This is a genomic window from Xanthomonas sp. F14, from assembly GCF_014199865.1.
On the sequence record NZ_JACHOM010000001.1, the window covers coordinates 1,880,008 to 1,936,648 of the forward strand.

General features: G+C 67.8%; 51 protein-coding genes (2 of these 51 running past the window's edge). 24 read left to right on the top strand and 27 right to left on the bottom strand.

The window, feature by feature from the left end:
- A protein-coding gene (locus GGR73_RS08080) for an FKBP-type peptidyl-prolyl cis-trans isomerase (RefSeq protein ID WP_024939526.1) crosses the window boundary here: on the bottom strand, positions 1-251 show its 5' portion. The gene continues 229 nt to the left of window position 1, outside the view; the window shows 251 of its 480 coding nt (coding positions 1-251); its start codon is at positions 249-251; the stop codon falls past the left edge of the window.
- A 73-nt stretch (positions 252-324) separates the two neighbouring features.
- Between GGR73_RS08080 and GGR73_RS08085 the strand changes: the two genes are divergently transcribed.
- Together GGR73_RS08085 and GGR73_RS08090 are read left to right on the top strand one after the other, a co-directional pair.
- Positions 325-906, top strand: a complete 582-nt coding sequence (locus GGR73_RS08085) for a C40 family peptidase (RefSeq protein ID WP_039512201.1) — start codon at positions 325-327, stop codon at positions 904-906.
- A gap of 109 nt (positions 907-1,015) precedes the next feature.
- Positions 1,016-1,765: a C40 family peptidase gene (locus GGR73_RS08090; protein WP_016903983.1), complete on the top strand. Its 750-nt coding sequence runs from the start codon at positions 1,016-1,018 to the stop codon at positions 1,763-1,765.
- 147 nt (positions 1,766-1,912) lie between these two features.
- Here the strand turns inward: GGR73_RS08090 and GGR73_RS08095 are convergent, their stop codons facing one another.
- From GGR73_RS08095 to GGR73_RS08105, 3 genes are all read right to left on the bottom strand, one after another.
- On the bottom strand, positions 1,913-2,404 hold the full coding sequence (locus tag GGR73_RS08095; RefSeq protein WP_024939524.1) for an acyl-CoA thioesterase: 492 nt from the start codon (positions 2,402-2,404) through the stop codon (positions 1,913-1,915).
- A 106-nt stretch (positions 2,405-2,510) separates the two neighbouring features.
- A complete protein-coding gene (locus GGR73_RS08100) occupies positions 2,511-3,347 on the bottom strand; it encodes a class I SAM-dependent methyltransferase (protein WP_104650879.1) in 837 nt (278 codons plus the stop codon).
- A gap of 9 nt (positions 3,348-3,356) precedes the next feature.
- Positions 3,357-4,697, bottom strand: a complete 1,341-nt coding sequence (locus tag GGR73_RS08105) for a dicarboxylate/amino acid:cation symporter (protein ID WP_102256552.1) — start codon at positions 4,695-4,697, stop codon at positions 3,357-3,359.
- A 142-nt stretch (positions 4,698-4,839) separates the two neighbouring features.
- Here GGR73_RS08105 and GGR73_RS08110 point away from each other — a divergent pair, with 142 nt between their 5' ends.
- From GGR73_RS08110 to GGR73_RS08135, 6 genes are all read left to right on the top strand, one after another.
- Complete coding sequence (locus tag GGR73_RS08110) at positions 4,840-6,546, top strand: alkaline phosphatase (protein WP_184456341.1); 1,707 nt, start codon at positions 4,840-4,842, stop codon at positions 6,544-6,546.
- A gap of 91 nt (positions 6,547-6,637) precedes the next feature.
- Positions 6,638-7,933 (top strand): tRNA lysidine(34) synthetase TilS, encoded by a 1,296-nt coding sequence (gene tilS / locus GGR73_RS08115; RefSeq protein WP_184456343.1) that lies wholly within the window; start codon positions 6,638-6,640, stop codon positions 7,931-7,933.
- 31 nt (positions 7,934-7,964) lie between these two features.
- A complete protein-coding gene (locus GGR73_RS08120; RefSeq protein ID WP_016903977.1) occupies positions 7,965-8,228 on the top strand; it encodes an exodeoxyribonuclease VII small subunit in 264 nt (87 codons plus the stop codon).
- Position 8,229: 1 nt separating this feature from the next.
- Positions 8,230-9,105 carry a polyprenyl synthetase family protein gene (locus tag GGR73_RS08125; RefSeq protein ID WP_184456344.1) on the top strand — a complete coding sequence of 292 codons (876 nt, stop codon included), beginning with the start codon at positions 8,230-8,232 and terminating at the stop codon, positions 9,103-9,105.
- An 83-nt stretch (positions 9,106-9,188) separates the two neighbouring features.
- Positions 9,189-9,404 carry a hypothetical protein gene (locus GGR73_RS08130; protein ID WP_104568239.1) on the top strand — a complete coding sequence of 72 codons (216 nt, stop codon included), beginning with the start codon at positions 9,189-9,191 and terminating at the stop codon, positions 9,402-9,404.
- A gap of 203 nt (positions 9,405-9,607) precedes the next feature.
- On the top strand, positions 9,608-10,705 hold the full coding sequence (locus tag GGR73_RS08135; protein ID WP_039522258.1) for a M35 family metallo-endopeptidase: 1,098 nt from the start codon (positions 9,608-9,610) through the stop codon (positions 10,703-10,705).
- A 70-nt stretch (positions 10,706-10,775) separates the two neighbouring features.
- On the opposite strand, the gene GGR73_RS08140 is transcribed toward GGR73_RS08135, so the two are convergent.
- Both GGR73_RS08140 and pmbA read right to left on the bottom strand, forming a co-directional pair.
- A complete protein-coding gene (locus GGR73_RS08140) occupies positions 10,776-11,246 on the bottom strand; it encodes a DUF4870 domain-containing protein (RefSeq protein WP_184456346.1) in 471 nt (156 codons plus the stop codon).
- A 106-nt stretch (positions 11,247-11,352) separates the two neighbouring features.
- Positions 11,353-12,720, bottom strand: coding sequence for a metalloprotease PmbA (pmbA, locus tag GGR73_RS08145; RefSeq protein WP_065032483.1), 1,368 nt, complete (start codon positions 12,718-12,720; stop codon positions 11,353-11,355).
- A 52-nt stretch (positions 12,721-12,772) separates the two neighbouring features.
- Here pmbA and yjgA point away from each other — a divergent pair, with 52 nt between their 5' ends.
- A complete protein-coding gene (gene yjgA / locus GGR73_RS08150) occupies positions 12,773-13,354 on the top strand; it encodes a ribosome biogenesis factor YjgA (RefSeq protein ID WP_102256558.1) in 582 nt (193 codons plus the stop codon).
- 151 nt (positions 13,355-13,505) lie between these two features.
- Here yjgA and tldD read toward each other — a convergent pair whose 3' ends face one another.
- On the bottom strand, positions 13,506-14,951 hold the full coding sequence (gene tldD / locus GGR73_RS08155; protein ID WP_184456348.1) for a metalloprotease TldD: 1,446 nt from the start codon (positions 14,949-14,951) through the stop codon (positions 13,506-13,508).
- 99 nt (positions 14,952-15,050) lie between these two features.
- On the opposite strand from tldD, the gene GGR73_RS08160 reads away from it, so the two are divergent.
- Positions 15,051-15,806: a DUF6065 family protein gene (locus GGR73_RS08160; RefSeq protein WP_104593234.1), complete on the top strand. Its 756-nt coding sequence runs from the start codon at positions 15,051-15,053 to the stop codon at positions 15,804-15,806.
- Between the two features lie 131 nt (positions 15,807-15,937).
- On the opposite strand, the gene GGR73_RS08165 is transcribed toward GGR73_RS08160, so the two are convergent.
- From GGR73_RS08165 to GGR73_RS08175, 3 genes are all read right to left on the bottom strand, one after another.
- Entirely contained in the window at positions 15,938-19,864 is a 3,927-nt protein-coding gene (locus GGR73_RS08165; protein WP_184456350.1) for a YhdP family protein, read from the bottom strand.
- 143 nt (positions 19,865-20,007) lie between these two features.
- Positions 20,008-21,507, bottom strand: a complete 1,500-nt coding sequence (gene rng / locus GGR73_RS08170) for a ribonuclease G (protein ID WP_016903751.1) — start codon at positions 21,505-21,507, stop codon at positions 20,008-20,010.
- Positions 21,507-22,079: a Maf-like protein gene (locus GGR73_RS08175; protein WP_184456352.1), complete on the bottom strand. Its 573-nt coding sequence runs from the start codon at positions 22,077-22,079 to the stop codon at positions 21,507-21,509. The genes rng and GGR73_RS08175 overlap by 1 nt, the downstream gene beginning before the upstream one ends.
- Positions 22,080-22,201: 122 nt before the next feature.
- Here GGR73_RS08175 and GGR73_RS08180 point away from each other — a divergent pair, with 122 nt between their 5' ends.
- Positions 22,202-22,936 (top strand): SIMPL domain-containing protein, encoded by a 735-nt coding sequence (locus tag GGR73_RS08180; RefSeq protein WP_065049755.1) that lies wholly within the window; start codon positions 22,202-22,204, stop codon positions 22,934-22,936.
- A gap of 297 nt (positions 22,937-23,233) precedes the next feature.
- Positions 23,234-23,905, top strand: a complete 672-nt coding sequence (locus GGR73_RS08185; protein ID WP_184456354.1) for an energy transducer TonB — start codon at positions 23,234-23,236, stop codon at positions 23,903-23,905.
- Positions 23,906-24,142: 237 nt separating this feature from the next.
- On the opposite strand, the gene rlmH is transcribed toward GGR73_RS08185, so the two are convergent.
- Positions 24,143-24,613, bottom strand: coding sequence for a 23S rRNA (pseudouridine(1915)-N(3))-methyltransferase RlmH (gene rlmH, locus GGR73_RS08190; RefSeq protein WP_016903756.1), 471 nt, complete (start codon positions 24,611-24,613; stop codon positions 24,143-24,145).
- 121 nt (positions 24,614-24,734) lie between these two features.
- Between rlmH and GGR73_RS08195 the strand changes: the two genes are divergently transcribed.
- Positions 24,735-26,276 (top strand): alkaline phosphatase PhoX, encoded by a 1,542-nt coding sequence (locus GGR73_RS08195; protein WP_104569794.1) that lies wholly within the window; start codon positions 24,735-24,737, stop codon positions 26,274-26,276.
- Between the two features lie 219 nt (positions 26,277-26,495).
- Here GGR73_RS08195 and GGR73_RS08200 read toward each other — a convergent pair whose 3' ends face one another.
- The 7 genes from GGR73_RS08200 to GGR73_RS08230 all read right to left on the bottom strand — a co-directional run bounded on the left by GGR73_RS08200 (position 26,496) and on the right by GGR73_RS08230 (position 34,357).
- Positions 26,496-27,611, bottom strand: a complete 1,116-nt coding sequence (locus tag GGR73_RS08200) for a J domain-containing protein (RefSeq protein ID WP_184456356.1) — start codon at positions 27,609-27,611, stop codon at positions 26,496-26,498.
- A gap of 11 nt (positions 27,612-27,622) precedes the next feature.
- Positions 27,623-28,033 (bottom strand): ribosome silencing factor, encoded by a 411-nt coding sequence (rsfS, locus tag GGR73_RS08205; protein ID WP_016903759.1) that lies wholly within the window; start codon positions 28,031-28,033, stop codon positions 27,623-27,625.
- Between the two features lie 57 nt (positions 28,034-28,090).
- Entirely contained in the window at positions 28,091-28,957 is an 867-nt protein-coding gene (gene nadD / locus GGR73_RS08210) for a nicotinate-nucleotide adenylyltransferase (protein WP_184456358.1), read from the bottom strand.
- On the bottom strand, positions 28,954-29,982 hold the full coding sequence (gene holA, locus GGR73_RS08215; protein ID WP_047126816.1) for a DNA polymerase III subunit delta: 1,029 nt from the start codon (positions 29,980-29,982) through the stop codon (positions 28,954-28,956). Before holA ends, nadD begins: the two co-directional genes overlap by 4 nt.
- Positions 29,983-30,167: 185 nt before the next feature.
- A complete protein-coding gene (locus GGR73_RS08220) occupies positions 30,168-30,809 on the bottom strand; it encodes an LPS-assembly lipoprotein LptE (protein ID WP_024939734.1) in 642 nt (213 codons plus the stop codon).
- Between the two features lie 222 nt (positions 30,810-31,031).
- Positions 31,032-33,674, bottom strand: a complete 2,643-nt coding sequence (gene leuS / locus GGR73_RS08225) for a leucine--tRNA ligase (RefSeq protein WP_104590048.1) — start codon at positions 33,672-33,674, stop codon at positions 31,032-31,034.
- Between the two features lie 71 nt (positions 33,675-33,745).
- Entirely contained in the window at positions 33,746-34,357 is a 612-nt protein-coding gene (locus tag GGR73_RS08230) for a DUF998 domain-containing protein (protein ID WP_039522279.1), read from the bottom strand.
- 187 nt (positions 34,358-34,544) lie between these two features.
- On the opposite strand from GGR73_RS08230, the gene trxA reads away from it, so the two are divergent.
- The 4 genes from trxA (at position 34,545) to GGR73_RS08250 (ending at position 37,445) form a co-directional block, all read left to right on the top strand.
- Positions 34,545-35,402 carry a thioredoxin gene (trxA, locus tag GGR73_RS08235; protein ID WP_184456360.1) on the top strand — a complete coding sequence of 286 codons (858 nt, stop codon included), beginning with the start codon at positions 34,545-34,547 and terminating at the stop codon, positions 35,400-35,402.
- Positions 35,403-35,522: 120 nt separating this feature from the next.
- Entirely contained in the window at positions 35,523-35,975 is a 453-nt protein-coding gene (locus GGR73_RS08240) for a DUF4442 domain-containing protein (protein ID WP_184456362.1), read from the top strand.
- 170 nt (positions 35,976-36,145) lie between these two features.
- Complete coding sequence (locus GGR73_RS08245) at positions 36,146-36,388, top strand: DUF378 domain-containing protein (RefSeq protein WP_024939739.1); 243 nt, start codon at positions 36,146-36,148, stop codon at positions 36,386-36,388.
- Between the two features lie 151 nt (positions 36,389-36,539).
- Positions 36,540-37,445 (top strand): peptidylprolyl isomerase, encoded by a 906-nt coding sequence (locus GGR73_RS08250; protein WP_104577158.1) that lies wholly within the window; start codon positions 36,540-36,542, stop codon positions 37,443-37,445.
- A 44-nt stretch (positions 37,446-37,489) separates the two neighbouring features.
- On the opposite strand, the gene GGR73_RS08255 is transcribed toward GGR73_RS08250, so the two are convergent.
- On the bottom strand, positions 37,490-38,377 hold the full coding sequence (locus tag GGR73_RS08255; RefSeq protein WP_039522286.1) for a DMT family transporter: 888 nt from the start codon (positions 38,375-38,377) through the stop codon (positions 37,490-37,492).
- Positions 38,378-38,547: 170 nt separating this feature from the next.
- Here GGR73_RS08255 and GGR73_RS08260 point away from each other — a divergent pair, with 170 nt between their 5' ends.
- The 4 genes from GGR73_RS08260 to GGR73_RS08275 all read left to right on the top strand — a co-directional run bounded on the left by GGR73_RS08260 (position 38,548) and on the right by GGR73_RS08275 (position 41,954).
- Positions 38,548-39,483, top strand: a complete 936-nt coding sequence (locus tag GGR73_RS08260) for a LysR substrate-binding domain-containing protein (protein ID WP_184456364.1) — start codon at positions 38,548-38,550, stop codon at positions 39,481-39,483.
- A gap of 317 nt (positions 39,484-39,800) precedes the next feature.
- A complete protein-coding gene (locus GGR73_RS08265) occupies positions 39,801-40,115 on the top strand; it encodes a metalloregulator ArsR/SmtB family transcription factor (RefSeq protein WP_024939743.1) in 315 nt (104 codons plus the stop codon).
- A gap of 30 nt (positions 40,116-40,145) precedes the next feature.
- Entirely contained in the window at positions 40,146-41,579 is a 1,434-nt protein-coding gene (locus GGR73_RS08270) for a DUF2867 domain-containing protein (RefSeq protein WP_102581381.1), read from the top strand.
- 81 nt (positions 41,580-41,660) lie between these two features.
- Complete coding sequence (locus GGR73_RS08275) at positions 41,661-41,954, top strand: hypothetical protein (protein ID WP_005994696.1); 294 nt, start codon at positions 41,661-41,663, stop codon at positions 41,952-41,954.
- Between the two features lie 204 nt (positions 41,955-42,158).
- Here the strand turns inward: GGR73_RS08275 and GGR73_RS08280 are convergent, their stop codons facing one another.
- Both GGR73_RS08280 and GGR73_RS08285 read right to left on the bottom strand, forming a co-directional pair.
- On the bottom strand, positions 42,159-42,968 hold the full coding sequence (locus GGR73_RS08280) for a DUF4349 domain-containing protein (RefSeq protein WP_179465506.1): 810 nt from the start codon (positions 42,966-42,968) through the stop codon (positions 42,159-42,161).
- On the bottom strand, positions 42,965-43,372 hold the full coding sequence (locus GGR73_RS08285) for an aldehyde-activating protein (protein ID WP_226427186.1): 408 nt from the start codon (positions 43,370-43,372) through the stop codon (positions 42,965-42,967). Before GGR73_RS08285 ends, GGR73_RS08280 begins: the two co-directional genes overlap by 4 nt.
- Positions 43,373-43,418: 46 nt before the next feature.
- On the opposite strand from GGR73_RS08285, the gene GGR73_RS08290 reads away from it, so the two are divergent.
- On the top strand, positions 43,419-45,224 hold the full coding sequence (locus GGR73_RS08290; protein WP_154832301.1) for a DUF885 domain-containing protein: 1,806 nt from the start codon (positions 43,419-43,421) through the stop codon (positions 45,222-45,224).
- A gap of 257 nt (positions 45,225-45,481) precedes the next feature.
- On the opposite strand, the gene GGR73_RS08295 is transcribed toward GGR73_RS08290, so the two are convergent.
- The 6 genes from GGR73_RS08295 to GGR73_RS08320 all read right to left on the bottom strand — a co-directional run bounded on the left by GGR73_RS08295 (position 45,482) and on the right by GGR73_RS08320 (position 54,790).
- Positions 45,482-47,314, bottom strand: a complete 1,833-nt coding sequence (locus tag GGR73_RS08295; protein ID WP_154832303.1) for an ABC transporter ATP-binding protein — start codon at positions 47,312-47,314, stop codon at positions 45,482-45,484.
- A gap of 176 nt (positions 47,315-47,490) precedes the next feature.
- A complete protein-coding gene (locus tag GGR73_RS08300; RefSeq protein ID WP_184456366.1) occupies positions 47,491-48,087 on the bottom strand; it encodes a plasmid pRiA4b ORF-3 family protein in 597 nt (198 codons plus the stop codon).
- 196 nt (positions 48,088-48,283) lie between these two features.
- Positions 48,284-51,355, bottom strand: coding sequence for an efflux RND transporter permease subunit (locus GGR73_RS08305; protein WP_184456368.1), 3,072 nt, complete (start codon positions 51,353-51,355; stop codon positions 48,284-48,286).
- Positions 51,352-52,452 (bottom strand): efflux RND transporter periplasmic adaptor subunit, encoded by a 1,101-nt coding sequence (locus GGR73_RS08310; protein ID WP_456362930.1) that lies wholly within the window; start codon positions 52,450-52,452, stop codon positions 51,352-51,354. The genes GGR73_RS08305 and GGR73_RS08310 overlap by 4 nt, the downstream gene beginning before the upstream one ends.
- Positions 52,453-52,480: 28 nt before the next feature.
- Positions 52,481-53,299: a MipA/OmpV family protein gene (locus tag GGR73_RS08315; RefSeq protein WP_456362937.1), complete on the bottom strand. Its 819-nt coding sequence runs from the start codon at positions 53,297-53,299 to the stop codon at positions 52,481-52,483.
- Between the two features lie 36 nt (positions 53,300-53,335).
- Entirely contained in the window at positions 53,336-54,790 is a 1,455-nt protein-coding gene (locus tag GGR73_RS08320) for an efflux transporter outer membrane subunit (protein WP_184456374.1), read from the bottom strand.
- A 106-nt stretch (positions 54,791-54,896) separates the two neighbouring features.
- Here GGR73_RS08320 and GGR73_RS08325 point away from each other — a divergent pair, with 106 nt between their 5' ends.
- Together GGR73_RS08325 and GGR73_RS08330 are read left to right on the top strand one after the other, a co-directional pair.
- Entirely contained in the window at positions 54,897-55,586 is a 690-nt protein-coding gene (locus tag GGR73_RS08325; RefSeq protein WP_184456376.1) for a response regulator, read from the top strand.
- Positions 55,583-56,641 carry the 5' portion of an ATP-binding protein gene (locus tag GGR73_RS08330; RefSeq protein WP_184456378.1) on the top strand. Its footprint extends 135 nt past the window's final position, so 1,059 of the gene's 1,194 nt are visible here — the first part of the coding sequence; the start codon lies at positions 55,583-55,585; the stop codon falls past the right edge of the window. The genes GGR73_RS08325 and GGR73_RS08330 overlap by 4 nt, the downstream gene beginning before the upstream one ends.

Here is a 56,641-nt window from a genome sequence, read left to right on the forward strand (position 1 = left end):
AAGTGCTTCTTGGGCACGCGCTGGCTCAGGCCTTCGCGGTATTCGCCGTACGCTTCGGTGGCCTTGACGTCCACGCCGAAGCTGTCGCCGGCTTCCTTGTCCATCATGGCCGCTTCCAGGCCCGGAATGATGTTGCCGTGGCCGATCATGATCGCCAACGGGTCACGCTCCTTGGAGCTCTCGATCGGCTCCTGGCCGAGCTCGGAAACGGTGTAGTGGAAGCGGACGACGCTGTCTTTTTCGATCTTCATGCCTGGCTCTGGATAGGCTGCCCGGTGGCAGACGGTGGAGGACGGCTTGTCGGCCGCCGGGTGCGCCGCCATCATGGCGACCTTTCGAACCGCCCATTATCCCGGCTCCATGCATATCACGCCAGTTTTCGCCGCCCGCGCCCGCCGCGCCGCGGCCAGTTCGTTGCTGGGCCTGCTCGTGCTGCTGGGCGGTTGCGCACAGGCGCCGGTCCGTCGACCGGCCGCCACCCCGCCACCGGCACCGCGTGTCTGGCCACAGGTGCCGCCGTCCAACCCGGCTGCCGCCAACAACATCCTGATGCGTGCGCTGGGCCTGGTCGGCACGCCGTACCGCTTCGGCGGCAATACGCCGGAAACCGGCTTCGACTGCAGCGGGCTGGTCACCTATGTCTACAAGGATGTGCTGGCGCTTTCGCTGCCACGCACCTCGCGGGAGCTGGCCGCAGTGCAGGGCCCGCGCATCCCGCCGGAGCAGTTGACCACCGGCGACCTAGTGTTCTTCGGCTCCAGCGGCAACGTGACCCATGTCGGCATTTATGTCGGTGAAGGCCGTTTCGTACATGCTCCGAATACCGGCGGTACCGTCCGCTTGGATTTCCTGGATGGCGCCTACTGGCGTGACCATTATTCAGGTTCAAAACGGGTTTTACCCTGATATGTGATGTCCATCACATTTCATAAAACGGAAATTTAACCTTTTTTGAACGTAACGATTCTTTCACCAAGGCATCATCCCGCATCGACAGCAGAATTGTGATTCCCGCGTGACGAACGACGAACAGATCAACACTGGCGCCGCACCGCTTCCGCCCCGGAAACCGCTCCGCCTGCTATGCGCCACCGCCCTTTGGCTCGCAGCCCTACCCGCCCTGGCCCAGACCGCCAACGGCACCGCATCCGCTCCGCAGACGACCACGCCAGACAGCGCCGTCGCCGCCGAGAAAGCCGCAACCCGCAGCCGCGCCGACGCCGCTGCCACCGCAACACTGGCCGCCCTGCTTCCGCACCTGGCCGCCAACGACGCCATTCCGCTGATGGACCGCTCGGCGATGTTCGCCGGTGACCTCAGCCGCCTGCTGGCCAATTACGACGTCTCCCAGAGCGCAGCCAATGCTGCCCAGAACGCCGTGGCCGACAGCCGTGTGCAGGTGATCCTGCAACGCGCCATGGCCCTGCTCGGCACCCCGTACGTCTGGGGCGGCGAGTCCACCGAAGGTTTCGACTGCAGCGGCCTGGTCGGCTATGTGTTCAAGACCGCCCTGGGCATCGACCTGCCGCGCGTCTCGCGCGACATCGCACGCGACGAATCTGCTGAACTGATCAAGGACCCCAACGCGCTCAAGGCAGGCGATCTGGTGTTCTTCGGCAGGCGTGGTCGCATCGACCACGTGGGTCTGGTGGTCGGCGATGGCAAGTTCCTGCACGCGCCCAGCCGCGGCAAGGACGTGCGCGTGGATTCGCTGGCCAGCGGTTACTGGAGCGAGAAGTTCATCCAGGCACGTCGGGTGCTTTGATTTCGAGTACCTGATCCACTGCATGACAGAGGGGCCGCGGATTCCGCGGCCTTTTGCGTTGTGGACAATCTTTGCGCGGAAGCTCCCTACCGTCGCCGCGCACGCATCTGGATCCCGTACGCAGCACCACACACCTCGCCACCCCGATCAGCGCGCGGCATCGGCCTGGTAATGCGCCATGGTGTCCTCGATGCCCTTGCTAAGTTCCATCACCTTGAGCGCGTATTCGGCCAGGCGCTGATCCTCGGGCGTGCCCGGCCGCCAGGAAGGCACTTCCACCGGCGTGACACCATCCGGGTCCATCGCCACGAACACGATGATGCAATGCGTGCAGAGCCGCGAGTCGCCGCCCATCGGGCTGCGCGCTCGCACATCGATGGCGAAGTGCATGCTGGTGCGCCCGGTGTAGACCAGCTTGGCCGACACCGCGACCAGATCGCCGATCCGCACCGGCGCCACGAAGCGGATGCCGCCCACCGCCACGGTGACGCAGTAATGCCCGCTCCAGCCACTGGCTGCGGCAAAGCCGACCTGGTCGATCCACTTCATCACCACGCCGCCATGCACCTTGCCGCCGAAGTTGACGTCGCTGGGCTCGGCCAGAAAACGAAATGTCAGATCACGCTGTTGGCCAATCACCGCCCGCCCCCATCAATGGATGAGCTGGCAGTGTGCCATGCGGGTGGGACGTCAGCGCGCCCAACGCAAACGCCTGACGCCGCGTCCGGCAGGGCCGACGCTTCACTCAGGAACGCAGCGCATCCAGGTTGTCCTGCCTGCGCAGGCACAGCCAGGGAAAGTGGGGTTGTTTCATCCTGAGCATTCTTCGCAGGCGCGCCCCCGGGCGTCGCGGGTCGAACAGTCGCTGCACCACAAAGCGGTCGAAGCTGGCGTAGGTGTGCTGGTGGTAGTGCGCGGCCAGCGCCGGAGCGCCCAGTTCGGTGAAGTAACGCAGGCTGCGCGCGGCGCTTGCGTTGGCGGCTTGCGCATCTGCATACAGCGGGCTGTCGAGGATGTGCAGCTCGCCGCCGTCGCGTAGTTGGGCGAGCAGGCGCACGACCAATGCCGCAGGGTCGGCGAAATACTGGATGCAGGCCGGGACCACGATGACGTCGAAGAGATCGCGCGGCAGCGCCAGGGTCTGGATGTCGGCGGCGATGAAACTCAGGCGCTGGTCGTGGCCGAACACGCGCGCGGCCTGGGTCAGCTCGGTGCGGTTGACGTCGATGCCGCAGACGTCGCGTTGCAGCGACTGCGCCAGCAGCTGCGACAGCCAGCCGTTGCCGCAGCCCAGTTCGGCTATGGCGCCCTCGCCTGCCTGCGCGCGCAGATGTTGGACCAGCAAGGCGCTGGACAGCGCACGCACCTGCCATTCCAGACTGGCGCCGAGTTTGCCGCCGGGACGCGGCAGGCTGCGCACCTGTGCATCGGTGTAGAGCCGGCCTTCCTTGCGCCGAACCTGCAGGTACTGCTGTTCGAACGGATCGTCGGCCAACGACCGCTGCACCAACACGCCGTCGACGCTGTGCAGCTCGGGCAACTGCTGCAGGCGATCGCGCAGCGTGGGAAATCCAGCGCGCATCGGCGGCAGTCAGCGCTGCGTCGGCGCGTGATCTGTCAGCGGATCTTCCAGGCCCACGTTGGTCGAGGCCGACTCGTAAACCGCCTTGTCGAGCAGGCCGGTTTCCTTGGCCACCAGCACCGGCACCAGCATCTGCCCGGTCACGTTGGTCATGGTGCGCATCATGTCGAGGATGCGGTCGATCGCGTACAGGTAGCCGATTACTTCCAGCGGCAGATTGGCCGCGCTCAACACCACCGTGGCCATGATCACCGCAGTGCCGGGCACGCCGGCGGTGCCGAAGCTGCCCAGCACCGAGGCAATCAACACCACGAAGTACTGGTTGGCGGTCAGCGGCACGCCGGTGTATTGGGCGATGAACACCGCGCACAGGGCCGGGAAGATCGCACCGCAGCCATCCATCTTGATGCTGGCACCCAGCGGCACCGCGAACGCGGCGTAGTCCTTGCTGACGCCCAGGTTATGCGTGATCGAGCGCATCGCCACCGGCATCGCGGCAAAGCTCGATGAACTGACGAAGGCCACCTGCATGCCCGGCGCCGCGCCGCGGAAGAACTTCCAAGGGTTCAATCCATGCAGCAACAACAGGCTGCTGTAGACCACTACGATATGGATCGCGCAGGCCACATACAGCGCCAGCACGAAGTTGCCGAACGGCAGCAGTTTCTCGAAGCCATAGCTGCCGACCAGGCTGGCGATCAGCCCGAAGGTGCCGAGCGGGGTCATCTCCAGCACGAAGCGGGTGACCTGGATCATGATGTCGCTCAACTGCGCGGTGAGCTTGCGTGCCTCGGCCACGCGCTCGCCGAGCTTGACCATCGCAAAGCCCAGCAGCGCGGCGAAGAAGATCACCGGCAGGATCGATCCGCGCCCGGCCGCCAGCACCGTTTCGCCGGCCGCATTGGTCTTGGTGCCGATGCCGGTCAGTGCGTAGAACGGGTTGGAGGGCACCACGTCCAGCAGCACCTTGATCGGGCTGGGCACATCGCGCGGTTTCCAGGCCGAATCCACGCTCAGGCTGAAATGGCCGGCGCCGGGCTGCATCAGCGTGCCCACTGCCAGGCCCACGCCCACCGCCAGCGCGGCGGTGATGACGAACCACAGGAAGGTGCGCCCACCGAGCGCGGCGACGGATTTTTGCCCGTGCAGCGAGGAGATCGCATTGATCACCGCAAAGAACACCAGCGGGATCGCGATCATCTTGATCAGGGTGACGTACAGATCGCCGAGCGGGCCGAACCACACATCGGCGGCCGGACCCATGGCCCAGCCGGCCAGCGCGCCGAGCACGAAGCCGGCCACCACGCGTTGCCAGAACGGAATGCGCAACCAGGCCGAGACCAATGTCATGCGTCGAATCATCCGGGGGGAGAGTGCATGCACCATAGCCCAGGCCCGCGTCGCCCGCGAGGCCACGACTGGAACAGCGGCGTGTCATCTGTGTGACACCAGGCATCCCGGCATAATGCGCGCTGATTCAGTCACGAGTTCGATGCCGATGCGTTACCGCCTGCCTGCCCTCGCCGCCCTGACCACCGTGTGTGTCGCCGCCTGCGCGTCCAGCGCCGGCACCAGCGCATCCGCGCCCGCCGCCGTGCGCGTGGAGGTGCCGCAGGTGACGCATCCCGCCGGCGAGACGCCGCAATGGTGGTACCGCTCGGGCGCCGCGCGCGCAGCCGGCAACGGCGCCATGGCCGGGCGCGCGCGCAACGTGATCCTGTTCCTGGGCGATGGCATGAGCCTGACCACGGTGGCGGCAGCACGCATCCTGGATGGCCAGCGCAAGGGCGGGCCGGGCGAGGAGAACCTGCTGTCCTGGGAGCAGTTCCCGGCGACCGCCTTCAGCAAGACCTACAACACCGATTCGCAGACGCCGGATTCGGCCGGCACCATGACCGCGATCACCACCGGGGTGAAGACGCATATGGGCGCGATCGGCGTCAGCAGCGGCAACCGCAGCGACTGCGCCGACAGCCTGGGCAAGGGCCTGTTGAGCTGGCTGCAGCTGGCCGACAGCGCCGGCATGGCCACCGGCATCGTCACCACCACCCGCCTCACCCACGCCACCCCGGCGGCGACCTATGCGCATTCGCCGGACCGCAACTGGGAAAACGACACCGACCTGCCCGGGTCCGCCCGCACTGCCGGCTGCCAGGACATCGCCCAGCAGCTGCTGTCCAGCGCGCGCTTCGGGCGTGGCCCGCAGGTGGTGCTGGGCGGCGGACGCAGCCAGTTCCAGACCGTGCAGGAGCGCGATCCGGAATACGACGACAAGGTCGGCCTGCGCCTGGACGGCCGCGATCTGGTCGCCGAGTGGAAGCAGGCGCACCCGCAGGGCGCCTACGTGTGGAACGAACAACAGTTGCAGGCGGCCGCCGGCGCGCCCGCATTGCTTGGCCTGTTCGAGCCGGATCACATGCAGTTCGACCACGACCGCAATCGCACCGCGCAGGGCGAGCCCAGCCTGACCGAGATGACCCGTACCGCGATCCAGTCGCTGTCGCGCGACCCGAACGGCTTCGTGCTGATGGTCGAAGGCGGCCGCATCGATCACGCCAACCACGCCGGCAATGCCTACCGCGCGCTCGACGAAACCGTCTCGCTGTCCGATGCAGTACGCACCGCCGTGCAGACCGCGCCGCCGGACACGCTGATCATCGTCACCGCCGACCATTCGCATACGCTCAACTTCGTCGGCTACCCGGTGCGCGGCAACCCGATCCTGGGCAAGGTGCGCGGCACCGGCGGCGAAGAAGGCGACCGCAGCCAGCTGGCCACCGACCTGGCCGGCCAGCCCTACACCACGCTGAGCTACGCCAACGGCCCCGGCTACACCGGCGCCAGCAACGCGCAGCCGGCCGGCCCCAAGAAGTACCCGCACGAACCCAGCAACAGCGAGCCGGCCGCCGGCCGCCCGGACCTGACCCATGTCGATACCGAGGCGCCCAGCTACATGCAGGAATCGCTGGTGCCGACCAAGTCCGAAAGCCATGGCGGCGAAGACGTCGGCATCTGGGCCACTGGCCCGGGCAGCGCGGCCTTCCGCGGCACGCTGGAAGAGAACGTGATCTACCACGTCATCGTGCAGGCCACCCCGCGCCTGCGCGAGCGCCTGTGCAAGGCCGGTACCTGCGACAGCGCCGGCGTGCCGGTGGAGTTGCCGCAGTCGGCCACGTTCGAGACTGCGGCCAAACGCTGATGGGCAGGCTGCGCGCAGCGCGGACGGTGGCGGCGCGGCATGCCCCGCCGCCCGCGTGCGGATGCAGCGTCGCAGCACGCCATCTGCATCGATGACCGGATTGCTGCCACCCGCGGCGCCGCCCGGCCCGGTGCTGGTCGCCTACAGCGGCGGCGTGGATTCGAGCGTCTTGCTGCACCTGCTGGCAGCGACGCCGCGTTGTCGCGACACGGGGCTGCGTGCGGTGCATGTGCATCACGGCCTGCATGCCGATGCCGACGCCTGGGCCGCGCATTGCCAGCGCCACTGCGACGCCCTGCACGTCCCCTTGCAGATCGCGCACGTGCAGGTCCCGCGCGACAGCGGCCTGGGGCTGGAAGCGGCGGCACGCCATGCACGCCACGCCGCGTTTGCCGCGGCACTGGCGCCCGGCGAATGGCTGGCGCTGGCGCACCATCGCGACGATCAAGCCGAAACCTTCCTGCTGCGCGCATTGCGCGCTTCCGGCCCGGACGGCTTGGCGGCGATGCGCGCGCAGCGTCCCTTCGCCGCCGGCATGCTGTGGCGCCCCCTGCTGGCGCATGCGCGCACCGAGGTGCTGGCGTATGCGCAGGCACATCGCCTGCAGTGGATCGAAGATCCCAGCAACGCCGACGCCCGCCACGACCGCAACTTCCTGCGTACTCAGCTGATGCCCGTATTGCAGCAGCGCTGGCCGCAGGCCGCCGAGGCACTGGCGCGCAGCGCGCAGCTAAGCGCCGATGCGAGCGACCTGCTGCTGCAGGAGGACACCGCGCTGCTGCCCGGCCTGCTGACCGCCGCCGGCGCACTGGATCTGCAGGCCTTGCGTGCGCAGCCGGCAACACGTCGGCCGCGGCTGCTGCGCGCCTGGGTGGCGGCAGCGCAGGCGCCACCGCTGCCTGCGCACGGCGTTGCCGCCCTGGAACAGGAAGTCGACGACGATGCGCCGGATCGGCAGGCCTGCTTTGCCTGGCAACAGGTGCAGGTACGCCGCTGGCGCCAGTGCCTGTACCTGCTGCGTCCACATAGCGCGTGGCCGGCGTCATGGCAGGCCTGCTGGGATGGCACGTCCCCGCTGCCACTGCCGGATGGCGCGCAACTGCAGTTGCACGGCGCACCCGGCCTGCGCTTCGCGCAATCGCTGCTGGTGCGCGCGCGCCAGGGGGGCGAACGCATCGTGTTGCCGCAGCGCGCGCATTCGCACCGGCTCAAGCACCTGCTGCAGGCGCTGGATCTACCGCCCTGGCAACGCGCACGCCTGCCGGTCTTGTGGGCCGACGGCCAGGTGCTTGCAGCCGGCGACCGCATCGTCTCGGCGGCATTGAACGACTGGCTGCGCGCGCATGGCGCATCCCTGCGATGGCGCGACCACGCCACTGCGAATTGACCCGCCTGCCTGCGCGCCGCACACTTTGACGATGGTCAAAAAATCCTTGAACGAAACATCCCCGGTCGCCCGCTTCGAACAGTCGCTGGAAGAACTCGAGCAACTGGTGCAGAAGATGGAAGTCGGCGACCAGAGCCTGGAGCAATCGCTCACCGCCTACGAGCGCGGCATCGGCCTGTACCGCGACTGCCAGCAGGCACTGGAACAGGCCGAACTGCGCGTGCGCATGCTGACCGACCCCGCGCGCCCCGATCTGGCCGAAGACTTCCAGGCGCCGTCGCAGGACGGCGGCTGAGGTGAGTTCGGCGTTGTTCGAGCACTGGATCGGCCGCACCGAACGCAGCCTGGAGGCCAGTCTGCCAAGTCCCACCCTGGCGCCGCAGCGACTGCACGCCGCGATGCGGCACGCGGTGCTGGGCGGCGGCAAGCGCATGCGCCCGCTGCTGGTGTATGCGACCGGCACGCTGTTCGGCGCCGACGAGGACCGCCTGGACACGCCCGCGGTGGCGGTGGAGCTGATTCACGCCTATTCGCTGGTGCACGACGACTTGCCGGCAATGGACGACGACGCCTTGCGCCGTGGCCAGCCCACCGTGCACATCGCCTTCGACGAAGCCACGGCGATCCTGGCCGGCGACGCGCTGCAGACGCGCGCCTTCGAGCTGCTGGCTGCGGCCCCGGTCAGCGCGGAGCTGCGGGTCGGCTGGCTGCAGAGTCTGGCCACCGCCGCAGGCGCTGCCGGCATGTGCGGCGGCCAGGCGCTGGATATCGATGCCACCGGCCAGTTGCAATCGCTGCGCGATCTCGAGCGCATGCACGCCCTCAAGACCGGCGCGCTGATCCGCGCCGCGGTGCGCATGGGCGCGCTCACAGGCGCTGCCGCAGCCGACGACCAGCAACGCCTGGATGCGTTTGCCGATGCGCTGGGCCTGGCGTTCCAGGTCCGCGACGACATCCTGGATGTGGAATCGAGCTCGGCGCAACTGGGCAAGACCGCCGGCAAGGACGCCGCGCAGGCCAAGTCCACCTATCCGGCCCTGCTCGGAATGGACGGCGCCAAGGCCAAGCTGGCCGAACTGGCCACCCGCATGCACGACATCCTGCAGCCCTACGGTGCGCCCGGCGACACGCTGGCGACGCTGGGCCGGTTTGCGGTGGACCGCGCGCACTAGCGCTCCGCGTTCGTTCGAGCTGCCGCACAGGCGCGCCGGGCGCCTCGTGCGCCGATGCCTGGCGACATGCACAGGTTCCGCCGATGCGCAGGGCGAGCGGCCGCGCAGCCGGCTTCAACGCCACCACGCACGGCGACTACGGCAGCGCGTTCGACTTCAGCAGCCCCAGCGATCAGGCGCTCGCACCGGCCTTTGCGCATACCGTGCGCCAACGCACGGTGCGGCTGCAGCACACCGCCCTGCAAGCGCTGCGCTGCGTCACAGAACGTAACTTCTCCTTCCATACATTTTTCACATGAAAACTTCGGCAGGGCGGCAATGAAGTGCGGACTAACTCACACTTCCAGGCTGAATTGTCGCCATCGGTGTCCGCATTTGTCATTGCCTGACTACCGGCAGGCCAAAAACTGCATCAATCGGTTCTCTTGTTGCGTCTGCTCGCTCTGCCTAGGTTGACCTGCCCGCGTTCGCGGACATCCCCCGACCACATGGAGAGTCACTGGTGAAGAACGTTTTTCTCGCATCGTTTGCAGCAGGCACGCTGGCCGTTGTTGGCGTGCTCGGTTCGGCGCAGGCGCAGTCCGTGCGCGGCCCGGTCCCGTTGACCATCGAACTGGCGCCGGTCGCCGATCAGGCCGGGCGACACCAGGGCAAGATCGCGGTGACCGTCACCAACAACGGCAGCCAGATCGCCCGCGTGCCGACCTATCAGCTGCCGCTGCAGACGCTGGACAACGGCATCCTGGAAGTGAGCCGCGATGGCGCGCCGGTGGCCTACACCGGACGCCTGGTCAAGCGTGGCCTGCCCAAGGCGGCGGACTTCACCATCCTTAAGCCCGGCCAGAGCGTCAAGGGTGAGGTCGATCTGGCCGGCGCCTACGATCTGTCGACCAGTGGCAACTACACCATCCAGGTCCGTTCGTCGCTGCAATACGCCTCGCTGTCCGACGGCAGTCTGATGAAGGCGGCCAACGGCCAGCCGGCCGTGGCCACCAGCACACCGCTCACCGTCTGGCTGGACGGCGCGCGTCGCGGCGTGCAACGCCAGCTCGCAATCGGTCCGACCGCCGTGGTTAATGGCATCAACTACCTCAACTGCAGCACCACCCGCACCAACCAGGCCGCCAGTGCCGTCACTGCCGCGCGTACTTACTCGCAGAACGCGCGCAACTACCTCAATGCCGGCAGCACCGGCGCGCGCTACACCACTTGGTTCGGCGCCTACAACGCCTCGCGCTACAGCCGGGTCAGCTCGAACTTCGTCAACATCGACAACGCGCTGGACCAGAACAACGGCCAGCTGACGATCAACTGCAGCTGCGAAGCGGATCTGGCGGACGCCTTCGCCTACGTCTATCCGAACCAGCCGTACGAGATCCATGTCTGCAATGCGTTCTGGAGTGCGTCGACAACCGGCACCGACTCCAAGGCCGGCACGCTGGTGCACGAGACCAGCCACTTCACGGTCGTCGCCGGCACCCAGGACCGTGTCTACGGCCAGTCCGGCGCGCGCAGCCTGGCGATCAGCAACCCGGCCCAGGCGATCACCAACGCCGACAGCCACGAGTACTTCGCCGAGAACACCCCGGCGCAGAACTGATCGCATCATCGCCTGAAACGACAAAGGCCCGGCAGCGCTGCCGGGCCTTCGTCATTTGCACCGCGCCGGATTACTTGATCAGGCGCAGCGTGAACGGATAACGGTAGTGTTCGCCGTTGTTGGCCTTGACCGCGGCCACGATGCACAGCACCAGGTTTGCGATCCACACCAGCGTCGGCACGAAGAACAGGATGCCGAACGACACGATGGTCAGGATCACCGCAGCCACATAGGCAATGATCACGGTGATCTGGAAGTTCAACGCCTCCTTGGCCTGATCGGTGGCAAACGGCTTGGACGGGCTGGCGTCCTTGCTGATCAGCCAGATCACCAGCGCGCCGATGAAGGACGTCAGGATACCGAGCAGGTGCGCGGCCAGCGCCAGGGTGCGCTCCCCCGACGGTGTGCTGGTCCCGATCGGCGGCGGCGGCGGCGGCGGTACGGCGTGTGACTCGAATTCGCTCATCATGTCTCCCCATGCATGGTTGTGTTGCGGCGGACTATAGCAACGATTCAGCCAGCCACCAGTGCGGGAAGACATGGTCTCGGCTCTGCACGGCGACTGCCGCCAGGCAGAGCGGCGAGACCCACGCGCGCCGGACGCTGTGTAGTTGGGCAGTTGGCGCAGCAGCCCTGCTCAATCACGGTCAGCTATCGCCTGCCACCGTCATGCGGTTGACCAGCACCGAGCCGATCTTGACGTGCGAGCGCGGATCGACATCGCTGCCGACCGCCTCGATGCCGGCGAACATCTCGCGCAGATTGCCGGCGATGGTCAGCCCGTCGACCGGATAGGCGATCACGCCGTTCTCGATCCAGAAGCCCCCGGCGCCGCGCGAATAATCGCCGGTCACCGGATTGACGCCGTTGCCCATCAGCTCGGTGACCAGCAGGCCGCGCGACATGCCGGCAACCAGCGAAGCCAGGTCGCCGGCGTTGGCGGTGACCTGCAGGTTGTGCACGCCGCCGGCGTTGGCGGTGGTCTGCAGGCCCAGCTTGCGTGCCGAGTAGCTGCCCAGCACATAGCGCTGCAGCACGCCGTCACTGATCAATGCCGAACGCCGCGTCGCCACGCCTTCGCCATCGAAGGCGGCCGAGCGCAGGCCGCGGCGCAGGTGCGGCAGTTCTTCGATGTTGAACCAGTCCGGAAACAGTTTGCTGCCGACACTGTCGAGCAGGAAGCTGGCGCGGCGATACAGCGCGCCGCCGGAGACCGCGCCGAGCAGATGCCCGACCAGCGAGCGCGCCACTTCCGGCGCGAACAGCACCGGCAACTGGCCGGTCGGCAACGAGCGTGGCTGCAGCCGCGCCAGGGTGCGTTCGGCGGCGTGGCGGCCGATCGCTTCCGGCGCCTCCAGGTCTTCGCGCGCCAGCGCGCTGCTGTACCAGCCATCGCGCTGCATGCCGTCGCCCTGGCCGGCGATCAGCGCACAGCTGATCGAATGATGGGTGCCGCGCTCGCGGCCGATGAAACCATGCGAGTTGGCGTAGACCGACAGGCTGAGCCCGGTGCTGGCCGAGGCGCCGTCGGAGTTGCTGATCCGCGCATCGGCATCGCGCCCGGCGCTCTCGCAGGCCAGCGCCAGGTCCACCGCGGTGTCGGCGTCCAGTGCCCACGGATGCCAGCTGTCCAGCTCGGGGAAGTCGCGCGCCATCAGCTCCGGGTCGGCCAGGCCGGCAGCGACATCGTCCTCGGTGTAACGGGCGATCGCGCAGGCCTGGGCAACGGTCGATTCCAGGCTGGAATCCTGCAGATCGGCGGTGCTGGCGCTGCCCTTGCGCTTGCCGAAGTACACGGTGACCGCAATGCCGCGGTCGCGGGTGGATTCCACCGTCTCCACATCGCCCAGGCGCACGTTGACGTCCAGCCCGCGCTCTTCGCTGCAGCTCACTTCGGCCTGGGTGGCGCCGGCGGCACGGGCGCGCTCGAGCAGGCGCTGCGCGATGTCGGTGAGCGCATCCAGGCGCTGCAGGCTGTCGTCCTGGACACGTGTTTCGGAGGAGAGTGCGTTCAATGCTTTATCCTAGTCTCAATGATGAATAACTTCTTGTTTCGGATGGATGGCAATGCGCGGACGCGACGAAGACACCGGTGAATTCCGCGGCGCCAGCCGCAGCCAGCAGCGGCGCGAGGCGCTGGAAATCTTCGACCTGGGCGAAAAGCTGGTGGCGCTCACTCCGGCGCAGCTGGCCAAGTTGCCGGTGCCCGAATCGCTGATCCCGCATATCGAGGAGAGCAAGCGCATCACCTCGCATATCGCGCACAAGCGCCAGCTGGCGTTTCTGGCCAAGCACATGCGCCGCGAGGACGACGAAACGCTGGCCGCAATCCGCGATGCGCTGGATGCCAACAGCGACACCGCGCGCCGCGAAGTGGCCGCGATCCACCGCGTCGAGCGCTGGCGCGAGCGCCTGCTCGCCGAAGGCGACGTGGCGCTGGCCGAACTGCTGGAAACCTACCCGGCCGCCGACCGTCAACAACTGCGCCAGCTGGTGCGCAATGCCATCCACGAGCGGGCCAAGAACAAACCGCCGCGCGCCTACCGCGAGCTGTTCCAGGTGCTGCGCGAGCTGTCTCAGGAGCAGGGATTGGAGAGTGGGGAATCGGGATTGGAAGACGACGAATCGGCGTCGGAAGGCGACGAATAAGGCTCCGCCCGATCCATCCAGCCCCGCAACGGCCATCCCGGCCGTTGCCAATCCCAGATCCCGGCTCCCGGATCCACCCAAGCGGAACCCACCACACCCCCCAGTCCCCGCTGTTGCGAATCCCGAATCCCGATTCCCGAATCCCCGCATCTCAGGCCTGCGTTCCACCAACGGTAATGCCGTCGATCAGCAGCGACGGCTGGCCGACGCCGACCGGCACGCTCTGCCCGTCCTTGCCGCACACGCCCACGCCGTCGTCCAGCGCCAGGTCATTGCCGATCATGCGCACCTTCTGCATGGTCTCCGGGCCGTTGCCGATCAGCGTGGCGCCCTTGACCGGCGCGGTGACCTTGCCGTCTTCGATCAGGTAGGCCTCGGTGGCCGAGAACACGTACTTGCCGCTGGTGATGTCGACCTGGCCGCCGCCGAAGTTGACCGCGTAGATGCCCTTTTTCACCGAGCGGATCATTTCCTGCGGATCGTGCTGGCCGGCGCGCATGTAGGTGTTGGTCATGCGCGGCATGGTCAGGTGCGCGAACGATTCGCGCCGGCCGTTGCCGGTCGGCGCCACGCCCATCAGGCGCGCGTTGTGGGTGTCCTGCATGTAGCCGACCAGCACGCCATCTTCGATCAGCGTGGTGCACTGGGTGGACGTGCCCTCGTCGTCGATATTGAGCGAGCCGCGGCGGCCATCCAGAGTGCCGTCATCGACGATGGTCACGCCCGGCGAGGCCACGCGCTCGCCAATGCGACCGGCGTAGACGCTGGTGCCCTTGCGGTTGAAATCGCCTTCCAGGCCATGCCCCACCGCCTCGTGCAGCAGCACGCCGGGCCAGCCCGGGCCGAGCACCACCGGCATCACGCCGGCCGGAGCCGGAATCGCATCCAGGTTGACCAGCGCCTGACGCAGCGCTTCGCGGGCGAAGCCTTCGGGGCGGCCATCTGCGAACAGTTCGGCATAGCCGTAACGGCCACCGCCGCCGGAGTAACCGGACTCGCGCCGCCCGCCCTGCTCGACGATCACCTGCACGTTCAGCCGCACCAGCGGGCGCACGTCGGCGGCGAGCACGCCGTCGCTGCGCGCGATCAGCACCGTGTCCACCCCGCCGGACAGGCTCACCATCACCTGCTTGACGCGCGGGTCGGCGGCGCGCACGTACTGGTCGATACGGCGCAGCAGATCGACCTTGGTCGCGCTGTCCATGTCGTCGATCGGGTCGGTGGCCGGGTACAGCGCACGGCCGTTGCCGCGCACCAGCGAGCGGGTGGATTGCGCACCACCCTCGCGCGAGATTGCGCGTGCGGACTGCGCCGCCTCCAGCAAGGCATCGCGCTGGATGTCATCGGAATAGGCGAAGCCGGTCTTCTCGCCGGCAATCGCGCGTACACCCACGCCCTGTTCGATGGAATGCGCACCGTCCTTGACGATGCCGTCTTCCACGCTCCAGCTCTCGCGCCGCGAATGCTGGAAGTACAGGTCGCCGAAGTCGATGCCCGGGCCCAGCAGGGCGCCGAAGGTGCGGTCGAGATGGCCGGTGTCCAGGCCGGAAGGAAGCAGCAGCCGGGTTTCGGCCAGAGTGAGAGCGTTATCGGTCATGCAGTCAGGATGGGGCCCGCGCGCCGGGGAGACAAGTCGTTCGGCTGAACATGCGGCACGGCTATCATCGCGGGCCCATCGCCACGCCGACGCCCGCGCATGAAGCTCACTGCCCACGTCCTGGATGGCCATACGCTGGACATCCGCCCCGCCCCGCACGAGCGCGACTGGATGGACGCCACCGACCAGCGCTATGCCTACCGCTGCCTGCCGCTGGCGATCGCCAATGCGCATGGCTGGGAGCTGCTGTGCCAGGCCGGTTTCGAGGCGAGTTGGGACGGGCGCGACAGCCTGGATGCGATCCGGATCAGCGCCGATGCCGGCGCCGCGTCACCGGCCATCAGTCACTTCGGCTACGGCGTGCTGACCTTCCACGTGCCCTGCCTGTTTCGCACCGATGCCGGCATGGATCTGTTTGTCACCGGGCCATTGAACCGGCCCAAGGACGGTATCGGCGCGCTGAGCGGCATGGTCGAAACCGACTGGAGCCCGTACACCTTCACCATGAACTGGAAGTTCACCCGGCCCGGGCAAGTGCGCTTCGAGGCCGGCGAGCCGTTCTGCCATCTGTTCCCGCTGCCGCGCCAGCTGATCGAACAGGTGCAGCCGCAGTGGAAGCCCTTGTCCGAGGCGCCGCAACTGGCGCAGCAGCATGCCGACTGGACCCGCAGCCGCACGCAGTTTCTGCAGGAACTGCCGGATGCGCAGTCGGTCGCCGCGCGCGAGAAATGGCAACGCGGCTATTTCCGTGGCGTCGCCGGTGCCGATCAGGCGCCGGTGCAGGGCCACCGTTCGCGCCTGCGTCTGCCGATGTTCGTGCGCGCCGACAGCGACGGCGACAGTCCGCTCGACTGAGTGCATCGCTGCATCGGCGCACCGGACGTGCCCGCTGACGCGGGTGCCGCGTTCGATCGACTTGCCGCAAGGCCTGAGTGCCCGCGACGACTCAACAGCAACACTCGCCAACGCGCCCGCAACCGGACGCGTCAGCGTGGCGACCGACCGGGCGTGGCTGGCGTTGCGGTGGGCGCGCCTTCTGCAGGCGGCTTGCCGGGCGCCCGCTCGCGCACTTCGCGCTCCACCACGTCCACCTGCGGATCCTTCCACGGCCCGGTGACGTGATAGGTCTTGGCGCCGATCGCCCCGAGCGGTTTGCCGAGCACCGCATTGGCGGCCGCGCCCACCGCCGCTCCGACCGGGCCGCCGGCCACCGCGCCAACCACGGTGAGCAGATTGCCGGCCTTGGGGTTCACGTCCACGGTCTGGTCGAAGGTCTGCGCGCGCAGGTCGGTCTGCCCCCGGATGGCGATGTCGGCGGCCGGGCCTTCGATGCGGATCGCATCGGTGCGCGCGAAGCCCTCGCCGAAGCGCACCTGGCCGTCCAGCTTGTTGAAGGCCAGCCCCTTGGAGAAGAAATCGCGGAAGTCGAACATCAGCCGGCGCGGCAACTGCGCCACGCTGAGCAGGCCGAGCACGCGACCGGCGCCGGGGTCCACTTCCAGCAGTTGGCCGTTGCGCACGTCGATCTTGAGGTCGCCATCCAGCGAACCGAGCGCAAACCCGGTCGGCGAGCCCTGCCAGCCGGCATTGAGTTCCAGCTGGCCTTCGCCGCCGCGCAGCTGGCCGCCCAGGGTGAGGTTCTGCAGCAGGTTGCCGAGGTTGCGGCTGTCCACCCGTGCCGACAGCCGGGTGCTGGCGGAATCGCCCTTGCCGCGCCAGGCGCCGGTCAGGCCGATGTTCTGGTCGTTGGAGCGCAGTTGCAGCTGGTCCACCTGCATGCCGTCGGTCAGCCGGCTGCTGCGCAGGGTGGCCGCGCCCAGGGTCATCTTGCCGACCTGCAGGTCGTCGATGTCCAGCGACAGCGGCGGGATCGAGACCGGGTCGAACTCGGCCACCGCGCGGCGCGCCGGTTCCGGCAAGGCACCGGCCAGCGGATCGCCCGGCTCGGGCACGGCCGGCTCGGCCGGTGCAGCCACCGGCTGCCAGTGCACCGTGCTCAGCTTGCCCTGCACGGCGGCGCCATCGGCATTGGGCACGCTAAGCTGGCCGGCCAGCGACGGGCCGTCCAGGGTCACCGCCACCGCGTCGCGGGTCGGCCGCAGGCGCAGGCGCGTCTGCGGGAACACGCCACCGATCATCAGCAACCGGTCGGCCTGCACATCGACCTGCTGCAATGGCACGGCGTCCTGTTTCGGTACTGCCGGCTGGCCCGGCAGTGGCGGCATGTCCGGCTCGCTGCTGCCGCGCGCCAGGCTGATCCAGTCGATCGCATCCAGCGAGGCAGTGCGGCCGGTGACCACCAGGCCGTTGGCGGGCGGCCGCTCGGTGACCGTGTCGGTGCCCATGACCACGCGCACGCCGGTCTGGTTGCCCTGGCTGCTGGCCTTGAGCGCAACCAGCTTGCCGAAGGCCACGTCGATGTCGCCATCGCCCACCGGCAAGGCCACCCTGACCTGCGTGTCCAGCGGCTGCGTGGCCGCCTTGTCCAAGGGTGCGGGCAAATCCAAAGTGATGCCGACCAACTGCGAGCGCAGCGTCAGCAACGCCTGCGCGTCGGCCTGCCCCGGCGAGGTCAGCGGCACGTCCACGCCCACCTGCCACGGTGCGCTGCCATGCACGTAGGGGCGCAACCATTCCATCTGCGGCGCGCGGTCGAACAGCTCTTTCGCATCCAGGGTAGCGCCAAAGCGCGCCTCGAAGGCCTGCTTGGGGTCCTGCACGAAGCCACCGGCACGCAACGACAACTCGCCGATGCGGCCCTGGTGCTGCACGCTCAGGCGCTCGGCGGCAAAGCCGCTGTCGCGGTACTCGGCCTGTCCACTGACCTGGTCGAAGGCCAGGTTCCAGCGCGCATCGCCCAGCCTGGCCCCCTGCAGCGCGACCGTGCCCTGTAGATGGCCGCCTACACCGCCGGTGCGCAGGGGACGCAGCAGGTCGAAGCTCACCGCTGCCGGGCCGGACACCGTGAGGTTGCGCAAGGTATCGCCGTAGCGCTGCTCCAGCGGGCTCTTGCGCAACATGCCCAGCAGCTGCGCGGCATCAGCCCGGGTGGAGGCGCGCACGTACAGCTCGGAGGTGGCGAAGCTGGGAATGCCCGCCTCCAGCGACGCGATCGGCGCACCGGCCAGCTCGCCCTTGCCCTGCAGGGAAAATCCGTTGCCGATGAAGCGCAGATCGGCCTGCACCTGCTCCATCGCCGGCCAGTCCGGATTGAACGGGATCACGCCGTCGCGGATCTGGCCTAAGGCCTCGAACCGGCCGTCGTTGTTGTCGAACGGCCAGTCGTCCAGGTCGCCGCTGACCAGGCCGGTGCCGCCGGTGATCACGCCACCGGCAACCGCCGTGTCCAGCCAGTCGATGGCCGCCTTGCTCATCTTGGAGCGGATCCAGAACTTGCGCGCCACTGGCAGGGCGACATCGTCCAGTTGCGTGGCCAGCTGGATGCGCGGGCGGCTGCCATCGTTCTGGAACCACAGCCCGCCGCGCACGCTGGCGCCATAGTCCTTGGCCTGCACGCGCAACGCCGGCGTGGCGACCTGCCAGCCGGCGCCGTCGCGCCAGCCCACGATGCTGCCGGCCAGCTGCAACTCGTGCACCACCCCGAAACCGGTCGGCCAGTCGAAGCGCAGCGTGGCATCCGCTGCGGGGTCGAGCTGGATTGCCTGCGCATCGCCATCGATCCGGCCGCGCAGGCCGCTGATGCCCGGCGCGTTGCCCACCGGCAAAAAGCCCAGTTCCTCGATCCGGCCCTGCGCGCGCACCGCTCCGCCCTGCTCGCCGGCGATCTGCAGATCGGCCAGGCGCAACTGCGGCCGTGACAGGCTCAGCCAGCGCCGCAGGCCAGGCGACAGTTGCTCGCTCAAGGCGGCCGCCGCGATCAGGCCCGAGACATCGAGGTGGTTGCCCACCACCGCATAACGGCGCCCGCCGGCAACGCTCAGCCCGTCCAGCCGCTGCAGCCTGGCCGCCTGGCCCAAGCGCAGCAGCGGCGCATCCATGCGCCAGCCGCCGTCGATGGTCTGCCAGCGCGCGCGCGCCTGCAGCCGCTCCCACACCAACGTGCGGCGTGCGGTCTGCTCGGGCAATGCCGCCCCGGACAATCGCAGTTGCTGCAGATCGGCATCCACGGTGACTGCAGTGATCCGGCGCGCGCGCAACTGCGCCCAGGCCTGCAGGCGTCCGCCGCCGCCGTCCACGCGCATGCCGCCGAACTGCAGCAACGCCGCCCAGGCGGCCAGATCGGCCGGGTCGGCTTGTGCATAGGCGCTGCCGTCACCGCTGTCGCGATCGAACGCGATCACCGTGGTCAGCGGTGCGCGCTGCAGGTCGATCCAGGCGCGGCTGCCGACCTTCACCGTCGAGCCGTTGACGCGCAGGCGCAGGTCGATGCGCGGCAGCGTGGTATCCACGCCGATCGACGGCGCGGCCACGCGCAGGCGCGCCTCGGCCACCTGGATCTCGCCGAGCCGGCGCAGCGCTTCCAACGGGTCCGAACGCCGCCCGGCCGGCAGGCCCTGCACCGACCACACGCCATCGTCGCTACGTTGCAGCGTCAGCGCCAGGCCACGCAGACGCACCTCGGTCAGCGAGTGGCCGGGCAACAGGCCGGCGTACATCGCCAGCAGGATTTCGGCTTGGCCCACACGCACCTCGCCATGCGGGCCGATCCGCAGGCCATCCAGTCGCAGCAACGGCCCGCGCCGGGTCCATTCGGTCTGCAGGCGATCGAACGCGATCGGCTGGCCGGCGCGCTCGCTCAGCCATGCGGCGATCTGCTGCGGCCGCTGCTCGGCCAACGGCAACGCCTGGCTGGCCGCGCCCACCAGCAACGCGATCGCCACCAGCGCAAGCGCGGTGGCAGTGATCGCATAGCGGCGAAACAGACGGAGACGGCGGCGCAGCGGGGTGGGCATCAGGGGCGGGGATTGGGCATTGGAGATTGGGGATTGGTCAAAGCAAAGCCGCGCACGGTGCCGTCAAGCGCCATTATCGGACCAAGCCACGCTACCAGAGCCGGCGTTGACCAATCCCGAATCCCGACTCCCCAATCCCGGACTCACAGCAGCACCACATCGAACTGCTCCTGCAGATACTGGTCGTCGGACTGGAAGCGGATGCTCTTGCCGAGGAATTCCTCCAGCTCGGCCACCGCGGCCGACTCTTCGTCGGTGATGCGGGCGACCACCTTCGACGAGGCGATCACCAGCAGCCGCGCCGCATCGAACTGGCGTACCGCGCGGGTGATCTCGCGGAAGATCTCGTAGGTCACCGTTTCGGCGGTCTTGATGGTGCCGCGCCCGCTGCACTGGCCGCAGGTTTCCGACAGCTGCCGCTCCAGGCTTTCGACGGTGCGCTTGCGGGTCATCTCGACCAGGCCCAGCGGCGAGAATTCGTACACGGTGGTCTTGGCGTGATCGCGCGCCAGCGCTTTCTCCAGCGTGCGCAGCACCTGGCGGCGGTGCTCGGCATCGTCCATGTCGATGAAGTCGATGATGATGATGCCGCCCAGGTTGCGCAGCCGCAGTTGCCGCGCCACTGCCTGCGCGGCCTCCAGGTTGGTGCGGAATACGGTTTCCTCGAGATTGCGCTGGCCGACGAACGAACCGGTGTTGACGTCGATGGTGGTCATCGCCTCGGTCTGGTCGATCACCAGGTAGCCGCCGGACTTGAGCGGCACCTGCTTGTTCAGCGCGCGCCCGATCTCGTCCTCGACCCCGTACAGGTCGAAGATCGGCCGGTCGCCGGTATACAGCTCCAGTCGCTCGGCCAGCACCGGCATGTACTTGGCCACGAAGGCCTGCAACTGCACGAAGGTCTCGTTGGAGTCGACCTTGACCTTTTCCACATCGCGGCGGATCAGATCGCGCACCGCACGCAACGGCAGGCTCAGGTCTTCGTAGATGATGCTGCACGGCGGCGCCTCGCGGCCGCGCCGCTCGACCACGTTCCAGACCCGCGACAGGTAGGCGATGTCCTCGGCCAGCGCCTCGGCCGGCTGGCCTTCGGCGTTGGTGCGGATGATGTAGCCAAAGCCGCCGTGCTGGGCCGAGACCTCGCTGACGATGGTCTTCAGGCGCAACCGCTCGGCCTCGTCCTCGATCCGCGCCGACACCCCGACGATCTTGGATTGCGGCAGCAGCACCAGGTAGCGCGAAGGAATACTGATCTGCGTGGTCAGCCGCGCGCCCTTGGTGCCGATCGGGTCCTTGACCACCTGCACCACGATCTCCTGGCCGTCGCGCAGCAGTTCCACGATCGGCACCGCAGCCGCCGGCGGCGGCGGGATCGGGGTCTCCTCGGTATCGACCACGCTGGCCGGTGCCGGCGCCGGGCGCACCACGTCGTTGGCGTGCAGGAACGCGGCGCGCTCCAGGCCCAGCTCGACAAATGCCGCCTGCATGCCCGGCATCACCCGTTGCACCTTGCCCTTGTAGATATTGCCGACCACGCCCCGGCGCCAGCCGCGCTCGATATGCAGCTCCTGCAGCATGCCGTTCTCGATCACCGCGACGCGGGTTTCGCGCGGGGTGACGTTGACCAAGATCTCTTCCGACATCAATGCGCTCCGAGGGCTGTGAGCAACTGCGAGGTGTGAAACAGCGGCAATCCCATCACGCCGGAATAGCTGCCGGCCAGATGGCTGATAAAACGTTCGGCGCGGCCTTGGATCGCATACGCGCCGGCCTTGCCCATCGGCTCGCCGCACGCAACGTACGCGGCGATCTGCGCAGCATCGAGTGGCGCGAAGGTCACCTCCGACACCACCAGCGTCTGCACCGGGGCGCGTTGCGCGCAGACTAGAACCACGGCCGTGAGCACCTGGTGGGTACGCCCGGACAGCAGGCTCAGCATGGCGATCGCATCGTCCGAATCGGCCGGCTTGCCGAACACCCGCTCGCCCAGCACCACCTCGGTATCGGAGCCGAGCACGATCGCATCGGGGTCGCTGGCCTGCACCTGCGCCAGGCCGGCACGCGCCTTGTCCAGCGCCACGCGCTGCACGTATTGCGCAGGCGATTCGTCGGGCGCGCGCAGTTCGGGCACGTCCAGTTGCAGGGTCTGGAAAGGCACATCCAAGCGTTGCAGCAGTTCTTGCCGGCGCGGCGACCGGGAGGCGAGATAGAGCATCCGTCCAGCATACCTGTTGCCCCTCCCCGCCCGCTTGCCGATCCGGGCGGCAGTGGTCGCGTTCGACTCACAACATGTTCATCGAACCGGCAACACGCTTCCCCTACAGACAAGGAGATCTCATGCGTACCACCCTCAAACCGTTGTTGCTGGCCCTGTCCATCGCTGCCGGAACCGCCATGACCGCCCACGCCCAGACCGCTCCGAGCTACACCATTCCCAACGACGGCACCCTGCTCAACGTGTCGGCCGAGGCGGAGGCCAAGCGCATACCGGACATCGCCACGCTGTCGGCCGGCGTGGTCACCCAGGCCGCCGACGGCAACGCCGCCATGCGCCAGAACGCCGAACAGATGAGCAAGGTCATGGCCGCGATCAAGGCCGCCGGCATCGCCGACAAGGACGTGCAGACCACCGGCATCAACCTCAGCCCGCAGTACACCTACAAGGAAAACGAAGCGCCCAAGATCAACGGCTACCAGGCCAGCAACACGGTCAGCCTCAAGGTCCGCGACATCTCGCGCCTGGGCAAGGTGCTGGATGCGCTGGTCGCCCAGGGCGCCAACGACATCAACGGCCCCAGCTTCTCGGTCGACCAGCCCGAACCGGCCTACGACGAGGCCCGCGTGGCCGCGCTGAAGAAGGCCCAGGCCCGCGCCGACACCTATGCCAAGTCGCTCGGCCTGAAGGTGCGCCGCATCGTCAGCATCTCCGAAGGCCGCAGCGGCGGCGGCGTGCGTCCGATGATGATGGCCGCCTCGATGCGCTCGGCCAAGGCCGAGATGGACACCCAGGTCGCCCCGGGCGAGAGCACCTTGTCGATCAACCTGGACGTGACGTTCGAGTTGGGTCGTTGACCTGACCGCAACCGCGTTCGGTTTGCTTTCCAGACTGCCCTCCCCGAGGGCAGTTTTTTATTGGGCACGCCAAAAGTTGTGTTGCCTCGCCTTGCGATGACACCTGCCCCGCTTCCGACACGAGTCAGACGTGCCAAATGTGTGCGGATTGATGGGACCGGGGCGAATCGACCAGCCGACCTCCAGCGCGTCGAAATCGCTTGTGCCCGCGCAAGGCTCGCGGTAAACCTACGCTACCGGATGGTGTAGTGCGTCCGGGTCGCGCTGGTCCTTTCCGCAGTTCCGTTGAGGAGGTGGATGATGGTTCGCACGCAATCGCAGGTTTCTTCCCGATCCACCGGCATCGACACCTCGCGCGTTCTGGCGATGAGCACGGCGGTGGCCTTGCATCTGCTGGCCGGCGGGTTGTTGTTGATACCGCTCTCGTACCGGGCGGTTCCGCAGCAGCCCGCACCGAAAGAACGCTGGGTCATGCCCATCACCATCGAGACACCTCCGCCACCGGTGTTTCCGATCGAGGTGAAGTTCAAGCCGAAGGCAACGCACACACCGCCGACCACGGTGCCGGTGCAGGTGCAGACCCCGGTGATCAGTGAGCCCGCGGTGGTCGACAACGCAACGTTCGCCTTACCTGCGGTCTCGGAGGCGGTGTCTGACAGCGCGCCGGCGATTGCCGCGCCCAGCGGCCCGGTCGAGGCAGGCCAGTTGCAGTACCTGAGCTCACCGGCGCCGAGTTACCCGGTGGCGGCACTGCGTGCCGGGCAGCAGGGCACGGTGCTGCTGCGCGTGTTGGTCGGCACCGATGGGCGCCCGGCCGAAGTCAGCGTGCAGACCAGCAGCGGTCATCGCGCGCTCGATCTGGCGGCACGTAGCCAGGTGCTGCGCAACTGGCGCTTCCAGCCGGCGATGCAGAACGGCCAGGCCGTGCAGGCCTACGGCCTGGTGCCGGTGAGTTTTTCGTTGAACTGATGCGTCATCACCTGCGGCGACCCGGATGCCCGGTCGCCGCATGGTCTGGCGTTGCGCAGCCGGCTGCTGCAAGACCACGGTTTCAGCTGTTGCATGCGCATCGTTGCAGTGCGCCTTGCGTGCACGCGACGACGTGCGGTCTCGCGGATCGGGTTGAGGATGCGCGCGTCTACTCGCCCGCACACCCATCTCGAAAGCGCAGCGGCGACGCGCGGCATACTGCCGTCGCGATGCCGCTTAGGCGCGGTGGTACGGGTGATTGGCCAGCATCGCCGCAGCGCGGTACAGCTGCTCGGCGACGATCAGGCGCACCAGCATGTGCGGCAGGGTCAGCGGGCCGATCGACCAGCTTTCGCTGGCGGTTTTCAGCACCTCGGCGGCGTGACCTTCGGGGCCGCCGATCAGGAACGCCAGATCGCGGCCCTGCCCGCGCCAGTGCTCCATGCGCTGTGCCAGCTGTTCCGAACTGAGCGGGCGGCCCGGGATATCCAGCGCAACCACGTAGGCGTTCTTGGGCAGCGCGGCGAGCACACGGCGGCCTTCGTCGTCGATGGCGCGTTGTGCATCGCGGCCCTTGCCACGCAGGCCGGGTTCGATCTCGACCAGCTCCAGCGGCATCCAGTGCGAGAGACGTTTCTGATATTCGGCAAAGCCCTGCGCCACCCAGGCCGGTGCGCGCTCGCCGGTAGCGATAAGTCGGCATTTCATGACCACATGATATCCGCGTCACAGCTTGGGCATCGGAACCGGGGCGATCACAGCGGTGTCATGGTGCGGTTACAGCGAGCTTCTAGGGTCGGCGCACTACCCAGCCCGCAGGAGTCGTTCGATGCCGATTTTCGATCCCGCCCGCCGCCAGGTGCTCAAGGGCAGCGCTGCCGTGATGGCCGCCGGTGCGCTAGGCAGTTTGAGTGCGCTGCAGTCGCGCCAGGCCCAGGCCGCCAACAGTTCCTCGCCGCCGCTGCAACTTGCCCCGGTGCCCAGCCGGTACGGCCCGCTCGCGCCGGTCGCCGACCAGAGCACCGGACTGCCGCTGCTGCAGCTGCCGCGCGGTTTCAGCTACCGCTCGTTCGGCTGGAGCGGCGACCGCATGGACGATGGCCAGCCCTGCCCCGACCGCCATGACGGCATGGCCGTGGTCGGCCTGCGTCGGCCCGACTGGCGTCCGGGCAGCGATCCGCTGCGCGGCCTGGAATACGTGCTGATCCGCAACCACGAACGCGGTGCGACCACGCCGTTCCGCGCGCCGGCGATGTACGACACCGGCATCGTCAGCGGCACCCAATCCGCCGGTGGCGGCACCACCACGCTGAGTTATGGCCGCCGCGGCTGGGGCAGCCTGGAGCCCAGCCTGGGCGGCACGCTGGTCAACTGCGCCGGCGGCCCGACCCCGTGGGGCACCTGGCTGAGCTGCGAGGAGATCAAGACCAACGCGGTATCCAGCACCGGCCGCAAGCACGGCTATGTGTTCGAAGTGGACCCGGACAGCCAGCGCACCACCGGCCGCCCGCTGGTCGGGCTGGGCCGCTTCAGCCACGAGGCGGTGGCGATCGATCCGCGCACCGGCATCGTCTATCTCACCGAGGACGACCGCAACAAGGCCGGGCTGTACCGCTTCATTCCCAACGACCGCCGTGGGCGCAATGGCTCGCTGGAAAACGGTGGCCGGCTGCAGGCCGCACGCGTGCGCGGGCGGCGCAATGCCGATCTCACCGTCGCCAGCATCGGCCAGCAGTTCCAGCTGGAATGGGTGGACATCGAAGAGCCGGATCTGGACAGCATCGCCGCGCCGGCCGGCTTTGCCGACATCGGCGCCAACGACACCCTGAGCGGGCCGTTTGCGCAGGCCTGGGCAGACGGTGCGCTGCGCATGAGCCGTGGCGAAGGCATCTGGTACAGCTACGGCAAGCTCTTCATCGTCGACACCAGCACCGGCGTGGATGCGCAGGGCCGGCGCGGCTACGGCAACGGCGCGGTGTGGGTGCTGGACCTGTTCACCCAGCGCCTGAGCGCCCTGTTCGTCAGCGGCAATCAGCTGGCCGCGCACAACCCGGACAATGTCACCGTCAGCGCGCGCGGCGGCGTGGTGCTGTGCGAAGACGGCGGCGAAAGCCCGGACGAATACGGCCCCGGCGCGCGGCTGCTCGGGCTGACCCGCGGCGGCGAATCGTTCTATCTGGCCAAGAACAATGTGCAGCTCACCTCGCAGCAGATCGCCGATGCCGGCAAGACCATTGCCGAGGGCGACTACCGCGATACCGAGTTCTGCGGCGCCTGTTGGGATCCGCTGGCGCGCACCTTGTTCGTCAACATCCAGACCCCGGGCATCACGCTGGCGATCACCGGGCCGTGGGAACGCGGGCCGTTGTGAGCCTGCGGCCCTGAGCTGGCTGTCTTAGGCATAGGGCAACGGCCAGCGCTGCCGAACGGACCGGCCTCCGTTCGGCAGCGTCGCTCCGGCCGCCGGCACAACGCCAGGCATGCACGCGTCCCGATTGCAGGGCTGGCAGCGTGTCCAGCCAAGGCTGCGCGCCGCACGCGCGCGCGCGATGGCGGGTGTGCAAGCCGCCAACCACCATAAAGACCGGGATCAGAACCAGGGCGCGTCGGGCGCGCCCGCCATGGCACGCTGTCGCTTCAACCAGCGCTTGAACGATTGCGGGTCTTCCAGCTCGCGCAGGCCACGGCGCGCGTCCAGCAGGTCGTCTTCGACTTCGCGCTTGAGTTGGGCCATCAAGCGGCCCAGTCGCTCCGGCTTGGGGCGCGACGGCAGCTCCAGCCCGTATTCGGCGCAAAAGTCGTCCGACTGCTGCTGCACCTGCTGTTGCAGCAGCCTGCACTGCCGATCCAGTTCGCGGTTGTAGTCCTGCAGGCGCGCGGCGCTCATCGCATCCACGCCTTGGGCGTCCATCAGGCCGATCTCGGCCTGCAGTTCGAGCAGACCCAGCAGATCACCGGCCTTGTAGGCCGCGTTGAGCCGCTGCATCAGGATGGTGCGCGCGGCGTGGTCGTCGGCGCCCTTGGCGCGGTCCGGATGCAGATTGCCGGCCAGCTTGCGATACAGCTCGCGCAACGGAGGCGGCTCGGCATTCTCCCCAACTGCCTTGTGCTCGGCACGCTTGCGCCGTTGCGTGTGGCGTTGCTGTTGCTGCGCACGCTCCTGCTGCAGGCGCTCGCTGACGCGCTCGTAGAGCTGTTCGGGCGAATCGATGCCATCCAGCTCGTCGGCATCCAGCCCGTAGGCCTGGCCGAGGATCTGCTTCATCAGCGCATCGGATTCGGCGACTTCCTGGTCGTAACCGGCTGCGCTGTGGCGATCGTAGATCGGGCGCAGTGACGCGTGGCCGGCCTCGATCAGCGGGGCGGCGATATCGCACAGCAACTCGGACAGGAAGGCGCGGTCGGCCTTACCCAGTTTGACCGTGGCATACGCACGGTCGAGCTCTTCGACCAGGGCGATGTCGGCCGCGCGGCGGTGGTCGAGCAAGGGCTGCAATTCGGCGTGGTAACGCTCGCGCCATTGCGCGAGTGCAAGCTGCCAGGCCTGCAGGTCGGCACGATGCCGTTCCAGGTCGCGCAGCAATCGGTCGAAGCGCTTGCGTGCCGGCGACAGCGGCGCGCCGGGGGCGTGCGCGCCCTGGCTGCGCAGCTGTTGCAGCGCCTGCGAGGCAGGCGCATCGGTCGGGGGTCGGGCATTGCGCGGCATGCCCGGCTCACTCACTCTTCGGGATCGGCTTCCGCATCGTCCGGACGCTGGTCGCCCACCGTCCACAGACGCTCTAGCGCGTAGAACTCGCGCACGCGCGGCAGCATCACATGCACCACCACGTCGCCCAGGTCCACCAGCACCCACTCCGCCTCGCGCTCGCCTTCCACGCCCAGCGGCATCACGTCCAGGCGCTTGGCGAACTTGACCACTTCTTCGGCGATCGACTTCACGTGGCGGGTCGAGGTACCTGAGGCGACCACCATGTAATCGCAGACGCTGGACTTGCCGCGCACATCGATCTCGACCACGTCCTTGGCTTTCAGCTCCTCCACGGCCTCGCGCACGGTGGCCAGCAGGGCCGGCACGGACGGCGGCGGATTCGGGATGGAGGTCTTGATGACTTGGGCTTGGGTGGTCAAAGCGGGCAACTCGATGGAATTGGCGCGAATTATAGGCCGGTCCGGCCGGCTGCGTGTTCAGCTAGTCGGCGGGGCGCAGCCGTAGAGGCCTTCGTGCGCGATAAATGCCGCCACCGATGCCGGCAGCAGCGCCTGCCAGTCGCCGCCGGCGGTGATGCGCGAGCGCACCGCGCTGGCCGATTCACCGCGCAACGGCTGCTGCAGCGACCACAGGCGGCCTGCGGGCGAGGTGCCCAGCTCGCCCGCCCTGGCGGCCCAGCGGCCCTGCACTGCCGCGGCGAGCTGCGGCGCGGCGGCCAGGTCCAGCGGCGTGCCCGGACGCGCGGCAATGACGAAATGCGCCAGTTCGAACAAATCTCCCCACTGATGCCAGCTGCTCATTCCGACGAAGGCATCGGCACCGAGCAGCCAGGCGATCGGTGTCGTGGGGCCGAGCTCGGCGCGCAGCGCGCGCAAGGTGTCGACGGTGTAGGACGGCGCATGGTCGCGGCTGGCGCGTTGCAGCTCGCGGGTGTCCAGCGCCAGCCCGGGGGTGTCGGCCAGCGCCAGCTCCAGCATGCGCGCGCGCTGCGCTGCGGTGGCGCCGGGTGCGGGACGGTGCGGCGGATCGGCGGCCGGTACCAGGTGCACCAGCGCGCCCAGTTCGTCGCGCGCGGCGCAGGCGATGGCGAGGTGGCCCAGGTGGACCGGATCGAAGGTGCCGCCGTAGTAGAGGTGGAGCTGGGATTCGGGATGGAGCCGGGATTCGGGAATCGGGATTCGGGAATCGGAAGAGCGTGGGTTCGGCGCTGCCGGGTGGGAGTTGGTGGGCGGCGAGGTATGGGCTGCGCTGCTAGAGGGGGTCGCAGCTGCGGTCTGGTCGGGGGTTGCGCTGCTTGGGGAGGCGGGGCGCGCGTCGCCGTCGGCGGCATCGCCGGCCTTCACGCCAGCAATCTCACCGCGCGGGATTCGGCCACGGCCACCAGCAGGCGTTCCAGGCCGACCCAGGGGTCGCCGTCGGCGCGGCCCTTGGCCATGCGGTCGACCCGCGAGGCTTCGGCGACGAAGCGCTCCCAGCGGCGTGGTTCGGGGTGCCGTTGCAGCGCGCGCTTGAACGGCGCCTGGCGTGATTCCCACAGGCCCTGTGCCTTCATTTCGGCAGCGAGGTTGCCGCCGTTGGCCTGCACCTTGGCCAAGGACGCGGTGCGCAGCAGTTCCTTGATCAGGATCGGCATCAGCGCGGCCACCGCCTCGCCTTCGGCGCGCAGGCCGGCGAGCATGCGGATCGCTGCGGCCGGCTGCCCGGAGAACGTGGTTTCGGCCAGGCGGAACACGTCGTAGCGCGCGGCATCGGCGACCAGCGACTCCATCGCCTCCAGGTCCAGCACCTTGCCATCGGCCAGCAGCACCAGCTTGTCGATTTCCTGCGCGGCGGCCAGCAGGTTGCCTTCCACCCGCTCGCTCAGGCGCTGCACCGCCGCGGCGTCGGCACGCAGGCCGTGACTGCGCAGGCGGCGCTCGATCCAGTCGGACAGCTCGTGCGGCTTGATCGCCCAGGCCACCGAAATGGTGCCGATGCGGCCGATCGCATCGGCCCATTTGCCCTGGTGCGCCTTGCTCCAGTCGTTGGCGGTGATCAACAGCACCACATCCGGCGGCGGGTTGGCGCAGAAGCGGGTGATGACCTCGGCGCCGTCCTTGCCCGGCTTGCCGCTGGGCAGGCGCACTTCCACCAGCCGGCGCGGACTGAACAGGCTGGGCGCGTTGAAGGTCGCATCCAGCTGGTTCCAGTCGAACTCCCGGCCATCGGCGTCGAAGACTTCGCGTTCGCTGATGCCTTCGGCGCGCGCGCGTGCGCGCACCGCATCGGCTGCCTCCAGCACGCGCAAGGTCTCCGGACCGGCGATCAGGTAGACCGGCTGCAGCGGCTGATTGGACTGGCCTGCGAGCTGTTCTGGGCGAAGTTCCATGACTAGGTAAGTTCCATCACTACGAAGGCACACGCCACTGCACCGTCACGCACAAGACAGCGTCGGCAGCGATCGTCTGGGCACGGTCACCGCGCAGCAAGCGCGACATGCGCCTGGCGCAAGCCAATTCCGCACAGCGTGCGCGGTTGCCCGGCAGATGCGCGGACGGGACGATCACCAGTTGCTCAGTTATTCGACGAAGACGCGGGCGGCAGCGAAGCCGGCACGCTCGATTCCGGCGTGGACGGCTGCACCGGCGGTGTGGTGGCTGGCTGCAGCGGCGCGCTGGGCGTGCTTTCCAGCGTCTCGCCGCGCTCCACACGCGCGCGCACGACGCTGTCGATGCGACGCAGGATCGAGGCCGACATGTCCTTGCGCAGTTCGTTGGCGAGGATCTCGCGCTCAGTCGCGGTGCCGGTGGCATCCACCGGTGGCGACACGTAGTCGCGCGACAGCTCGATCACCTGCTGCGGCACCAGCACCGAGCCGTTGGCGGTGGTGACGGTGAAGATGGCCGCATAGCGCAGGCTGTATTCCTGCGCGCGGCCCTGGCTGTCGATGGCGATCGGCAGATCGCCCCAACGCTCGGACAACACCTGCACCTGCGCAAAGCCGGTCTTGGCATCTTCGTCGGCCAGGGTGGCGCCGGCGGCCTTGAGGCCACGCCGCAGCAACTTGGCCAGCTCGCTGTACTGCACCGCGGACTGCACCTTCACCGCGGGCGTGTCCGGCGGCAGCGCCAGCGAGTTGCGCAGATGGAAGCCGCAGGCGGTGAGGCTCGAGACCAGCACGAGGGACGCAGCGAAGGCAGTAGGAAATCGAATCATGGGCACAGTCTGGATGAGCGCCCCGGCGGCGGCAACAGGCGGCTAGCCTGCCCGACACCGCGTGAACGGGGCTTGAGAGGGCACCGCGAAAAACGCGGCGCCCGGGAATGACAAACGCGTCGCCACGCGCCGGTGAAATGAATGACCACACGCCACTGCGGCAATCTCACCTGCGCGTCGCCACGCCGGTCCGCGACACTGCACGGACCGGCGTGGCAACGATCAGCCCGCCACGATATTCACGATCTTGCCGGGCACGATGATGATCTTGCGCACGCTCAGCCCTTCCAGGAACTTGGCCGCGTTCGGCTCGGCCTGGGCCAGCGCTTCGATCTGCTCGCGTCCAACATCGGCGGCCACCTCGATGGTGCCGCGCAACTTGCCGTTGACCTGCACCGCCAGGGTCAGCGCGTCGCGCACCAGCGCGGCGGCATCGACCTGCGGAAACGCGACATCTTCCAGCAGCGTCTCGCCGTGGCCCAGCACCTGCCACAGGGTGTGGCTGGCGTGCGGGGTGATCGGGTTGAGCAGCAGCACCATCGCTTCCAGGGCTTCCTGGCGCACCGCACGGCCCTGCGCACTGGCGTCGTCGAACTTGGCCAACGCGTTGGACAGTTCCATCACCGCGGCGATCGCGGTGTTGAAGCTGTGGCGGCGGCCGTAGTCGTCGCTGACCTTGCCGATGGTTTCGTGGGTCTTGCGGCGAATTGCCTTCTGCTCGGCGCTCAGCGCGGCGGCGTCCAGTGCAACGGCAGCGCCCTCGCCCACATGCTTGTGCACCTGCACCCATAGCCGGCGCATGAAGCGCGCCATGCCATCGACGCCGGCCTCGTTCCATTCCAGCGACTGCTCCGGCGGGGCGGCAAACATCGAGAACAGCCGCACCGTATCGGCGCCGTACTTGGCCACCATCGACTGCGGGTCCACCCCGTTGTTCTTGGACTTGGACATCTTCTCGGTGCCGCCGATGTGCACCGGCTGGCCGTCGGCAATCAGCACCGCGCCGGTGACGCGGCCGCGCTCGTCGCGCTGGATCTCCACGTCGGCCGGATTGATCCAGTCCTTGCCGCCGTTATCGGCATCGCGATAGAAGGTGTCGGCGATCACCATGCCCTGGGTGAGCAGGTTGGTCACCGGCTCGTCGCTGTCCACCAGCCGCGCGTCGCGCATGAGCTTGTGATAGAAGCGGAAGTACATCAGGTGCAGGATCGCGTGCTCGATGCCGCCCACGTACAGGTCGGCCGGCATCCAGTAGTTGGCGCGGCGGTCGACCATGTCGCGTGCGTTGGGGCTGGTGTAACGCGCCACGTACCAGCTCGACTCCATGAAGGTGTCGAAGGTGTCGGTCTCGCGCTCGGCCGGGCCGCCGCAATCCGGGCAGGTGGTCTGGCGCCAGGTCGGGTCGGTCTTGATCGGCGAACCGGTGCCGGCAAATTCCACGTTCTCCGGCAGCACCACCGGCAACTGGTCTTCCGGCACCGGCACCGCGCCGCACTTGGCGCAATAGATCACCGGGATCGGGCAGCCCCAATAGCGCTGGCGGCTCACGCCCCAGTCGCGCAGGCGGTAATTGACCCGGCGCTGGCCCTGGCCCTTGCGCTCGAAACGCTCGGCCAGTGCCTCGAAGGCGCCGCCGAAATCCAGCCCGTCGAACTCGGCCGAATTGATCAGCTCCAGCGGGCGGCTCTTGTCGGTGTACCAGTCGCGCCACTGGCTGGCGTCCCAGCTCTGCTCGTCGTCGTTGCGCGGCTCGCGCAGCTTGACCACCTGCACGATCGGCAGCTTGTACTTGTTGGCGAACTCGAAATCGCGCTGGTCGTGGCCGGGCACCGCCATCACCGCGCCGGTGCCGTAGCCCATCAGCACGAAGTTGGCCACCCACACCGGCACCTGCTCGCCGCTGATCGGATGCACCGCGGTCAGGCCGGTGGCCATGCCGCGTTTTTCCTGGGTTTCCAGCTCGGCTTCGGAGACGCCGCCGTGCTTGAGCGTTTCCAGCAGCGCGGCCAGCTCCGGATTGGATTTGGCCGCATGCAGCGCCAGCGGATGCTCGGCGGCGATCGACACGAAGGTCACGCCCATCAGCGTGTCCGGGCGGGTGGTGAACACGCGCAGCGGGTCCAGCGGTGCGCCGTCGGTGTCGCGCACGTCGAACTGGATCTCCAGCCCTTCCGAGCGGCCGATCCAGTTGCGCTGCATGGTCTTGACCGAATCCGGCCAGCCGTCCAGCTGGTCCAGGCCGTCGAGCAGTTCCTGCGCGTAGTCGGTGATGCGCAGGAACCACTGCGGGATCTCGCGTTTTTCCACCAGCGCACCGGAGCGCCAGCCGCGGCCATCGATGACCTGCTCGTTGGCCAGCACGGTCTGATCGATCGGGTCCCAGTTCACCACCGCGTTGCGGCGATAGGCCAGGCCCTTGCGCATCAGGCGGGTGAACATGCGCTGCTCGTGCACGTAGTACTCGGGCGTGCAGGTGGCGAACTCGCGCGACCAGTCGATCGCATAGCCCAGCGATTTGAGCTGGCCGCGCATGTGGTCGATGTTGGCGTAGGTCCACTTGGCCGGCGCGGTCTTGTTCTTGATCGCCGCGTTTTCCGCCGGCAATCCGAACGCATCCCAGCCCATCGGCTGCATCACGTTGTGGCCGGTCATGCGCTTGTAGCGGCTGACCACATCGGAGATGGTGTAGTTGCGCACATGGCCCATGTGCAGCGCACCGGATGGGTACGGCAGCATCGACAGACAATAGAACTTCGGCTTGTCCGAAGTTTCGTCGACCTGAAAGGCGTGGGTGGCATCCCAGAACTGCTGGGCGGAGGTTTCGACCTGCTGCGGGTCGTAGGCGTTCGGTTCGACGGTGGACATTGGGAGCGGATGCTCGGGCGGTGCAAAGCGGCACAGGGTACCGCAGTGCAGCAGGTGCTCCAAACGCTGTCTCAGGTGGCGGGTCTGGCCGGCCAGCGCCAGGCCGCCACCGCGAGCCAGCCGACCCAGGCCAGGAACGCCAGGCGCTGGGCGATCGCCTGCCGCAGCAGGCCCGGCGGGCCGAACGCCAGCACCGCCACCAGCAGCCCCGCGCCCAGGCTCAGCCATGCCAGTGCGCGGGTGCCGGGCTGGTTGAGCAGCGCGGCGGCGAGCAGCAACATGCCAGGCACGAACGCCACCGCCCACAACAGCCAGGCGGTGGCATGGGCCTGGCTGGCGCGCCCGTCCAGATCGGTGGGGTCCAGGGGCAAGGCGCCCATGCCGAGAAAGGCCAGCCCGGCCAGTACGATCAACTGCCCGCCCACGCGCAGGCTCCAGCTGGATCTGGCCGGCATGCGCGCCAGCAGGCTGACTCCGGTGGCCATGCCGAGCGCACCGACCAGCACGAACGCCAGCAGGTTGAAGCCCAGCGCATGCGGCACCCCGTTGGCACCGAGCAGCGCAACCGGATGGCTGGCCTGCAGGTAACCGGGCAGTGCCACGCCGAAGCCGGCCACCGCCAGCACGAAGACGGTTGCGGCGACCAGGCCCAGGTAGCGCTGGGTGCCATCGATGCGTGTCATTGCCTTGCTCCAACGCGGGGCGCAGGCTGCGCCACCAGGACGCAGCATTGTCGTGCCGGGCGCGCGTGGCGTGAACCCCTGCCGGCGTGACGGCCGGCCACGCCATGCGCCCGGGCCGGCCAGCCTTGTGTCGGCCCGGTTTGCCACCATTACCTCCCACTGTTGCCGCAATCACTTCTGGAAGCCCATGTCCGACAAGCCGCACGTATTCGATGCCACCACCGACACCTTCGAGACCGAGGTCCTGCAGAAATCGTTGACGACACCGGTGCTGGTGGACTTCTGGGCCACCTGGTGCGGCCCCTGCAAGTCGTTGACGCCGATCCTGGAAAAGCTCGCCGCCGATTACAACGGTGCCTTCGAGCTGGCCAAGGTCGATGTGGACAAGGAGCAACAGATCGCCGCCGCGTTTCAGATCCGCTCGGTGCCGACGGTGTTCCTGGTCAAGGGCGGCGAGCTGGTCGACGGCTTCCCGGGCGCGATGCCGGAAGGCCAGGTGCGCGAATTCCTGACCCAGCACGGCGTGCTGCCGGCCGAGCCGCAGGTTGCCGAAGCACTGCCGCCGGCCCCGCTCGAGCCGCAGGACCAGGTCGCCGCGCTGCGTGAGGCGATCGCCGCCGAGCCGGACAAGGACGAACTCAAGCTGGACCTGGCACTGGCGCTGCTCAAGACCGGCGACACCGCCGAGGCCGAGCAGTTGATCGACGCCCTGCCCGCCAATCTGGCCACCGACGACCGTGCGGTGCGCGCCAAGGCCCGGCTGAGCTTTGCCAATGTGCTCAAGGACGCGCCGGATGCCGACGCGCTGCAGGCCGCCGTTGCCGCCAACGGCGCCGACCTGCGCGCGCGCCATCTGCTTGGCGTGCGCTACCTGCTCGACGGCCATGACGAGGCCGCGCTGGAGCAGTTCCTGGAAATGCTGCGGCAGGACCGCGCCTTCGACGACAACCTGCCGCGGCGTAGCCTGATCGATGCGTTCCGGGTGATCGAGGACGAAGACCTGGTCGGCCGCTACCGCCGCAAGATGTCGTCGCTGGTGTTCTAAGCACCGCCGGCACCACGGCGCCCGGTCTGCAGGCCGGCCGGGCGCTGCCGCCACTGCCACAAGTTCCATACGCATGCGAATGGTATGCTGCAGGCCCGCCCCGCCATGGACCCTGGCCGCATGCGTGCTTCACTGTTCAAGCTCGGTATCAACCTGTGGCCGCCGTACCTGTTCGCCGGGATCCACGTCACCACGTTGTCGGCCGACTACCGCTACGCACGCGTGGAGCTGCGCCAGCGACCGTGGAATCGCAATTACGTCGGCACCCACTTCGGCGGCAGCCTGTTCGCGATGACCGACCCGTTCTGGATGCTGCTGACCATGCAGAACCTGGGGCGCGACTACTACGTGTGGGACAAGGCCGGCAGCATCGAGTTCGTCAAACCCGGGCGCGGCACGGTGAGCGCGGAGTTCGTCATCGACGACAGCGTGCTGGCCGAATTGCGCGCCGCCACCGCCAATGGCGAAAAACATCTGCGCTGGTTCGAAAACGTGGTGCACAACCGCCAGGGCGAGGTGGTGGCACGGGTGCGCAAGCAGTTGTACGTCAGGCGCAAAAAACCGGCACGCTGACACTGCGCCGTCGGTGCGCTGCCGATGGCCAACACACCGCATCGGTTTCATGCGCGTCGGCTGGACGTGATCGTGGCGTGCGCAAGCCCGTCATGCCCTCGCGCACGCTCACGAGGTGTTGCGCGCGGCATGCGGACTCTGGGGTCTCCCAACCCACACGGACTGTCTTCATGAAAACGCTCAACGTCATCACCCTGGTGCTTCTTATCGTCGGCGGCTTGAACTGGGGCCTGGTCGGCCTGTTCCAGTTCGATCTGGTCGCCACGCTGTTCGGCGGCCAGGATGCCCTGCTGTCGCGTGTGGTCTACACGCTGGTCGGCATCTCTGCGTTGTGGCAGCTGGTTCCGCTGTTCCGCAACGACCATGGCGCCAACGTGCACCACACCAGCCCGCACGTGCGCAACAACCCGTAAGCGCACAGCTGCAGCAGGCATGCGCGTGACAGCACGACGCCGGCGCATTCCGCCGGCGTCCTGCTGTGCGTACGTGCACGTTGTGTCCAGGCGCTTTGCGTCCGGGCGCGTGGTCGGCAAGAATCGGGCATCCCTCCCGCTGGCTGCCTTCATGCTTCTGCGCACTGTTGCTTCCGCCTGCCTGCTTGCCCTGGTATTACCCGCTGCCGCCAACGCCGCCTATCGCAGCCCGCAACAGATCCTGGATGCCTCACCGGCCAGCGCGTGGCGTGTGCTCGACCCCGAGCGCACGCTGTACCTGGAGCTGGATGGCGGACGGGTGATCATCGAGCTGGCGCCGCAGTTTGCGCCCGCGCACGTGGGCAACATCCGCACCCTGGCGCACGAGCGCTTCTGGGACGGGCTCAGCATCTACCGTTCGCAGGACAACTTCGTGGTGCAGTTCGGCGACCCGGATGGCGAGACGCCGGCCAAGGCCAAGTCGCTGGGCTCGGCGAAGACGCACCTGCCGGCCGAATTCGAACGCCCGTCGCAGGGCCTGGATTTCCAGCGCCTGCCCGACAGCGATGGCTGGGCGGCGCAGGTGGGCTTTGTCGACGGCTTCCCGGTCGGGCGCGACAGTGCCAGCGGCAAGACCTGGCTGGCGCATTGCTACGGCACCCTGGGCGCCGGCCGCAACAACGACGAAGACAGCAGCATCGGCGCCGAGCTGTATGTGGTCACCGGGCAATCGCCGCGCCAGCTCGACCGCAACATCACCGTGGTCGGCCGCGTGGTCAAGGGCATGGAGTTGCTCAGCGTGATCCCGCGCGGACCGGACCCGATGGGTTTCTACAAAGACCCCGCGCAGCGCTCGCCGATCCGCGCCATTCGCCTGGCCAGCGAGGTGCCCATGCCCGAACGCACGCCACTGCAGTTGCTGCGCACCGACAGTCAGACCTTCCGCGATGTGGCCGAGGCGCGCCGCAATCGCAAGGACGATTTCTACAAGCGCCCGGCCGGGCATATCGATCTGTGCAATGTGCCGTTGCCGGTGCGGACGCCGCCGGCTGGCTAGTTCGGGATTGGGGATTGGGGAATCGCAAAAGCGGGCGCGCTGGCTTAGCGGGCGCGCTGGCTGAAGGCGACGCTGCCCAGGATCAGCACCGCGGCCACCAGCATGGTCCAGGTCAGCGGCTCGCCCAGCAGCGACCATGCCAGCAGTGCGCCGAACACCGGCACCAGATAGGTCACCGTGGAGGCGCGTGCCGGGCCGATGCGCTGGATCAGGCGGTAATACATCAGGAACGCCAACCCGGTGCACACCACGCCCAGCGCAGTGGCGCAGGCCCAGGCCACAGCCGGCACCGGCGTGGTCGGCCACTGCAGCCAGGCCAGCGGTGCCAGCAGCAACGCGCTGCAACCCAGTGTGGACGCCGCCGATGCGGCCGGCGGCAAATCGCCCATGTGGCGCTTCACCAGGTTGTAGCCGATGCCGTACAGCAGCGACGCGGTGGCGCCCGCCAGCGCCGCCGGCCCCACGCTCAACCCGGCCGACTTGCCGGTGGCCAGCACCAGCACGCCGATGAAACCGATCAGCAAGGCCAGCGCGCGACGCGTGCCGATCTTCTCGCCGAAGAACAGGAAGGCGATCAATGCGGTGAACAGCACCGTCATCGCATTGCAGATCGCACCGATCGCGGCCGGCGCGTGTTGCGCGCCCCAGGCGAACAGCAGGAACGGCAACGCGGAGTTGAGCACGCCGATCGCCGCCAGCATCGGCCAGCGACGCAGCGGGAAGCGTTCGCGCGCCAGCCACAGGAACGGCAACAGCACCAATGCACCGAGCGCCAGGCGGATTTCCACCAGCGCCACGGTGCCGAACCTGGGTGCGGCCACGCGCATGAACAGGAACGAGCAACCCCAGACGATGCCGAGAAACCCCAACTCCAGCGGGGTGCGCCATTCGCGTGCCGCAACCGCTGGCTGCGTCGCCGGCTGCGCGCTCATGGCCGCACCTGCGCACGCTGCCGTGATGTGCTGAAACCGCAAGAGACAACATCAGGCAAGCAGACGGGCATGGCACGATCATCGCGATGGGGTACTGCAGCATCGGTTGCAACCGCAGGCGCGACAAGCGCGTAGTATCGAGGCGAGCCACAAATCTCACTCATGCCTCGATGAACCTGCGCCCCACCCTGCTGCCCGCGCTGGGCGTGTTCGCCGCCGCCGCGCGCCACCAGAACTTCGCGCATGCCGCCGAAGAACTGCATCTGACCGCCAGCGCGGTCAGCCACCATGTGCGCAAGCTCGAAGCGCTGCTCGGCGTGACCCTGTTCCAGCGCTTGCCGCGCGGGGTCAAGCTCACCGCCGAGGGCCGCCAGCTGGCCGACGCCGCCACCGCTGCATTGGCCGAGATCGCCTCGGTGGCCGGCAACCTGCATCCGCGCGAAGATGCCGTCCCGCTGCGCGTGACCACCTTGCGCTCGCTGTCGTACTGCTGGCTGTTGCCGCGGCTGCCGCGCTTCTGTCGCGCGCATCCGCATATCCGCATGGATCTGCAATCGGACGCGGCGTTTTCGCGCTTCGAAGAAGGCGGCCCGGATCTCGGCATCCGCTACGGCCAGGGCGCCTGGCCCGGGTTGACCTCGCATCATCTGATGGACGACGAACTGTTTCCGGTGGCCTCGCCGTCACTGCCGGAGGTCGCCGCGCTACGCACGGCGGCGCAGATCGCGCAATTGCCGCTGCTCACCGACATGTCGCCGCAGGGCTGGCGCGACTGGTTCCGTGCCGCCCAGGTGCGCGGCACCACGCTGCCGCCGATGCACACCTTCAACGACAGCACCGACGCGATGCGCGCTGCCGTCTATGGCCTGGGCGCGGTCCTGGCGCGCAAGCACATCGCCCAACCGTACCTGCAGCGTTACGAGCTGGTGCGCCTGCCCGGCCCCACCCTCAAGGCACGCTACGCCTACTACATCGTGCACCCCAGTCACCGCGTCCCCGGCCCTGCGGCAATGGCGTTTATCGATTGGCTCAAGCGCGAGGCGCTGGACGAACGCACCCCGATGCCTGCCTTGCCGGCAGAGCTGCTGGCACTGCCTGCGGTCTGAGGGCGCCTGCTTGCATCACTGCGACCTTGCATGCCGGGCCCTGCCTGGAGGACTTGAGCGCGGTGCCTGAGCCGGTGCTGCCGGACTGATCTGGCATGCCTGGGCTGCAGGCCGCCACCCGCAAAAACCTTCAGCACCTATCGGCTGCGACCTGCCCCGCGGGCAGATCCCGCGCGCCAGAAACCTGGGCATCCCCCATCACGGCAACGTTGGCGACAGCCGCCAGCCGCGCCCGACCACCGCCGACCGAAAAGGCGCTTGACATCGGCCGCCATAAAATCAATTAATTAGCTAATTCGTTAATTGCCTAATTCCTTATGTCCATCGACCGCATCTTCGAAGCCCTTGCCTCCCAGCCCCGCCGCAAGATGCTGGCGTGCCTGGCAGACCAGGAACTCACCGCCGGCCAGATCGGGCAGTTGTTCGAAATGAGCGCGCCAGCCATCTCGCGGCATCTGTCGGTGCTGGAAAGCGCCGGGCTGGTATCCAGCGAACGGCGCGGCCAGTTCGTGGTCTACCGGCTCACCCCGGACAACATGGTCAACACGCTCAGCAGCTTTGCCTTCGAAGTCTGCCCGGCCTCGGCGCCGCTCAAGCGCAAGGCGCGCGCCTTGACCAAGAAGACCTCCTGACCCTCCTCCGGCCGCAAAGGACTCCTGCCGATGTTCAGCACGCCCCAGCAACGCCCTGCCGATGCACAGGCAGGTTTTCCGTCAGTCCGTCTGGAGTCCTACAGCGGCGGTCTGCCGGTGGAGGTCACGCTGATCGCACAGCTGGGCGTGGGCGCAGGCAACCCGTTGATCGAACAGGCCTGCCGCCGCCAGCGCGCGCATCCCAGTTTTCACGATGCGCTGGACGAGCCATCGGCACGCTTGGCCGGCACCGACTTTGCGCACGGCGAATCGACTGCCCTGTTCTCGTTTGCGGTGGGCGCCAACGGCCACCCGTTCCATCGCCACGCCGGCCATCGCATGTTCACCGCCATCACCGGCAGCAGCGGCGCGCAACTGCGCTTCTGCACCGCCTCGATGGAGCAGATCGAACAGGATCCACAGCACTTTCTGGCGGCGTTGCGGCATATCGATCTACCGGCCGACTGCCTATTCACCGTGCGCTTTGGCGGCGGCACCTGGCATCAGTTCGCACCGCTCAAAGCGCAAGCCGCACACCCGGCATTTTTCGCACTGTCCTGCCACAGCGACGAGGCCGGCGGCGCGTTGAGCGATGCGGTGCGCGCACGCGTGCTGTCCGGCACCGCCGATATCGCCACGCTCACCGAAACGCTGCCGGAGGCGGTGATCGGGCTACTGGCCTCGGCGCAGGCACGCGCGCTGCAGATCCCCACCGTACGCCTGTCGTTGGCCGCATCGCCAGGCAGCAGCAGGTCTGCATGGTGCGGCCGACTGCGCGCGCTCAGCGGCAGGCTGCGCCAGGCAGTGAGCCGGCTGCGTCGACCGGTGGGGTTCGTTGCAATGGCACCGCAGCTGGCGCAGGTCAGCGTGCATGCCGAGCCCAAGCCCGGCTCGCTGCTGACCCGGCACCTGCAGGGCTTCGATCATCAGGACAGCGTACGTCTGCGCCTGCAGCCGCATGAGTTGCGTCAACGCGGTGCGCACACTTTGATGGCGTTGCTGCTGGAGGGGTTCACCGAGCGCGCGCCGCGCGGCGTGACCTGGTTGATGCGGCTGCGCAATGCGCTGGTGGCGCCGCTGCAGTTGCGAACTTCTCCGCTGGGCTGCCCGGTGTCTTCGTTGCTGTCGGCACAGCGCGACTGCCTGTTCGCAGGGCGATTCCCGGTACTTGCGCAAGACAACGCGCCACTGGATCGACGCGTGCAGGTATTGCTGGGCGCCGACGACCGCCACCTGGTCTTCCGCAGCAGCGTGGGCGTGGAAGTGCTGGAGGATGGCAGCGTGGAGCTCAGCCTGGAGACGCGCGTGGCCTGCCGCAACAGGTTTGGCCGCGTTTACATGGCCCTGGTGGACGGCGTGCACCATCGCTACATCGCACCGGCGCTACTGCGCACTGCCGCCCAGGCCCTGCTGGTGCCGGTACTGGAGACCACCGCAGCACAGGCAACCGCGCGGCGCCCGTGAGCGGCCAGCGCACGCGGCCATCACCCGATCTTGCCTGACGGCTGCCTAGTCTTTGGGTCCCCAATCCAAGGAAGCTTTCCCATGCCGACTCTTCGCATGCGTATCACCGGCACCGACGACGACGCGCGTGCCATCGCCAACCTGCTGCAGAGCATCGAAGGCATCGAGCACGTGGAAGAAGTCGACGACCTGATGCCGCACCTGGACGACGACGATTCCAGCTCGGCCGGCCTGTCCGACGACGAAGGTCCGGGCAGCCACGAGTTCGAAGTGGAAGCCGGCAACGATGCCACTGCGCAGAAGGTGCGCGACGCCGTGCAGGAGCTGGCCCTGCAGCTGGACGTGTTTGTCGAGTACGAATTCGACGAAGGCTGAGCCGGCTGCGTACCGACTGCGCTGCACTTGCGCGCAGTCGGTGTCTGGAGATGTTGCACACCACGTGCTGTACCGCGATCGCGTGCAAGCAGCGCAATCGGGATCGACGTGCTACCGCGCAACGCGTCGAGTAGCTGCGTGAAGTAATCGCCCTTCCCAAACATGCGCAGCTAATGCGGCATCGCCGACCAGCTACGCAGTGGATCAGGACATCCGGCGTCGCCGCGCACGCCAGCGCCATGCCTGCAGCAGCAGCCAGGCGACGATCCCCCCCAGCACCAGCACCGGCAGCAACGCCGCCACCGCGCGGATCACGAAGGCCACGCTGGATGCGAAGACCTGGCCGAACTCGGCTGCCGCCTCGGCAATCTCGCCCCTGCCCTGCTCGCCACCGGTGCCGCGGAAATTGAGCGTCAGCAACTGCGTGCGCACGCGCCGTTGCTGCTGGGCGGCGTCCTGCTGGGTCTGCTGCGCTTCGGCCTCGATCTCGGCAAGCCGCTTGGACAGGGCCAGCAGATCGGTCACGGCCAGGTCGCGGCGCTGCTGCAGTTCGAGCAGGCGCGCATGTTCTTTCTGCAGGCGCGCCTGTGCCAGCCCGGTATCGGCGATCTGCTGCGCCAGATCCTCGGCACGCGTGCTGCGCGCGGCGACATCGCCATGCTGGCCGGCCAGTTGCACCATCGGCTCGATGCCGTCCGGAGCTAACCGCACGCTGACGCTGCCGCTGGGGTCGCGCCCACCGGTTTGTTCCACCGCCAGCAGCGCGCAGTCGCCGAACTGCGCCGACTGGCAGGCAGTGCGTACCGCGGCGATGCGTTGATCGATCTGATCGGCCGGCAGCTCGATGCGTACATCGTGCTCATACGCCAGCGCATTGCCTTGCGCGGCGGGCGGTGCCGGCGCCGGCGCCGGCGCGCCGCCGTCTGCCGCCATCTCGCCCGACGGCCTGGCACATCCGCTCAGCGCCCAGCCCAGCAACAAGCCGACCGCGTACCACTGCATCCGGCGCCTCATCGGCTGGCTCCATCGGCCACGTGCATGCTCTGCACGGCCAGACCCGGCGCGGACACACCGCGCAGTTTGACCGCCACACTGGCCTCGCCAGTCCTGCAACGCACGCCCGTGCTGAAAGGCGCACTGCCGCGCTGCGGGAAGTGGTGGTGATTGGCATGCTGCCGGTTGAAGCGATGGATTCCCGGCATCTCGGGCGCCGCCTGCAGGCGCAATGGCGCGCGCATGCGGGGCCGCAGCAGGCCGCCACGGCGACGGCATGACGCACACGGGCGCTCGCACGCCTCGGGGTTCGGCGCATCGGTGTGCGGGTCGAACGCGATGCGTCCGCAATGACAGCTGTGGGCGTCGTGCATGGTGATCCTCCTTGAAAGCGGCCACTCTAAACCAATGGCGGATGCGGACAAGCGCGCACATGCCTATGCTGGCGGATTGCTTCCATTGGAATCCACCATGCGTCAACGTCTGCTTGTCCTCGCCCTGCTCGCCGGCCTGAGCGCCTGCCAGCAGCAGCCCGAATCGCCGCGCGCCGGCAGCCCCGATGCCGCGACGCAGGCTGCGCAGACGCCGGATGCGCGCTTTGCGGCGCTGTCCAAGCGCGCGCTCGACACCTGGATGCAGCTGTCGCCGGTTACCGCCACCCAGACCGGCGATCACCGCTTCGACACGCAGATCGACGATCTGAGCAGCGCCGGGCGCCAGCGCAGCCTGGAGGCCGGCAAGAAGCTATTGAGTGAGCTGGATGCCATCGAGGTGGCCAAGCTGTCGCGCGAGAACCAGGTCGATGCGGCCATTTTGCGCAACCAGCTGCAATCGGAAATCTGGAACACCGAGGTGCTGCAGAGCTGGGCCTGGGACCCGCAGGTCTACAACGGCCTGGCCGGCAGCGCGCTGTATGGCCTGATGGCGCGCGACTTCGCGCCGCTGTCCGAGCGCCTGAGCTCCGCCACGCAGCGCATGGAGAAGATTCCCGGCATCTTTGCGCAGGCGCGCGAAAACCTGGACCCGGCCCGCGTGCCGAAGATCCATGCCGAAACGGTGGCCAAGCAGAACAAGGGCATCCTCAGCATCGTCGATACCTTCATCGCACCCAATATCGGCCAGCTCGGCCCGATCGAAGCGGCCCGCGCGCAGGCCGCCATCGACGATCTGCGCAAGGCCGTGGCCGAGCAGCAGACCTGGCTGGATACCGTGCTGGTGCCCAATGCCAAGGGCGATTTCCGCGTCGGTGCGCAGATCTACGACCAGAAGCTGAAATTCGCGCTGCTGTCGTCTTTGTCGCGCGCCGAGATCAAGCAGCGCGCCGAGTCCGAGCTCAAGCGCGTCCGCAGCGAGATGTACGGCATTGCCCGCACGGTGCTCAAGGACAAGCCCGGTGCACCCAAACTGCCCGAGACGCCCAACGACGACCAGCAGCAGGCCGCGATCGAGGCGGCGCTGGAACTGGCCTATGCCGACAAGCCGGCACGCGACAAGGTGGTGGACGATGCCAAGGCCGCACTGGCGCAGTCCACCGAGTTCGTACGCCAGAAGGATCTGATGACGCTGCCCGATTCGCCGGTGGACATCATCCTGATGCCGGAGTTCCAGCGCGGCGTGGCGGTGGCGTACTGCGATTCGCCCGGCCCGCTCGACAAGAATCTCAAGACCTTCTATGCGGTCTCGCCGATTCCCGACGACTGGAACGACAAGCAGGTCGATTCGTTCCTGCGCGAGTACAACAGCCGCATGATCCACCTGCTCAGCATCCACGAAGGCACCCCGGGCCATTACCTGGAAGGCTGGCATTCGGCCAAGTTCCCCTCCACGCTGCGCGCGGTGCTGCGCTCGGGCATGTTCGCCGAAGGCTGGGCGGTCTACACCGAACGCATGATGCAGGAACAGGGCTATCTGGATAACGACCCGCTGTTCCACCTGGTGCAGCTCAAGTTCTACCTGCGCACCATCGCCAACGCCATCCTCGATCAGGGCGTACATGTGGATGGCTGGGAACGCGACAAGGCGATGCACCTGATGACCCACGATACCTTCCAGCAGGAAAGCGAAGCGGCGGGCAAGTGGGTGCGTGCGCAGCTGTCGTCCGCGCAGCTGCCAACCTACTTTGTCGGCGTGCAGGAACATCTGGACACGCGCAAGGCGGTGCAGGACAAGCTGGGCAAGGACTTCAACCTGAAGGCGTACCACGACCAGATGCTGTCCTACGGTGCCCCGCCGGTGCGCTTTGCACGCGAGTTGATGCTGGACCAGCCGATCGAGTGATTGATCGGTCTCGCACATGCGCAAGAGAAACTCCTGCAAAGCTCCTGCGGATTCGCCTCCCCCTCTCCCGCATGCGGGAGAAGGTGCCCCGTAGGGGCGGATGAGGGTACGGGCGAAGCCTCGTATGGCCGACCAGCGCGTGGCTTCGCCCCGTACCCTCACCCCATCCCTCTCCCGTATGCGGGAGAGGGGCTAGATCTCGAAGTTACTACGCCCGCCTGCGACCGCTCGCATCGAGCACTCAAGCATCGTTCGCCTCACCCATCCGCCGCAACAAACCCGCCGGTCTGCCGCGCCCACAGGCGTGCATACAGCCCGCCCTGCGCGATCAGTTGCGCATGCGTGCCGGTCTCGACGATGCGTCCGGCGTCCATCACCACCAGCCGGTCCATGCGCGCGATGGTGGAGAGGCGGTGCGCAATGGCAATGACGGTCTTGTTGCCCATCAACGCGTCCAGGCTGTCCTGGATCGCCGCTTCCACTTCCGAGTCCAGCGCCGAGGTAGCCTCGTCCAGGATCAGGATCGGCGCATCCTTCAGCAGCACGCGCGCAATGGCGATGCGCTGCCGCTGACCGCCCGACAGCTTGACCCCGCGTTCGCCCACATAGGCATCGAATCCGCGCCGGCCTTCGCCATCGACCAGTGTGTCGATGAAGCCTTCCGCGCGTGCCTTGCGCACCGCTTCCAGCATCTGCGCGTCGCTGGCCTGCGGCCTGCCATACAGCAGGTTGTCGCGGATCGAACGATGCAGGAGCGAAGTGTCCTGGGTGACCAGGCCGATCTGCCCGCGCAGGCTTTCCTGGGTGACCTGGGCGATGTCCTGCCCGTCGATGAGGATGCGCCCCTGTTCCAGGTCGTACAGCCGCAGCAGCACGTTGACCAGGGTCGACTTGCCCGCGCCCGACGGCCCGACCAGGCCGATCTTCTCGCCTGCACGCACCTGCAGGTCCAGCCCGGCGATCACGCCGCCGCGCTTGCCGTAATGGAAATGGATGTGCTCGAACTGCACCTGGCCGTGCGCCACCTGCAGCGGCACGGCGTCGGGCGCGTCCTGCACCAGCACCGGCTGCGAGATGGTCTGCATGCCGTCCTGCACGCTGCCGATGTCTTCGAAGATGCCGTTGACCGTCCACATGATCCAGCCGGACATGTTGTGGATGCGGATCACCAGGCCGGTGGCCAGCGTGATCGCGCCGACGCTGATCTGGCCGCGGCTCCACAGCCACAACGCCAGCCCGCAGGTGCCCACGATCAGGAAGCCGTTGGCTACCGCGATGGCGGTATCCATCGTGGTGGTCACGCGCGTCTGCCCGCGATGCTTCACCGCCAGCTCGTCGATCGCATCGCGCACATAGGCCTGTTCGCGGCCGGCATGGGCGAACAGCTTGAGCGTGGAGATATTGGTGTAGCCGTCGACGATGCGCCCGGTGGCCTTGGAGCGTGCATCCGACGCGATCCACGCGCGCGCCTTCATGCGCGGCACGAAGAACGCCATCAGCGCGACATATACCACCAGCCAGATCAGTAGCGGCAGCATCAGCCAGGGGTCGGCCTGCGCAAACAGCCACAGTGCGCTGCCGGTATAGACCACGATGTACCAGAGCGCATCGACCATCTGCACCGCCGATTCGCGCAGCGAGGTCCCGGTCTGCATCACCCGGTTGGCGATGCGGCCGGCGAAATCGTTGTTGAAAAAGCCCAGGCTCTGCCGTACCACGTAGTTGTGCATCAGCCAGCGCGAGCGGTTGCTCAGGCCCGGCACGATTGCCTGGTTGACCAGCAGGTTGTGCAGCCCGGTGAACAGCGGGCGCGCCACCAGCGTGATTGCCGCCATCCAGAGCAATTCGCCGGCATGCCGGCGGAAGAAGTCCGCTCCCGGTCGCTCGGCCAGCATGTCGACGATGCGCCCGAGGAAGTCGAACATCGCCACTTCCACCAGGGCCAGCAGCAGTCCGGCGATCAGCGTGGCCAGCAGGATCGGCCATAACGGCCGCAGATAATGCAGATAGAACCGCCACACGCTACGCGGCGGCATTTCCCGCTCGATCGGCGGGAAGACATCGATCAGGGATTCGAACCAGCGGAACATCGCAGACACTTTCGTGAAAACCGGGAGATCAGGCTAGCTGATCGCGCGTCAAGCTGCAGTGGCGCTGGCGTCGGGTTGCTGCAGCATCACCCGCACGGCAGGCTGCGATGTGCGCGGCAGGCAACCGGACCATCGCATCGGTTCCGATGGCCCAGGTCATGCGGCGTCGGTCGCGCTCACTCGCGGACACGTGCGAGCAGGCGGTTGACCTCGACCAGATCGAAATGGCCCGGATCGAAGCGCCCGCCCAGGGTGGCCAGCTCCTGCACATGTTGCGCATGCTCCGGGTCGGCGATGATCCGCAGCAAGGCCTGGTAGCTGTCGATTCCTTCGCTGCTCTCCGGCGGGCAGGCATTGGCGCCGTCCACGCAACGGGCCGCGCGCAGGCTCGCGTCCGGCGGCAGGATCGCCTCGACCTGAACGCGGTGCTGCCAACCCGCGCCGGCACCGTAGAAATAGTCGAAACGCTCCAGCTCGCCCACCGCGCTTTCGATACTGACCCGGGCAGCATGCTTGAGCCGTGGCCGCTCCGGCACATCCAGCCCGGATTCGCCGTAGCGGCCGCCGCCCAGGTCGAATTCGTAAGGATGCGCACCGCTCCAGCCCATCACCGGCTGCAGCACGCGATGCAGCGTGGCCAGGCGCAGCGCTCCGGCCACCAGCACGCGGCGCCAGATCAACGGTGCGCTATCCACCAGCGAAACATGCAGCTGATATACCGGCGCAGGCGCGGGTACCACCTGCTGTGCAGCTTTCTTCTTGGCCTTGGTCATCGGGTCTTGGTCGTGTCTCTCAGTGGCCAGTATGGCGGCAGCGGCCCGCGCCTGCATGGCCCAGCTCCGTCAGCGCTGCGCCATGCGGTGTGCGGTGTGCGGTGTGCGATATGCGGCATGTCGCGCGATCACGCATCGACGATGCCGCCCATCGTCACGCCAGCATCATTGCGCCGCCGCCCTCGCCCGCCCGGATTTACGCCACACCCGCTGCACGCGCCGGCAGGCGCAGGCCGAACAACAGGTCATACAGGATCGGGACCAAGCCCAGCGTCACCAGCGTGCCCAGCGCCAGGCCACCGATCATGGTGATGGCCATTCCGGTCCACAGCGGGCCGGCAAACAGCATCAGCGGAATCAAGCCGACGATGCAGGTGAGCTTGGTCATCACGATCGGGCGCAGGCGCTTGACCGCTGCGGCAATCACCGCCTCGCGGCGTGGCAGGCCATCGGCAAGCTCGGCATCGATGCGTTCCAGCAGCAGCACCGCGTTGTTGACGATGATGCCGGCCAGCGCCAGCAAGCCGAAGGTCGCCATGAAACCGAACGGATAGCCGGTAATCACCAGGGCCAGTGCCGCACCGATCAGCACGAACGGGACTGCCGACATCACGATCAGCAACTTGCGGAACGAGTTGAACTGCCACACGAACAGCAGCAGGATCGCGCCCAGTGCGTGCGGCATGTACTGGAGCAGGGCCTGATTGGCCTCGGCAGAATCCTCCAGCTCGCCACCGATCTCCAGCCGATAACCGGGCGGCAGCTTGAGCGCGGCCATCGGCACCGACAGGCGCTCGACGATCTCGGTCGCGGTCAACTGCGGGTTGCGTGCGGTCACGGTGATCGCACGGCTCAGGTTGCGCCGCTGGATCGCCGATGGCTCGCTGTCGTGCAGCACCGTGGCGACCGCCGCCAGCGGCACTGGCGCACCGCCGGCTTGCGGGTACACCAGGGTGTCGCCAGGTGTGCCGTCGGCGGCGCGTTCCTGCGCACTGCCACGCCACACCACGGCCACCGAGCTGCCATCGTCGCGCAACAACGAGGCATCCACGCCGCTGTAGCGCGCCTGTAGCGCCTGCGCAATGTCCTCGCTGCTCACCCCGGCACGCCGCGCCCTGAGCTGGTCCACCTGCACCACGTAGCGCGGAATGCGCGCCTGCCAGTCGTCCTGCACATCCACGGTGCCCGGCAACGCGCGCAGCGCCTTTGCAATCGCAGCGGCGCTGCTGCGCAGTACTGTCTCGTCGGGGCCGACCACGCGATACACCGCCATGCCGGCTTCGGTCGCGCCCAGCGAAAACCGCTTCGGCTCAGCGCGCACGGTGGGGAAGTGGCTGCGGACATGCGCACGTGCCCGCGCTATCACTGCATCGAGATCGGTGCCCGGGCGCACGCTCACGGTGAAGTACGCCATGTTGGCCGCCGGCAGCGGGGGATTGAGGCCCAGCACGATGCGCGGGCCGCCATCGGCGACATAGCCGATGCTGTCCACCACCTCCGGGTTGGCGCGCCGATCGGCCAACCAGCGGCTCAGCGCACGCACCGTGCGCAGGGTTTCACGCGTATCGCTGCCTGCCTGCAAGGTCACCGGCATCTGGAACTGCAGACGATCGGACTTGGGCAGAAAATCGTAGGGAATCGATACCAGCACCGCGACCGCCACCGCCAGCATCGCCACCATGCCGGCGATAAACAGCGCCTTGTGCATCAGCACGCGCTCGATGAGGCGGCGGTAGCCACGATAAAAGCGCGACGGCTCCTGTTCGCTGCCGTGTGCGACATGTGCCTTGGCGAAATACATGCACAACAGCGGCGTCACCGTGATGCTGAGCAGCCACGAGCCCAGCAAGGTCACCCCGAGCACGGTAGCCAGCGAGCGCAGATATTCGTTGGTGCTGGTCTGGCCGAAGAAGAACGGCGAGAACGCCAGCACGATCACCAACGATGAGGTCAGCAACGGGGTGGCCAGGGAGCGGCCGGCGTCGATGCAGGCCTGACGGCGCTGTTCTCCGGCAACCAGGCGGCGTTCGATGTCTTCGGCAATGACAATGCCGTTGTCCACCAGCAGGCCGAGCGCCAGGATGATCGCCGCGATCGACACCGTCTGCAGCTCCACGCTCAGCACGCGCATGACGATCAGCGAGGCGAAGATGGTCAACGGCACGATCGCGCCGACGATCAGGCCGGTGCGCCAGCCCAGGAACAGCATCACCACCGCCATGACGATGACGATGGTCTCGCCCATGACGTGGTGCATCTTGCCCATCTCGCGCTCGACCACGTCGGCCTGGAAGGTGACCACGTGCTGCGCAAAACCTGCGGGCAATTCCTGCGCGGTCTGGTCCAGCTTGGCGCGCAGCGTTTTACCGAAGTCGGCGATATTGCTGCCGGGCTTCATCGAGACCGACACCACCACCGCCGGCTGGCCCTGGTAGACCGCAGCGCTTTCCGGCGGATCGGCAGGCATCACCTGTACCTGCGCCAGCTCGCCCAACGCCACTTCATGCACGCCATTGGCATTGGGTGTCGGCAAGGTCAGCAACAGGTTCCGCAACTGCGCAGGCGAGCGTATCTCCCCGGAAGTCGCAACCGTCATCGCCAGCCCGGACACCGTCGCCAGCCCGCCGGAGGCCACCACATTCTGCGAGCGCAACTGCGCCATTACGCTGGCAGGGCTCAGTCCGGTCGCCAGCAGCCGCGCGCGATCGAATGCCACATACACGCGCTCGTCCTGCAGCCCGTACAACGCCACCTGCTCCACGCCAGGCAGGGTATACAGCTGCTCGCGCAGGCGCCGCAGCGGCCCACGCATCTCGCTCATCGAATAGCCCGGTGCGGTGACTGCGATCGAGGCCACCGACACCCGTCCGAAGTCATCGTCGACCAACGGCCCTTGCGTGCCCGCAGGCAGTTGCGCACCCGCCTCGGCGGCCTTGGCGCGCACGCGCTGCCACAACGCCGGCAGATCCTGCACATCGTCGTAGGCGGTCAGCTGCACGATCGCGCTGCCTGGCCGCACCGTGCTCACGATGCGCTTGATGCCGGCCAGTTCGCGCAGGCGCTCCTCGAGGGGGCGCGCCAACAGGGTTTCCACCTGCTCGCTGGGCATGCCCGGAAACGCCACCGACACAATGGTGTCGCGCACGGTGACCGAGGGTTCTTCCTGCGAGGGAAAACCGACGAACGCCACGATGCCGCCGAGCAGGATCATCACTGCCGCGAACAAGGTCAGCCGGCTCGACCTCATCGCCATCCGGGTCAGCATCATGGCGCCTGCCCTCCGCTCAGCTGCGTCTGCATCTGCAACGGCGCCACCGGCTGGCCATCGATCAAGAAGCCCACGCCTGCGCTGACCACTTGGTCGCCGGCCTGCAGCCCGCGCCGGACCTGGATGCGGCCGCCGACGATCGACCCGAGCTCGACTGCGCGCTCGCGCACGATCCGCTGTGCCGGCTGATACACGAACACGCTGGCCCGTTGGCGATTGAGCCTGGGCAGTACCGCAGACAGCGGTACGCTGGGCGTGCTCGCAGCCTGCGCGGGCAACTGCAGCAACACACTGTCGCCACTGCGCATCGCGTGCGGCGCGCGCACCACCTCCAGAATCGCCAGCGCAGTGGCACCGTTCTCCAGCCGGCTGGACAGGCTGCGCAGGCGCAATGTCAGCGGCACCGCAGGCTCGTCGGCCAGCGTGGCCTGCACGGTCTGCCCAGGCGTCAGCCCGGCGGCAGCAACAGGCGGCAGATTGGCGAGCAATTGCAGATGCGCCTGCCCTTCCAGCTGCAACACTGCCTGCCCCGCCCCCACATCGGCCTGCGGTTGCTGCAGGCGTGCGACCACGGCGCCATCGAAGGGTGCGCGCAGCTCGCCAAGACGCGATGCACGCCGCGCCAGCGCCAGGTCGGCCTTTGCCACCTGCAGTTGCGCGGTTGCCGCATCCGCCGCCGCGCGGGCGGCGGTCAGCGTCGCCGCCGAACTGGCGCCATCGTCGAACATCGCGTGCTGCTGGTGCAGTTGCAGCTGCCGCTCGCCGGACTGCGCCATCACCGCGCGCAGGTTCGCGTCGGCCTGCTGCTGACGCAATTGCAGCGGCTCGGCATCCAGGCGTGCCAGCACCTGCCCTTTCTGTACGCGGTCGCCCACATCCACCAGCACGGCGGCGATGCGTCCGCCGCTCTCGAATGCCAACTCGGCCCGTTGTTGCTGACGCGCCATTGCCGGCACCTGCAGCCACCCATCGCGGCCGGAGCCGAAGCGCTCCAGCTTGACCGCCCGCGGGGTCTCGGCCGCCGGCGCATCCGGCCGGCTGCAGCCGGCCAGCACCAGCAACAGACCGCAACACACCATGGTGCGAAGAACATCCATCATCACGCTATCCCCTGCCATGTGCCGCTCAGCGGCTGTAGGTCACTGCAACCGTGCCGCCGACAAAACTGCGGCGTGCAACCAGCGGGCTGTCCGTGGCGTTGTCCGCATAGCGGGTGCCGGTCACGCTCACGGTGGTGGCCCAGTGATCGCCCAGCGCATGCGTCCAGCTGCTGCCCACCGCGGCGGCATACACGCCGGAACCGGTATGGAAGGCCTGCCAGCGCGTCCGCGCCGCCTGCGTGTCGGTGACCCCAAAATAGGCCTGATTGAAGCGACGATCGCCGGCATGCACATCCAGATCCAGCGTCACCGTGTCGCTGGCGCCATGCAGCAGGGTGAACTCCACGCCGGCGCGATAGCGGTTGCGCCGCGCGTCCTGTTTGAGCGCGAATTCGGCTTCCGCGTTGACGTTCATGTACGGCGTGATCCGCTGCATCACCAGTGTGCGTGCGGTGACCGCCCCCGGTACATCGCCCATGCCGGCCAGCACGCGCGAACCCGGACGCCAGTCGCTGTCGCGTTGCAGGCGGCCCAGGTCGTAATACAGCGACTGCGACAGATAGAAGCCGGAATCGCTCTGGAACTGCAGACCCGCGCCACGCGCGGTGTCAAAGAACAGCATGCCGCGCTGGACCACCAGCACCGGGTTGGCCTGCACGCGCGCGCGCTCGGCGCCGGCATACCGCGGTGCCGCAACCGCTGCCGCGCCCACGGTGAGATCGGTGTGGTCGCCTAACAGCCGCGAGCTGCCGGTCAGATCGGTCTGCGCATGCGCAAGGCATGGCAGCAGCAGGCTGGCAACGAACGGCCAGGCACGCAGTGTGGTGTCACGAGGCAGCTGCATGGAAAACAGGATGGCCATGAAAATCTCCGTCAGCGATCAAGAAAGGGATAGCAGGCAAACGCCGTAGAACGCCTGAAACAGGGCAATCCGGCTCAACAGGCGTTGGCGTGCGGTGGTCAGGTAATCCAGTTGCACCTGCGTGGCGCGCAGGCGCTCGGTCAGCAGCGTGGTGCGATCTTCCAGGCCTGCGTCCACGCGCCTGCTGAGCCGTGTCATGCGCGATTGCTCACGCTCGGCCTGCGCACGTGCACGCGGTTCGGAGTCGGCCAGGGTGGCGTGCGCGTCGAGCGCATCGGCGACCTCGCGGAAGGCGGACTGAATCGCCTGTTCGTAGGCCGCGACATCGGCGCGCTGGCGCAGCTGCGCCAGGGCAAGATTGGCGCGGTTGCGGCCGCCGTCGAACAACGGCAGGTTCAATTGCGGGCTGAAGCTCCACATGCCGTGGCCGGCTGAAAACAGCCCGTTCAAGCCATCGCTGGCGGTGCCCACGCTGCTGCTCAGGGTGATCGATGGAAAGAACGCGGCGCGTGCTGCGCCGATGTCGGCGTTTGCCGCGCGCAGTTCCAGCTCCGCCTGCTGGATGTCCGGGCGTTGCAGCAACAACGAGGAATCCAGCGCACGCCACGCCGTGCTGGGTGTATCTGCGGCAATCAGGCGCTGCAGGTCGCCCGGCACCGGCAAGCTGTCGTAGCCAACCAGCAGTTGCAGCGCGCGCACTGCCGCAGCGTGGTCGTCGGCGCCCTGCAAGGCCGCGGCATGGGCCTGATCGGCCTGATGCTGCCGGCCATCGCGCTGGTCGCGCGCGATCAGCCCAATCCGGTACTGCCGCTGTGCGATGGCCAGCAGCGCAGCACTGTCGGCATCGGCTGCTTGCAGCTGCTGCAGCGCCTGGCTGCTTGCGCGTTCGGTGGTGTAGGCGCGCAGCACCTCGGCAACCAGCGCGCCCCGGGCCGCATCGCGCCCATGGGTGCTGGCCAGATAGCGCTGCCGCGCCGCCTCGGACATGGCCTGCAGCTTGCCGAAGAAGTCCAGCTCGAGATTGCCGATGCCGGCGTTGGCAACGACCAGATCCTGCCCGTAGCGCGCGTTCAGGGCCGGATCGTCGAAGCGCTGCCGCACCTGTTGTGCACCCACGCCGATGCTTGGCACGCGCGCGGCGCGCTCGATGCGGTACTGCGCCCGTGCCTGCTCCACCTGCAAGGCGGCGCGACGGAAGTCGCTGTTGCGCGCAAGCGCGCGTTGCAGCAACGGCCGCAGATCGCGATCCGGTGCGAACGCCTGCACAAACGCGCGTTCCTGCAGATTCAGCTCGATCCCCACCGGCTCGCTCGGTTCCCCAGCGGCCACCGCCTGCTGGCTGCCGAAGGTGCCCGGCACGGTCACCGCCGGTCGCTGGTAAGTCGGCGTCAATGAACAGCCGCCCAGCAGCATGGCGATTGCCGCATTACGCAGGGCGCGGAAACAACGAGGCGCGGTCATTTGTGGAATCATGATGTCGGAGCACACGAGCCAATCTCGACCGACATCCTCGACCTGCAGCGTCCAGGTTGTTTTCGGGAATTATCCAGATTTGATCGAGACGACAGGGCACCACGCCATGACAGGCAAAAAGGTTCTGCTGGTGGAAGACGATGCAGACAGCGCCAGCATCCTGGACGCCTATCTACGCCGCGACGGCTTCGACGTTGCCATCGCCGGAGACGGCGAGCGGGCGATTCACCTGCATCGTCAGTGGGCGCCGGATTTGGTGCTGCTGGACGTGATGCTGCCCAGGCTCAGCGGTATCGAGGTGCTGTCGGCGATCCGCCGCGCCAGCGATACGCCGGTCATCATGGTCACCGCCATCGGCGACGAGCCGGAGAAGCTGGGCGCACTGCGCTATGGTGCCGACGACTACGTGGTCAAGCCGTACAGCCCCAAGGAAGTGGTGGCGCGCGTCCATGCAGTGCTGCGCCGAAGCGTGGCGGTGCATGCGCCGGGCGAGCCGCTGCGGCATGGCCGCCTGAGTGTGGACCTGGCTGCAGTGGCGGCCACCGTGCAGGACCCGGCCGGGGCTCAGCTGGCACTGGACCTGACCCCGACCGAATTCAACCTGCTCGCCATCCTGCTCAAGACGCCGTTCAAGGCATTCACCCGCAGCGAACTGCTCGACGCCTGCCTGCCCGACAGCGATGCACTGGAAAGGGTGGTGGATTCGCACATCCACAACCTGCGCCGCAAGCTGGAGGTGCACGGCATCACCGGCGTGCTGGTCACCGTGCGCGCGGTGGGATACCGCTTCCAATGAATGCCCTGCGGCGCTTCAACGCCTGGCGCCGGCAAGCGCCGCTGTGGATGTGGGTGGGTGTGCGGATGAGCGCACTGGCAGTGGTGACCGTGGCGGTGATCGCCTTCGGCATGTGGTGCTACTTCAACCTGCGCGACAGCCTGATCCTGGGCAAGCTGCCGGCGGCGGCCCGCACCGAAATCGAACAACTGCGCGAACAGCCGGTCGCCAACGAGGCACGCCTGTGGCAACTGCTGCAGCAGTACTACGATGTGGAAAATTTTCTGCCCGGGCTGGCCAACCCTGACTGGTGGACGCTGTGGGCCATGGTCGCCCTCTCCATCCCGGTGATCCTGGTCTGCGGGCTGCTTGCATCGCGTCCGTTGTCGCGGCAATTTTCCCAGGTGGCCAGGGCCGCGCATCGGGTCAGCGATGGCGACTTCGGCGCACGCGCGCAGGTGGTGGCAGGCGCACCGGACGAGCTCACGGCGCTGGCGGACGACTTCAACGCCATGGGCGGCAAACTGCAGCAGTACGAACGCGAACTGCGCGAGTCCAGCGCAATGCTGGCACACGAACTGCGCACCCCGCTCAACGCAGCGATGGGCCGCGTACAGGGCATGCTGGACGAGGTCTTCCCGCGCGATCCCGAGCAGCTGCGCCTGGTCCATCGCCAGCTGGAACAGATCAACCGGCTGATCGGCGACCTGCATCTGGTGTCGCTGGCGCGTGCCGGCCAGCTGGTGCTGGAGCCGGACAGTTTCGATCTGCATGAGCTGATTGCCGAGCGGGTGGAATGGGCAGGCCCGACAATCCGCGCGTTGCAGACGACGGTCACCGCGCCGGCACCTTCCGGGCTACGCGTCTGCGCCGACCGCCATCGCCTGGGCCAGGTGTTTTCCATCCTGATCGACAACGCACTGCGCTACGCCGCCGCAGGCAAGGTGCTGGATATCGAGCTGCGCCGCGATGGTGCGCATGTGCTGGTCACGCTCGGCGACCGCGGCCCCGGCGTGGAGCCTGCGCAGCTGCCGCACCTGCTGGACCGCTTCTGGCGCGCGGACAGTTCACGCGCG

What these genes read in the sequence shown, in the direction of transcription:
- GGR73_RS08230 (WP_039522279.1), bottom strand. Translation starts at nt 34,357, where the DNA reads ATGACACGCATCGATGGCACCCAGCGCTACCTGGGCCTGGTCGCCGCA.
- GGR73_RS08085 (WP_039512201.1), top strand. Translation starts at nt 325, where the DNA reads ATGGCGACCTTTCGAACCGCCCATTATCCCGGCTCCATGCATATCACG.
- holA (WP_047126816.1), bottom strand. Translation starts at nt 29,982, where the DNA reads ATGGAACTTCGCCCAGAACAGCTCGCAGGCCAGTCCAATCAGCCGCTG.
- GGR73_RS08160 (WP_104593234.1), top strand. Translation starts at nt 15,051, where the DNA reads ATGAAGCTCACTGCCCACGTCCTGGATGGCCATACGCTGGACATCCGC.
- GGR73_RS08200 (WP_184456356.1), bottom strand. Translation starts at nt 27,611, where the DNA reads ATGCCGCGCAATGCCCGACCCCCGACCGATGCGCCTGCCTCGCAGGCG.
- GGR73_RS08265 (WP_024939743.1), top strand. Translation starts at nt 39,801, where the DNA reads ATGTCCATCGACCGCATCTTCGAAGCCCTTGCCTCCCAGCCCCGCCGC.
- GGR73_RS08240 (WP_184456362.1), top strand. Translation starts at nt 35,523, where the DNA reads ATGCGTGCTTCACTGTTCAAGCTCGGTATCAACCTGTGGCCGCCGTAC.
- GGR73_RS08185 (WP_184456354.1), top strand. Translation starts at nt 23,234, where the DNA reads ATGATGGTTCGCACGCAATCGCAGGTTTCTTCCCGATCCACCGGCATC.
- GGR73_RS08105 (WP_102256552.1), bottom strand. Translation starts at nt 4,697, where the DNA reads ATGACATTGGTCTCGGCCTGGTTGCGCATTCCGTTCTGGCAACGCGTG.
- GGR73_RS08120 (WP_016903977.1), top strand. Translation starts at nt 7,965, where the DNA reads ATGGTCAAAAAATCCTTGAACGAAACATCCCCGGTCGCCCGCTTCGAA.
- rng (WP_016903751.1), bottom strand. Translation starts at nt 21,507, where the DNA reads ATGTCGGAAGAGATCTTGGTCAACGTCACCCCGCGCGAAACCCGCGTC.
- yjgA (WP_102256558.1), top strand. Translation starts at nt 12,773, where the DNA reads ATGCGCGGACGCGACGAAGACACCGGTGAATTCCGCGGCGCCAGCCGC.
- GGR73_RS08315 (WP_456362937.1), bottom strand. Translation starts at nt 53,299, where the DNA reads ATGCAGCTGCCTCGTGACACCACACTGCGTGCCTGGCCGTTCGTTGCC.
- GGR73_RS08270 (WP_102581381.1), top strand. Translation starts at nt 40,146, where the DNA reads ATGTTCAGCACGCCCCAGCAACGCCCTGCCGATGCACAGGCAGGTTTT.
- GGR73_RS08250 (WP_104577158.1), top strand. Translation starts at nt 36,540, where the DNA reads ATGCTTCTGCGCACTGTTGCTTCCGCCTGCCTGCTTGCCCTGGTATTA.
- rlmH (WP_016903756.1), bottom strand. Translation starts at nt 24,613, where the DNA reads ATGAAATGCCGACTTATCGCTACCGGCGAGCGCGCACCGGCCTGGGTG.
- GGR73_RS08280 (WP_179465506.1), bottom strand. Translation starts at nt 42,968, where the DNA reads ATGAGGCGCCGGATGCAGTGGTACGCGGTCGGCTTGTTGCTGGGCTGG.
- trxA (WP_184456360.1), top strand. Translation starts at nt 34,545, where the DNA reads ATGTCCGACAAGCCGCACGTATTCGATGCCACCACCGACACCTTCGAG.
- GGR73_RS08275 (WP_005994696.1), top strand. Translation starts at nt 41,661, where the DNA reads ATGCCGACTCTTCGCATGCGTATCACCGGCACCGACGACGACGCGCGT.
- GGR73_RS08295 (WP_154832303.1), bottom strand. Translation starts at nt 47,314, where the DNA reads ATGTTCCGCTGGTTCGAATCCCTGATCGATGTCTTCCCGCCGATCGAG.
- GGR73_RS08220 (WP_024939734.1), bottom strand. Translation starts at nt 30,809, where the DNA reads ATGATTCGATTTCCTACTGCCTTCGCTGCGTCCCTCGTGCTGGTCTCG.
- GGR73_RS08310 (WP_456362930.1), bottom strand. Translation starts at nt 52,452, where the DNA reads ATGGATGTTCTTCGCACCATGGTGTGTTGCGGTCTGTTGCTGGTGCTG.
- GGR73_RS08175 (WP_184456352.1), bottom strand. Translation starts at nt 22,079, where the DNA reads ATGCTCTATCTCGCCTCCCGGTCGCCGCGCCGGCAAGAACTGCTGCAA.
- GGR73_RS08110 (WP_184456341.1), top strand. Translation starts at nt 4,840, where the DNA reads ATGCCGATGCGTTACCGCCTGCCTGCCCTCGCCGCCCTGACCACCGTG.
- GGR73_RS08180 (WP_065049755.1), top strand. Translation starts at nt 22,202, where the DNA reads ATGCGTACCACCCTCAAACCGTTGTTGCTGGCCCTGTCCATCGCTGCC.
- GGR73_RS08100 (WP_104650879.1), bottom strand. Translation starts at nt 3,347, where the DNA reads ATGCGCGCTGGATTTCCCACGCTGCGCGATCGCCTGCAGCAGTTGCCC.
- GGR73_RS08165 (WP_184456350.1), bottom strand. Translation starts at nt 19,864, where the DNA reads ATGCCCACCCCGCTGCGCCGCCGTCTCCGTCTGTTTCGCCGCTATGCG.
- GGR73_RS08305 (WP_184456368.1), bottom strand. Translation starts at nt 51,355, where the DNA reads ATGATGCTGACCCGGATGGCGATGAGGTCGAGCCGGCTGACCTTGTTC.
- leuS (WP_104590048.1), bottom strand. Translation starts at nt 33,674, where the DNA reads ATGTCCACCGTCGAACCGAACGCCTACGACCCGCAGCAGGTCGAAACC.
- GGR73_RS08325 (WP_184456376.1), top strand. Translation starts at nt 54,897, where the DNA reads ATGACAGGCAAAAAGGTTCTGCTGGTGGAAGACGATGCAGACAGCGCC.
- GGR73_RS08195 (WP_104569794.1), top strand. Translation starts at nt 24,735, where the DNA reads ATGCCGATTTTCGATCCCGCCCGCCGCCAGGTGCTCAAGGGCAGCGCT.
- GGR73_RS08260 (WP_184456364.1), top strand. Translation starts at nt 38,548, where the DNA reads ATGAACCTGCGCCCCACCCTGCTGCCCGCGCTGGGCGTGTTCGCCGCC.
- tldD (WP_184456348.1), bottom strand. Translation starts at nt 14,951, where the DNA reads ATGACCGATAACGCTCTCACTCTGGCCGAAACCCGGCTGCTGCTTCCT.
- GGR73_RS08140 (WP_184456346.1), bottom strand. Translation starts at nt 11,246, where the DNA reads ATGTCTTCCCGCACTGGTGGCTGGCTGAATCGTTGCTATAGTCCGCCG.
- GGR73_RS08255 (WP_039522286.1), bottom strand. Translation starts at nt 38,377, where the DNA reads ATGAGCGCGCAGCCGGCGACGCAGCCAGCGGTTGCGGCACGCGAATGG.
- tilS (WP_184456343.1), top strand. Translation starts at nt 6,638, where the DNA reads ATGACCGGATTGCTGCCACCCGCGGCGCCGCCCGGCCCGGTGCTGGTC.
- GGR73_RS08130 (WP_104568239.1), top strand. Translation starts at nt 9,189, where the DNA reads ATGCGCAGGGCGAGCGGCCGCGCAGCCGGCTTCAACGCCACCACGCAC.
- GGR73_RS08245 (WP_024939739.1), top strand. Translation starts at nt 36,146, where the DNA reads ATGAAAACGCTCAACGTCATCACCCTGGTGCTTCTTATCGTCGGCGGC.
- GGR73_RS08320 (WP_184456374.1), bottom strand. Translation starts at nt 54,790, where the DNA reads ATGATTCCACAAATGACCGCGCCTCGTTGTTTCCGCGCCCTGCGTAAT.
- GGR73_RS08290 (WP_154832301.1), top strand. Translation starts at nt 43,419, where the DNA reads ATGCGTCAACGTCTGCTTGTCCTCGCCCTGCTCGCCGGCCTGAGCGCC.
- GGR73_RS08300 (WP_184456366.1), bottom strand. Translation starts at nt 48,087, where the DNA reads ATGACCAAGGCCAAGAAGAAAGCTGCACAGCAGGTGGTACCCGCGCCT.